48 protein-coding genes and 1 pseudogene (1 of these 49 running past the window's edge) are annotated in these 57,671 nt (G+C 64.7%); 28 read left to right on the top strand and 21 right to left on the bottom strand.

Annotated elements, in window-relative coordinates; genetic code table 11:
- A pseudogene (locus AC1DT7_RS14840) lies at positions 1-208 on the top strand (IS110 family transposase); the annotation flags it as partial.
- 255 nt (positions 209-463) lie between these two features.
- Here the strand turns inward: AC1DT7_RS14840 and hpnN are convergent.
- From hpnN to AC1DT7_RS14875, 7 genes are all read right to left on the bottom strand, one after another.
- Complete coding sequence (gene hpnN / locus AC1DT7_RS14845; RefSeq protein ID WP_478036801.1) at positions 464-3,067, bottom strand: hopanoid transporter HpnN; 2,604 nt, start codon at positions 3,065-3,067, stop codon at positions 464-466.
- Between the two features lie 4 nt (positions 3,068-3,071).
- Entirely contained in the window at positions 3,072-3,539 is a 468-nt protein-coding gene (locus tag AC1DT7_RS14850) for a DUF2141 domain-containing protein (protein ID WP_478036802.1), read from the bottom strand.
- Positions 3,529-5,463 (bottom strand): 1-deoxy-D-xylulose-5-phosphate synthase, encoded by a 1,935-nt coding sequence (gene dxs, locus AC1DT7_RS14855; RefSeq protein WP_478036803.1) that lies wholly within the window; start codon positions 5,461-5,463, stop codon positions 3,529-3,531. Before dxs ends, AC1DT7_RS14850 begins: the two co-directional genes overlap by 11 nt.
- A gap of 521 nt (positions 5,464-5,984) precedes the next feature.
- Positions 5,985-7,655 carry a hypothetical protein gene (locus tag AC1DT7_RS14860; RefSeq protein ID WP_478036804.1) on the bottom strand — a complete coding sequence of 557 codons (1,671 nt, stop codon included), beginning with the start codon at positions 7,653-7,655 and terminating at the stop codon, positions 5,985-5,987.
- 162 nt (positions 7,656-7,817) lie between these two features.
- Positions 7,818-8,684: a glucosamine inositolphosphorylceramide transferase family protein gene (locus AC1DT7_RS14865; protein ID WP_478036805.1), complete on the bottom strand. Its 867-nt coding sequence runs from the start codon at positions 8,682-8,684 to the stop codon at positions 7,818-7,820.
- Positions 8,681-10,810 (bottom strand): GNAT family N-acetyltransferase, encoded by a 2,130-nt coding sequence (locus tag AC1DT7_RS14870; protein WP_478036806.1) that lies wholly within the window; start codon positions 10,808-10,810, stop codon positions 8,681-8,683. The genes AC1DT7_RS14865 and AC1DT7_RS14870 overlap by 4 nt, the downstream gene beginning before the upstream one ends.
- A complete protein-coding gene (locus tag AC1DT7_RS14875) occupies positions 10,810-11,487 on the bottom strand; it encodes a class I SAM-dependent methyltransferase (RefSeq protein ID WP_478036807.1) in 678 nt (225 codons plus the stop codon). Before AC1DT7_RS14875 ends, AC1DT7_RS14870 begins: the two co-directional genes overlap by 1 nt.
- A 98-nt stretch (positions 11,488-11,585) precedes the next feature.
- Here AC1DT7_RS14875 and AC1DT7_RS14880 point away from each other — a divergent pair, with 98 nt between their 5' ends.
- Positions 11,586-12,338: a hypothetical protein gene (locus AC1DT7_RS14880; protein WP_478036808.1), complete on the top strand. Its 753-nt coding sequence runs from the start codon at positions 11,586-11,588 to the stop codon at positions 12,336-12,338.
- On the opposite strand, the gene AC1DT7_RS14885 is transcribed toward AC1DT7_RS14880, so the two are convergent.
- On the bottom strand, positions 12,335-13,486 hold the full coding sequence (locus tag AC1DT7_RS14885; protein ID WP_478036809.1) for a glycosyltransferase family 4 protein: 1,152 nt from the start codon (positions 13,484-13,486) through the stop codon (positions 12,335-12,337). The two genes, AC1DT7_RS14880 and AC1DT7_RS14885, sit on opposite strands and share 4 nt — an antisense overlap.
- A gap of 126 nt (positions 13,487-13,612) precedes the next feature.
- Here AC1DT7_RS14885 and AC1DT7_RS14890 point away from each other — a divergent pair, with 126 nt between their 5' ends.
- A complete protein-coding gene (locus AC1DT7_RS14890) occupies positions 13,613-14,839 on the top strand; it encodes a hypothetical protein (protein WP_478036810.1) in 1,227 nt (408 codons plus the stop codon).
- A gap of 56 nt (positions 14,840-14,895) precedes the next feature.
- Here AC1DT7_RS14890 and AC1DT7_RS14895 read toward each other — a convergent pair whose 3' ends face one another.
- From AC1DT7_RS14895 to AC1DT7_RS14915, 5 genes are all read right to left on the bottom strand, one after another.
- Positions 14,896-16,497: a hypothetical protein gene (locus AC1DT7_RS14895; RefSeq protein WP_478036811.1), complete on the bottom strand. Its 1,602-nt coding sequence runs from the start codon at positions 16,495-16,497 to the stop codon at positions 14,896-14,898.
- A 66-nt stretch (positions 16,498-16,563) separates the two neighbouring features.
- Positions 16,564-18,408 (bottom strand): WD40 repeat domain-containing protein, encoded by a 1,845-nt coding sequence (locus AC1DT7_RS14900; protein ID WP_478036812.1) that lies wholly within the window; start codon positions 18,406-18,408, stop codon positions 16,564-16,566.
- An 11-nt stretch (positions 18,409-18,419) separates the two neighbouring features.
- Positions 18,420-19,190, bottom strand: a complete 771-nt coding sequence (locus AC1DT7_RS14905; protein WP_478036813.1) for a hypothetical protein — start codon at positions 19,188-19,190, stop codon at positions 18,420-18,422.
- Positions 19,187-19,813 carry a RibD family protein gene (locus tag AC1DT7_RS14910; RefSeq protein WP_478036814.1) on the bottom strand — a complete coding sequence of 209 codons (627 nt, stop codon included), beginning with the start codon at positions 19,811-19,813 and terminating at the stop codon, positions 19,187-19,189. The genes AC1DT7_RS14905 and AC1DT7_RS14910 overlap by 4 nt, the downstream gene beginning before the upstream one ends.
- Before the next feature lie 400 nt (positions 19,814-20,213).
- Positions 20,214-21,032 (bottom strand): DUF1444 domain-containing protein, encoded by an 819-nt coding sequence (locus AC1DT7_RS14915; RefSeq protein ID WP_478036815.1) that lies wholly within the window; start codon positions 21,030-21,032, stop codon positions 20,214-20,216.
- A gap of 592 nt (positions 21,033-21,624) precedes the next feature.
- On the opposite strand from AC1DT7_RS14915, the gene AC1DT7_RS14920 reads away from it, so the two are divergent.
- From AC1DT7_RS14920 to mobA, 4 genes are all read left to right on the top strand, one after another.
- Positions 21,625-22,689 carry a Glu/Leu/Phe/Val family dehydrogenase gene (locus AC1DT7_RS14920; RefSeq protein WP_478036816.1) on the top strand — a complete coding sequence of 355 codons (1,065 nt, stop codon included), beginning with the start codon at positions 21,625-21,627 and terminating at the stop codon, positions 22,687-22,689.
- Positions 22,686-22,946: a hypothetical protein gene (locus AC1DT7_RS14925; RefSeq protein ID WP_478036817.1), complete on the top strand. Its 261-nt coding sequence runs from the start codon at positions 22,686-22,688 to the stop codon at positions 22,944-22,946. The genes AC1DT7_RS14920 and AC1DT7_RS14925 overlap by 4 nt, the downstream gene beginning before the upstream one ends.
- Before the next feature lie 260 nt (positions 22,947-23,206).
- Positions 23,207-24,007: a formate dehydrogenase accessory sulfurtransferase FdhD gene (gene fdhD / locus AC1DT7_RS14930; RefSeq protein WP_478036818.1), complete on the top strand. Its 801-nt coding sequence runs from the start codon at positions 23,207-23,209 to the stop codon at positions 24,005-24,007.
- Positions 24,008-24,010: 3 nt separating this feature from the next.
- Complete coding sequence (gene mobA / locus AC1DT7_RS14935; RefSeq protein ID WP_478036819.1) at positions 24,011-24,553, top strand: molybdenum cofactor guanylyltransferase; 543 nt, start codon at positions 24,011-24,013, stop codon at positions 24,551-24,553.
- 20 nt (positions 24,554-24,573) lie between these two features.
- On the opposite strand, the gene AC1DT7_RS14940 is transcribed toward mobA, so the two are convergent.
- The gene (locus AC1DT7_RS14940; RefSeq protein WP_478036903.1) at positions 24,574-25,050 is read right to left on the bottom strand and encodes a low molecular weight protein-tyrosine-phosphatase; all 477 of its coding nucleotides are present in this window, start codon (positions 25,048-25,050) and stop codon (positions 24,574-24,576) included.
- Between the two features lie 52 nt (positions 25,051-25,102).
- Positions 25,103-25,447, bottom strand: a complete 345-nt coding sequence (locus tag AC1DT7_RS14945) for a RidA family protein (protein WP_478036820.1) — start codon at positions 25,445-25,447, stop codon at positions 25,103-25,105.
- A gap of 39 nt (positions 25,448-25,486) precedes the next feature.
- On the opposite strand from AC1DT7_RS14945, the gene AC1DT7_RS14950 reads away from it, so the two are divergent.
- The 17 genes from AC1DT7_RS14950 to AC1DT7_RS15030 all read left to right on the top strand — a co-directional run bounded on the left by AC1DT7_RS14950 (position 25,487) and on the right by AC1DT7_RS15030 (position 43,115).
- Positions 25,487-25,837, top strand: a complete 351-nt coding sequence (locus AC1DT7_RS14950; RefSeq protein WP_478036821.1) for a hypothetical protein — start codon at positions 25,487-25,489, stop codon at positions 25,835-25,837.
- 101 nt (positions 25,838-25,938) lie between these two features.
- The gene (locus AC1DT7_RS14955; protein ID WP_478036822.1) at positions 25,939-29,127 is read left to right on the top strand and encodes a TonB-dependent receptor; all 3,189 of its coding nucleotides are present in this window, start codon (positions 25,939-25,941) and stop codon (positions 29,125-29,127) included.
- A gap of 173 nt (positions 29,128-29,300) precedes the next feature.
- Positions 29,301-30,017 carry a SapC family protein gene (locus tag AC1DT7_RS14960; protein ID WP_478036823.1) on the top strand — a complete coding sequence of 239 codons (717 nt, stop codon included), beginning with the start codon at positions 29,301-29,303 and terminating at the stop codon, positions 30,015-30,017.
- Positions 30,017-31,060, top strand: coding sequence for a cupin-like domain-containing protein (locus AC1DT7_RS14965; protein ID WP_478036824.1), 1,044 nt, complete (start codon positions 30,017-30,019; stop codon positions 31,058-31,060). Before AC1DT7_RS14960 ends, AC1DT7_RS14965 begins: the two co-directional genes overlap by 1 nt.
- 16 nt (positions 31,061-31,076) lie before the next feature.
- Complete coding sequence (locus AC1DT7_RS14970; RefSeq protein WP_478036825.1) at positions 31,077-32,564, top strand: tryptophan halogenase family protein; 1,488 nt, start codon at positions 31,077-31,079, stop codon at positions 32,562-32,564.
- Positions 32,565-32,682: 118 nt separating this feature from the next.
- Positions 32,683-33,378 (top strand): endonuclease/exonuclease/phosphatase family protein, encoded by a 696-nt coding sequence (locus AC1DT7_RS14975; RefSeq protein WP_478036826.1) that lies wholly within the window; start codon positions 32,683-32,685, stop codon positions 33,376-33,378.
- Positions 33,378-35,672 (top strand): patatin-like protein, encoded by a 2,295-nt coding sequence (locus tag AC1DT7_RS14980; protein WP_478036827.1) that lies wholly within the window; start codon positions 33,378-33,380, stop codon positions 35,670-35,672. Before AC1DT7_RS14975 ends, AC1DT7_RS14980 begins: the two co-directional genes overlap by 1 nt.
- Before the next feature lie 82 nt (positions 35,673-35,754).
- Positions 35,755-36,096 (top strand): hypothetical protein, encoded by a 342-nt coding sequence (locus AC1DT7_RS14985; protein ID WP_478036828.1) that lies wholly within the window; start codon positions 35,755-35,757, stop codon positions 36,094-36,096.
- Complete coding sequence (gene pyrF / locus AC1DT7_RS14990) at positions 36,093-36,767, top strand: orotidine-5'-phosphate decarboxylase (RefSeq protein WP_478036829.1); 675 nt, start codon at positions 36,093-36,095, stop codon at positions 36,765-36,767. The genes AC1DT7_RS14985 and pyrF overlap by 4 nt, the downstream gene beginning before the upstream one ends.
- Positions 36,768-36,779: 12 nt before the next feature.
- Positions 36,780-37,280 (top strand): GNAT family N-acetyltransferase, encoded by a 501-nt coding sequence (locus AC1DT7_RS14995; protein ID WP_478036904.1) that lies wholly within the window; start codon positions 36,780-36,782, stop codon positions 37,278-37,280.
- A 16-nt stretch (positions 37,281-37,296) separates the two neighbouring features.
- On the top strand, positions 37,297-37,935 hold the full coding sequence (locus AC1DT7_RS15000; RefSeq protein WP_478036830.1) for a phosphoribosylanthranilate isomerase: 639 nt from the start codon (positions 37,297-37,299) through the stop codon (positions 37,933-37,935).
- A 64-nt stretch (positions 37,936-37,999) separates the two neighbouring features.
- Entirely contained in the window at positions 38,000-39,229 is a 1,230-nt protein-coding gene (gene trpB / locus AC1DT7_RS15005) for a tryptophan synthase subunit beta (RefSeq protein WP_478036831.1), read from the top strand.
- Positions 39,226-39,420 carry a hypothetical protein gene (locus tag AC1DT7_RS15010; RefSeq protein WP_478036832.1) on the top strand — a complete coding sequence of 65 codons (195 nt, stop codon included), beginning with the start codon at positions 39,226-39,228 and terminating at the stop codon, positions 39,418-39,420. Before trpB ends, AC1DT7_RS15010 begins: the two co-directional genes overlap by 4 nt.
- Positions 39,417-40,229: a tryptophan synthase subunit alpha gene (gene trpA, locus AC1DT7_RS15015; RefSeq protein WP_478036833.1), complete on the top strand. Its 813-nt coding sequence runs from the start codon at positions 39,417-39,419 to the stop codon at positions 40,227-40,229. The genes AC1DT7_RS15010 and trpA overlap by 4 nt, the downstream gene beginning before the upstream one ends.
- The gene (gene accD / locus AC1DT7_RS15020; protein ID WP_478036834.1) at positions 40,226-41,080 is read left to right on the top strand and encodes an acetyl-CoA carboxylase, carboxyltransferase subunit beta; all 855 of its coding nucleotides are present in this window, start codon (positions 40,226-40,228) and stop codon (positions 41,078-41,080) included. Before trpA ends, accD begins: the two co-directional genes overlap by 4 nt.
- Before the next feature lie 196 nt (positions 41,081-41,276).
- A complete protein-coding gene (locus AC1DT7_RS15025; RefSeq protein WP_478036835.1) occupies positions 41,277-42,611 on the top strand; it encodes a bifunctional folylpolyglutamate synthase/dihydrofolate synthase in 1,335 nt (444 codons plus the stop codon).
- A 69-nt stretch (positions 42,612-42,680) separates the two neighbouring features.
- On the top strand, positions 42,681-43,115 hold the full coding sequence (locus tag AC1DT7_RS15030; protein ID WP_478036836.1) for a DUF6628 family protein: 435 nt from the start codon (positions 42,681-42,683) through the stop codon (positions 43,113-43,115).
- Between the two features lie 140 nt (positions 43,116-43,255).
- Here the strand turns inward: AC1DT7_RS15030 and AC1DT7_RS15035 are convergent, their stop codons facing one another.
- Together AC1DT7_RS15035 and AC1DT7_RS15040 are read right to left on the bottom strand one after the other, a co-directional pair.
- Entirely contained in the window at positions 43,256-44,005 is a 750-nt protein-coding gene (locus AC1DT7_RS15035; protein ID WP_478036837.1) for a tetratricopeptide repeat protein, read from the bottom strand.
- A complete protein-coding gene (locus tag AC1DT7_RS15040; RefSeq protein ID WP_478036838.1) occupies positions 44,002-45,384 on the bottom strand; it encodes an AmpG family muropeptide MFS transporter in 1,383 nt (460 codons plus the stop codon). The genes AC1DT7_RS15035 and AC1DT7_RS15040 overlap by 4 nt, the downstream gene beginning before the upstream one ends.
- Positions 45,385-45,448: 64 nt before the next feature.
- Between AC1DT7_RS15040 and AC1DT7_RS15045 the strand changes: the two genes are divergently transcribed.
- Entirely contained in the window at positions 45,449-46,588 is a 1,140-nt protein-coding gene (locus AC1DT7_RS15045) for an aromatic ring-hydroxylating oxygenase subunit alpha (protein ID WP_478036839.1), read from the top strand.
- 45 nt (positions 46,589-46,633) lie between these two features.
- On the opposite strand, the gene AC1DT7_RS15050 is transcribed toward AC1DT7_RS15045, so the two are convergent.
- The gene (locus AC1DT7_RS15050; protein WP_478036840.1) at positions 46,634-47,065 is read right to left on the bottom strand and encodes a response regulator; all 432 of its coding nucleotides are present in this window, start codon (positions 47,063-47,065) and stop codon (positions 46,634-46,636) included.
- A gap of 233 nt (positions 47,066-47,298) precedes the next feature.
- Here AC1DT7_RS15050 and AC1DT7_RS15055 point away from each other — a divergent pair, with 233 nt between their 5' ends.
- Positions 47,299-48,606: a pseudouridine synthase gene (locus AC1DT7_RS15055; RefSeq protein ID WP_478036905.1), complete on the top strand. Its 1,308-nt coding sequence runs from the start codon at positions 47,299-47,301 to the stop codon at positions 48,604-48,606.
- Between the two features lie 3 nt (positions 48,607-48,609).
- Positions 48,610-49,161, top strand: coding sequence for a 16S rRNA (guanine(966)-N(2))-methyltransferase RsmD (rsmD, locus tag AC1DT7_RS15060; protein ID WP_478036841.1), 552 nt, complete (start codon positions 48,610-48,612; stop codon positions 49,159-49,161).
- A 340-nt stretch (positions 49,162-49,501) separates the two neighbouring features.
- Here rsmD and AC1DT7_RS15065 read toward each other — a convergent pair whose 3' ends face one another.
- Together AC1DT7_RS15065 and AC1DT7_RS15070 are read right to left on the bottom strand one after the other, a co-directional pair.
- Positions 49,502-50,764 (bottom strand): MFS transporter, encoded by a 1,263-nt coding sequence (locus AC1DT7_RS15065; protein ID WP_478036842.1) that lies wholly within the window; start codon positions 50,762-50,764, stop codon positions 49,502-49,504.
- A 222-nt stretch (positions 50,765-50,986) separates the two neighbouring features.
- Positions 50,987-52,645: an inorganic phosphate transporter gene (locus AC1DT7_RS15070; protein WP_478036843.1), complete on the bottom strand. Its 1,659-nt coding sequence runs from the start codon at positions 52,643-52,645 to the stop codon at positions 50,987-50,989.
- A 564-nt stretch (positions 52,646-53,209) separates the two neighbouring features.
- On the opposite strand from AC1DT7_RS15070, the gene AC1DT7_RS15075 reads away from it, so the two are divergent.
- On the top strand, positions 53,210-55,513 hold the full coding sequence (locus tag AC1DT7_RS15075) for an ATP-dependent helicase (protein WP_478036844.1): 2,304 nt from the start codon (positions 53,210-53,212) through the stop codon (positions 55,511-55,513).
- 84 nt (positions 55,514-55,597) lie between these two features.
- Here AC1DT7_RS15075 and AC1DT7_RS15080 read toward each other — a convergent pair whose 3' ends face one another.
- Positions 55,598-57,671, bottom strand: partial view of an NACHT domain-containing protein gene (locus AC1DT7_RS15080; protein WP_478036845.1) — the 3' portion only. It continues 668 nt past the right edge of the window; only the last 2,074 of its 2,742 coding nucleotides appear in the window; the start codon falls outside the window, past its right edge — the gene reads right to left on this strand; its stop codon occupies positions 55,598-55,600.

Here is a 57,671-nt window from a genome sequence, read left to right on the forward strand (position 1 = left end):
AGGCGGAAGGGCTTCCGTCCGCACCATCCTCTTCCTCGTCGCCAATATCGCCCGCAAGTTCGACCCGACCCTGAACGACTTCCATCAACGACTCACCCAACAGGGAAAACCAAAAATGGTCGTCCGCATCGCCCTTGCAAGAAAACTCCTCGTCAGACTCAATTCAAAGGCACGCGAAACACGCGCACAACTCGCCATCGCTCTTTGAAATCGTTGACACGCCAGATAGTCGCTCATCGACAGACAATCGCGGCGAACCGTCAGCGCCGTTTTCCAGGGCGAAACAGCCAAAATGCTGGCTGTTATCTGGCTGTTATTCGATAACAGCCAGCATGATCGCAAATAGCTGAAATTACGTCGCAAATCTGGATACGAAATCCAACATAACAGCCAGCAAAAAATAATCGGCCAGGAACAGCCAGACACATCGCCTTTCCCGCCCGTACATCGAAGCCCATGACCCTCAGGCCAGCACCGGCTCAGGCTCGTCCTGCTCCACCGGCGGCCCGAGCAGGGCCGGCTCGAACACCAGCGCGCAGATCAGCGTCCAGATGAGCGAGATCATCAGAATCTTGCCCATGCTCGCGGTGCCCGGATGGTGCGATAGCCAAAGGCTGCCGAATGCCGTGCCCGTGGCGAGCGCGCTGAACAGCACCGCGCGGGCTAGGCTCGACTGGAGCAGCCCGGTCGCACCGTTCCGCCACGCCATCACGAAATAGATGTGAAACGCGACGCCGACCCCGAACAGCAGCGGGAAGGCGATGATGTTGGCGAAGTTGATCGGCTGGCCGATCAGCACGCAGGTCGCGAGTGTCAGGAAGATCGACAGGATCACCGGCGCCAGGGTGAACATCACTTCGCGCAGGTTGCGCAGCACCGCCAGAAGCAACAGACTGACCAGCACGAAGGCGATCACCCCGGCCTGCACGAACGCACCGGCGACGGTGAAGGCTGCTGCCTGGGTCGCGACCGGCAGGCCCGAAATCGCGGGCGTCACCGTCGCCACCGCGGCGCGGAAACGCTTGATCACCTGGTTGTCGTTGCCATCGCCCTTGGGAAAAACCTGCAGCCGGGCACGGCCATCGGGGGCGATCCAGTCGCGGACCATGTCGGCTGGCAGGCTCTCGCGCGTGACCGGCTCGGCCTGAAGCGCCGCCCGAACCTGATCGAGCATCACCGTCAGCGGCCGCGACAGCATCGCGTTCACCTCGGCGCGTTTGGCCGGCGTCGCCGAGGCGAGCCGGTCGAACGCGGCCGCAAGGCGCCGTGCATCGGCGACACCCTGCCCTGCCCCGTCGACAGCCTTCAGCCGCCCCGCCACCTGGCGAAGCGACGTAACCAATGCCGCATCATCGGGCGCCGGTGCGATATCGAACGGGTTAAGCGTCAGGTCGAGCAGGACCGACGCGTCCTGGATCAGGGTCAGCTTGGCGGTCTGATCCTCGGGCACGAAGCTGTCGACCGAGATCACCTGCCCTACTTCGGGCAGCGCCGATAGGCGCTTCACCAGCCCCGCTGCCGCCTGGGGGCTCGGCGCGAGCACGTCGATCGTGTTGGGCGTCCGGTCAGGGTCGCGGGTCAGGTCGGTCAGCGCCTGCATCGACGCCGCCTTGGGATCGCGCAGATGGAGCGGGTTGAAATCGAACACGACCCAGGGAAGCAACGCGATGCTCACCACCATCGACAGGCCGAAGGCCCAGAGCACTGCCTTGCGCCGCCGTTCGAGGAAGCGGTCGGCCGGCGCGAATTGAGCGAACCCCACCTCGCCGCGCGGGGCGCCGGGGCGCAACAGCAGGACCAGCGCAGGCAACAAGGTCACGCTGAACAGCAGCGCGATTACCATGCCGAGGCCAGCGATCACGCCAAGCTCGGCGATGCCGATATAGGCGGTTGGCAGGAAAGCGCCGAAACCGAGGAACACCGCGCCTGCGGCGAGCAGCAGCGGCGCGCCGAGCGCCGTCGCCGCGGCCTGCAACGCCGCGGCCGGGGCAAGCCCCGTCACCCGCTCGGCATTGTAGCGCACGCAGATCTGGATACCGAAATCCACGCCGAGCCCGACGAACAAGGGAATGAAGGCAACCGAGATCAGGTTGAGCCGCCCGACCGCGAGCAGCCCCACGGCTAGGGTGACGATCAGCCCTAGGATGATCGTGCCGAAAATGGCGGCGACCAGCCTGACCGACCGTGTCGCGAACCAAAGCGTCACCAGCATCGCGCCGAGCATGACCATGCCCACCGCGCCGATATTCTCCTGCAGCGTCGCGAATTCCTCATCGGCAAGCGGCACCTCGCCCGTCAGCCGCACCGAGACGCCGTGGGCCGCATCGAGGCGTAGCCCTGCTGCAGCGGCATGGACCGCGTCGCTCGCGGCTTCGCCGGGCATAAGCGCGCTGTGATCGAGCACCGGCTGGGCCAGGATCAGGCGGCGCTTCGGCGGGCCGAGCGGTCCCGCACCGGTCGCGAACAATTGCTGCCACGAGAACCAGGCGGGTTTGCCCGCCAGCGACCGCTCGGTCGCCTCGGCCAACGCCCGCATCGGCCGGTCGATCTGGTCGAGCGTCGCCGCCTTCGCCTCGACCCCGTCGAGCATCGTCGACAACGCGCCGCTCACGCCGCGAAGCGACGGATCGGCGGCGAGCGGCCCGAGCATCGGTTGCGCCTCGATCAGCGCCGCGGTCGCCTTGCGGACATCCTCGCGCGATCCGAACAACAGCCCTTCGCGGGCGAAGAACTCACCCCCATCTGGCCGCCGCACCAATTTGAAATGCGCCTTGTCCTCGCCCAATTGAACGGTCAGCTTCGCCGCAGCATCCTCGGCCAGTTCAGGCGTCTGGCCATCGATCACCACGACCATCACGTCGCGCAACTGGGGAAAGGCGGCTTCCATCGCTCTTTCCTGCCTGCGCCAGTCGATATCGGGCGAGATCAACGCCGCCGTATCGGTCGTCATGTCGAACCGCGCCGCCGTGAAGAACAGCGACACGCCGGCCAGGACCAGCGAGAGGATAAGCGTCAGCCAGGGCCGGCGAACGCTCGCCGTCACCAACGCGGGAATCGGTGATCTCATGCCGTCAGCGTGCCTTTGCCGGCCCGGAAGCCCCAAGGAAATAACGCATCTTCAGCCCGATCGCCTGCTCCTGCCCGTTAAAGGCGAACACCGCATCGGCCCATTTCGGCGGCCCGAGGCTGATCCGGGCATCGTTCGAAAAGCCGACGCCTTCCTTCGGAATACCGAACAGCGCACGATCGACCTTCTTGTTACGGTTCTCGTCATGGAACACCTGTGCCGCATAACGCCCGGCAGGCAGGCCGTGGACAGTGACGATGGTGACACCGGCATGGGCCGGAGAATCCCCGACATAGGGACAATCGTCCTTCAGGAACTGCGCCTGCGGGCAGATGTCGACATGGACCACACCGGCCGAATTGCGGACATTGTCGATCCGGATCGTCAGCGTACCGTTAGGTGCCGGCGCCGCCGCAGCGACGCCGAACCCGATCAGAAGGGCGAACGAGGCTCGTGTCCGCTTAAACGACATCGCGCCTCGCCTCCTCGACGACGCCACCCGAGTTATGGCGGAGTGCCTTGAGCACGGTGTCGACGATGGCATCGGCATCGAGACCAGCCTCGGCATATTGCTTCTCGGGCTTGTCCTGATCCTGGAACGTGTCGGGCAGGCGCATGGTGCGGATCTTGAGGCCCGCATCGACCAGCCCCGTGTCGCTCGCAAGCGTCAGCACATGCGCGCCGAGGCCGCCGACCGAGCCTTCCTCGATCGTCACCGCGACCTCATGCGTGGTCAGCAGCTTGCGGATCAGGGCCTCGTCCAGCGGCTTGGCGAACCGCAGGTCGGCGACCGTGGTCGACAGACCCCGCGCATCCAGCGCATCGGCCGCCTTCAGCGCCTCGCCCAGCCGCGTGCCCAGCGAGAGGATCGCCACCTTCTTGCCCTCGCGCATGATCCGGCCCTTGCCGATCTCCAGCAGCAGCGGTGTCTCGGGCAGAGCAACCCCCGTCCCGTTGCCGCGCGGATACCGCACCGCGATCGGACCTGAGTCATGCTCGACACAGGTGTGGGTCATATGGACCAGCTCCGCCTCGTCGGCCGCCGCCATCACCACGAAGTTGGGAAGCGTCGCGAGATAGGTCACGTCGAAGCTGCCGGCATGGGTCGCACCGTCCGCGCCTACCAGCCCGGCCCGGTCGATCGCAAAGCGGACCGGCAGGTTCTGGATCGCCACGTCATGCACGACCTGGTCATAGGCGCGCTGCAGGAAGGTCGAGTAGATCGCGCAGAACGGCCGCATGCCCTGGGCGGCAAGCCCGGCTGCAAACGTCACCGCATGCTGCTCGGCAATGCCCACGTCGAAGAACCGGTCGGGATAGGCGCTCGCGAACTTGTCGAGGCCCGTGCCCGACGGCATCGCTGCGGTGATCGCGCAGATCCGGCGGTCGGTCGCCGCTTCCTTCACCAGCGCTTCACCGAACACATTCTGGTACGCAGGCGGTCCCGGCGGCGCCTTGGCCTGGGCACCGGTGATCACGTCGAACCGCTGCACCCCGTGATATTTGTCCGCCGCCGCCTCGGCAGGGGCATAGCCCTTGCCCTTCTTGGTCACGACATGGACCAGGATCGGCCCGTGATCGGCATCGCGCACATTCTCGAGCACCGGGATCAGCTGGTCGAGATTATGGCCGTCGACCGGCCCCACATAATAAAAGCCCAGCTCCTCGAACAAGGTGCCGCCCATCGCCATGCCGCGCGCGAACTCGTCGGTCTTCTTCGCCGCCGAATGAAGCGGCCGCGGCAGCTTGCGCGCCAGCCGGCGCGCCAGATCGCGCAGGCTCAGGAACTCGCGGCTCGACACGATCCGCGACAGATAGGCCGACAGCCCCCCCACCGGCGGCGCGATCGACATGTCGTTGTCGTTCAGGATCACCACCAGCCGGTTGCCGGCGGCCTCGGCATTGTTCATCGCCTCATAGGCCATGCCTGCGCTCATCGCGCCGTCGCCGATCACCGCGATCGCCTTGCCCGGCTCGTCCTTGATCTTGTTGGCGATCGCAAAGCCCAGCGCCGATGAGATCGAGGTCGACGAATGCGCCGCCCCGAACGGGTCATACTCGCTCTCGCTGCGCTTGGTAAAACCGCTTAGGCCCCCACCCATGCGCAGCGTCCTGATCCGGTCCCGGCGCCCGGTCAGGATCTTGTGCGGATAGCATTGATGCCCGACATCCCAGATCAGCCGGTCGCGCGGCGTGTCGAACACATAATGGATCGCCGTCGTCAGCTCGACCACGCCAAGCCCCGACCCAAGGTGACCACCCGTCACCCCCACCGCCGCAATCGTCTCGGCACGCAACTCGTCGGCAAGTTGGCGAAGCCTCGTCGGAGGAAGGGCCCGCAAATCCGCGGGCGTGCGTACCGTGTCCAGCAACGGGGTCTTGAAATCAGGATTCATGCTAAAACCGGATCTCCTTCGGCGCCCTTCCTAGTCGAAGCGACCGCAGACGCAATCAAAGAGGTTCGCGCCTGAACAGCGCCGGAACGCCGTGGCTGCTCCGTACATTGGGTCCGGCAGGACGAATTCCAGTCCCCTCTCCTCTCCGGGCACTGACAATCCGGCAGGTTCGGCATGCGCGCGCACGGCGCGGCGGGGCGAATCACAATGACAGCCCCGGATGAGCGCGATGGTTGCGGAGAAAGAACGATGTAGCGCTGGGAGCGGAACAGAGCCTCGAAAATGCGGAGCGGCCATTCAGCGGCGGGCTTCGCGTCGGCATGCTCGCCCCTGTCCTACGCTCGACGTCGTCACCGCGAACTGCCTGCCATGTTGCGATGGCCATGTCGCAAGCGCCGGCTAGGCCTGAGCCGACGTGGGGAAAGCTGGCCAGATGGGCGACCTAACCCCATGCTGGGCAGGCATTGGCCCTGTTGGGAGGCGGCGGATATGATCTGCAGCCTCCCATTTCCAATGGTTCGCTATTTGTTGAAATATTTCTTGTTCGCCAGCCGGGCCTGGGCGACCTGCGGCGTTGGCAGGCCGACAGTCTCGGGCGAGAATCCCCCGCCCGCCACGCCGAAGAACAGGAAGCTGAAGTCGAACCCATTCTGAGTCTGGGCGATGCCATGGCACCCCTGGCAACCACCGCTCGACGTCAGGCTTCCGGGGTTGTTGTGATAATCGATGACGTTGGTCTGGTTGCGGATGTTGGTCAGCACACCATTGGTGATCGGCGGGAAGCCCCGGAAAAGCTGAATACCCGGCTGGCTGCTCTCGACCACGATATTGGCCAGGTAGAAATCCCTGGTGTTTTCATTGTTGGTAGGAATCGCCTGGACCCCAGCCAGCTTATAATATTGCCAGACGAAATTCTGGCCAAAGCCAGGGATCTTCCGCATCGCGGCAAGCGCCTGGCTGTTTACGTTCGTAACCTCGGGCACCGTCGGGACCGGAGAGGTGACTGGAACTGCCACCGCGCCATTCTTCAGCACCTTCGCGCCGGCTATGCTGCTGACATTGCCGAGCGGCAGGGCAACGCCATTTGTGCCATAGGGCTGCGCCCTCGGCGCGTTCACGTTGAACCCGATATTCGGATTCTGCACCGTTTTGCCGCTGGGCGGGAAGGTCGTGGTGGCGGGGGTGGTGTAGCCGATGGATCCATAGGCCGGAACATAATAGACGCCGCTAGGCTGGCCCGTGACCTGGTTCCGGAAATCATCGACCTGTTCGAACGTCGCGAAGATGAACGCCGGATAGTTCGGCGTCTTGTGGATGATGTGCAGCGCGATCAGCGCATAGGGCACCACCCTCGTCACGGGGCTCGAATCGGCGCCACTATAAGTGAGCACGTTCGAGACATGATAACGATAGCGCTGGCTGGACGGGATCGACGAGAGTGGGCGCCACGCCGCCTTCACCTCAACCGTCGTGGTCGGCAGCGTGATGCCTGGTGAAAGATGGAACGGGCCGAACTTCGGAATGAAGCTCGCATAATTCGCGTTCACATAATTGGATTCATACTGGTTGACCTTGGCCTCGAACAACACCTGCGGGTCGGTCGCCGGCTGGGGATTGCCCGGCGTGGTCGGGAAGAACAGCGTGTTTTGACCGATCTGGTTGGCCTCATCCAGATTGTTGAAGGGGAGCGGCCCGCCGCCGGGAAGGGTGATGCTGCTGCAAAGCTGCGGGTTCGAGCCGGAAACGGTGGTCACATATGTAGGCGCTGCTCCCCAAGGCTGGGGCGGGGTCGGCGTCGAGGACGTTCCGTTGACGTTGCAGGGGAACAGCTCGGTGCGGTGCTGATAGGTTTCCCAGACCAGCGGCCCGGCATTGGCATTGCCGGAGGCGGCGAAGCTGCCGCCGGGCACGCCCCGGCTGCCGGCCGCATTGGGCGCGACTGCCGAGATGAATTCGAGCCAGGCAAAGGTCGCCAGATCCTGATGCGCGACAGCGCCGTTACGATAGATATCGGCCGGGATCAGCGGATTGGGATTGGTCATGTCGGATGTCTGGAGCGGCCGGCCGGGCCCGACCACGGGGCCGAAAGGCGGCGGCGCGGGCGATGCTGCAGGTACGGGCGACGAAGTCTGGGCCATGGCAGCGGCAGCCGCCAGCGACCCCGCGCACAGGAGCAAAGTAATCGTCTTCATGACAACCCCCTATTGAGAGAGATCGATAAGCACCCTAAAATTCTTTGAATATCCTGATGACGAGACTTTATGACTGGGCGCGACCACCAGCAATGAAAGAAGAGGCCACAATGGCTATAGTGCGGATGAAAAACCTTTCCAGGCCGGCAACCAGATCGAGAATTATTTGATCCGGATTCCGTCGACCGCGGCGACCCAGCAGCCCGGTGCGATCGGCCAGGCATCGACATGGTGCATGCCCTTGCCGTTCCAGCCCGCGCCCACCGGGCCGAGAATCGGGCTTTCGGCACATTCCCGCTCGGCATATCGATCAGGCGTCAGACAGGTGATCTCGAACGCGCGGACGCCACCGCCATAGCGGCGACCGCAATCCTGCGCGAACCGATACAAACGCCCGTCCCAGGCGACGACCCGCCCGCCAGGCCGCGCCCTGCTCCTGTCGCCCACGATCAAGGGACTGGCCGGATGCTCGTGCCACGCCCCCTGGAGCGTTTCCGCATGGAACAAGGCGAGCGTGTCGTGGCTCGACGGTGCCGGACAGACAAACATCCACCAGCGATCTTCGAAACGGAACAGGGACGGATCGGCCAGCCGGCCCGGAATCAGGTCGGCGGCCGGCACCCAGCGGGTCGGGAACGGATCGGCGCGGTAAAGGCGCACGGCGCCCGCGCCCAGCGTCTCCGGCACCATGAAGACGCCATCCTCATGCTCGAACACATGGGGATAAGACAGATGGAACGGCTCGCTCAGCACGATCCCGCGATAGGACCAGGCAACCATATCCGGGCTGCTCGCCCATCCGATCTCCCCGGTCTGCCGGTCATGATTCAGCACCTCGAAGAACAGATGCCATTCGCCCCGATATGGCAGCAGGAACGGATCGGCGACGAAGGCGGCCGGCACATCGGTCACTTGCTCGCGCGTCATGATCGGATTGGCGATGTCGCGCGGCGGGGCGAGATGCAGCGGATCGGGGCCGGCATATAACCCGATCGACCAGGGATCGGGCGGCAAGGGCCTCCCGGTCATACCAGCCGCCCGATCTCACGCTGCCCGGAGCACCAGCGCAGCTTGTAGGTCTCGACCCCGCGAAGATAGTCGAACTCGGCCATCCCAAGCGCGCAGGCCTCCCGCACGGCGGCATCTGCCATCAGCATGCCGGGCGAGAAGGTCGCGAACTCTGCGAGGAACCCGGCATTCCAGTTTCCGAGGCTGTCGGCACCCCGCATGCAGATGTTCAGTCCGATCAGCCGGTTCCCGGCCCAGAGGCCAAACAGCGGCGCACCGCCCTCGCGCCACAATTCCGGGAGCGCCGCGGTAACGAAGGCCCGCGCTGCCGGGTCGCGCAAAAACAGGCTGCGGTCGCCGAAACGGGCACGCTGCATGTCGAGGAAAAAGGCGGCCGGATCGATCGCAGCATCGCATTCGGGATCGAGTCGACGGGCGACGACGCCATGTCGCGCCGCGCGGCGTATAACGAGCGCCAGTTCTCGCTGAAAGCCCGGGCTTCGCGCGGCGAACCAGCCTTCATAACCGGCGGAAAGATCGGCGATCGGGCAGATGAATTTCTTCTCCACCAGCACCGGCACATCTGCCCCGGCCAGCGCGCAGTTGGAATCGGCGCGGATGCAGGTCATGTCGAGGCGCGGAAAGCGGCTCCGCGCAAAGATCATGAGCCGCCGCGCCGCGGCGACATCACCGTCCGCTACGACCAGATCGTTATAGTCACTCAACAGGGTGGCGAAGCGGGCAGCTTCTTCCTGCAGATGCCATATCAGGGGAAAGATGCCGACAAGGCTCCCGGCCCGGCGCGCGGCGATCACGCATGGCATTTGCCCGGGCCAGGCATCGAGCGCCGCCAGATACCAGGTCGGTCCGCTAAAAGCGCGGTTGCAGCGGGAGCGCCCAAGCAGCGCGTGCCATTCCGATGCCACGGCCCCGACCGCATCGCGGCTGTCGAGCAACGCGCAACTGATGCCCCCCGTGACGATCTCGAGATCGGCCTCGACGACGCCCGGGTCCTCATGGATCAAGGTTGCGACCCCCGCCACCGGCGGCTGAGGCTCACCGGCCGAAGCATTCCAGACGACCCGCTGGGCGGAAGGAAGCTTCTCGATCTGCCCCCTGAGCGCGTCGGTGCGCAGCAGCGCCATCGCCGTGGCACGCCCCAAGTCGTAGCGCCGCGACACGCCGTCGACGAAACCGGCCGGATCGAGACAGGATTGCACGAGCAGATCGAGTTGGCTCGTCCCGGTGGCCGCCCGGCACATCAGATGGGCCGGCGGGCCGCCATGCAGCCGTGCCCCGATCTCCACCAGCACCGGGCCATCCCCGTCGACGATCACCTCGCAATGTCCCGCGCCGTGGCGGATCTCCAGCGCATCGAGCACCCGTATCGCAAAGGCAAAGAGCATATCGGCCAGGGCACCGTCCGGCCGCAGCAATTCCTTGGTAGACAACAGGCCGACCGTATTGAAGCCGGGCATCGGCTTGCCATAGGCCCATAGGGCGGCGAGGCGATGGCGCCCGCCAACACTGACCGTATCGACGACATATTCCCGCCCGGCCAGGAATTCCTGCACCAGCACCGTCTCGTTGCGGAAGCCAAGCCGATCGACATGGCCATGGACCGCATGAAACGCGCGCGACACCTCTTCCCGCGACGAGCACAGATATACACCGTCCGATCCCTTCGCCCGACGCGGCTTCAGCACGGCGGGCCAATGTCCATCCTCATCGATCCAGGCCATGATATCGTAGAGATTGTCGGACTCGATCTGCCGCGGCACCCTGATACCGTGCCGGCCGACCTGTTCGATCATGCGGGCCTTATCGCGTCGTGCCTCGCTGAGGCGCGTGCCGTTCCCAGGAACACCCAGCGCCTCCCCGAGCCGATCGGCCAGGGTCACCCCACGTTCCGATCCGGCGATCACGTGCTCGACGGCGCGCTCCTTCAGCGCCCGGACCATGTCTTCGAACATGCCGGACCAGGGCAGCAGATGCACAAAGGCGGTCGGGTCAAAGGATGCGACCGCTTCCTGCGGCACCTCGGCCGTGCTCCCTACCATCACCGTAGCCACGCCATGCCCGGCAAAGGTCGGCGCCAGCAAAGCGCCGGCATCATAAGGATCGACGATGGCGACGGTGCGCAGCATCACGGTTTCTGGAAGGCCCCGCGCCACACCTGCTTGATCAGGTTGCCCTCTGGATCGAAGCTCGTCACCGGCTCGAGGATGAGTTGCTTCCAGCCGGCGAACAGCTCTTCGCAATAGTCACGACTGAAGAAGTGCATCGTCTGGCCGCCGGACAGCACATAGGATCGAGGACCCAGCCGACGCTCGGGCGGCTGAAACGCGAGCCGCCGCTCCAGATCCTCCATCGAATTCGCGTGGAAGAGAAAGAGCCCGCGCGGTCCCAGGCAGCGATGGACCTCGCCGACGATACGCCTGAGGGCAATATCGTCGAACGAATGCAGCACCAGATTGCTGACCACCGCGTCGAAAGCCCCGTCTTCAAACGGCAGCGGCACCCCGACATCGCCTTGCCTGAACTCGACCGCCAGGCCTTCGTCATCGGCGAGCCGCCGCGCCTGATCGATCGCGACCTGGGCGAAATCCATGCCCTCGGCCTGAAATCCTCGCCGCGCGAGCGCCAGCGCGTCATAGCCGGTGCCGCATCCGAGATCGAAGATGCGGCGACAGCCCCGCTCGTTCAGCAGCGGCAGGAACGGCTCCATCCATTGACTCGACCGGTCGGGTTCGCCGGCGGCGAGGATCGACCGGAAACGCGTATCCCACACGCTCGCCGCTGCATAATGCTCGTCAGTCGTCATGAGAGGAAGAAGGCCCTTTCTCCGATGCCGCGAGCGGGGCTACACTTGCCGCCCGAACAGTTCCTGCCTTGTTGGCGCAGTCCTCGCTGGAGTGAAAGATGACGAAACCACCGAAAGCGGTTCGATTCATCATCTTGAATGCAACCAGAACCGGCAGCAATTTCCTGTGCACGGTGCTGAATTCTCATCCGGACATCCTGTGCCACCACGAAATCTTCAATCCGCATGTGATCGGCGTGGCGCGGCACCTTCAGGATACCGATTTCAGGCTGGGCAGCATGGAGGAACGGCAACGCGATCCGGTCGAGTTTCTCAACCGGGTGTGGTCCACCAACCTCGGCCGGGCCGCGGTGGGGTTCAAGATGTGCCTGTGGCAGCATGAGCCGGCTTATCGCGCCTTGCTGCCCGACCTGTCGGTGCGCAAGATCATCCTGAAAAGGCGCAACCGGGTGAAAAGCTTCGTATCGCTGCTGCTCGCGCGGCAAACCGGGGAATGGGTAGTCTATGACGATCGCGGCGCCCCCGCACCGCGGCCCCGGGTGCATGTCGATCATGCGGCACTGCTGGAGAATATCGCCCTTCACCAACGCTTCTATGCGGAAACCGAGCAAACCCTCCGCGAGACGGGCCAGGACCACGCACTGCTCTGGTACGAGGATCTGTTCGGGCCGAACGGAATCGAACCCGCTCTATCTTTTATCGGCGCCAAAGGCCGACCCGCCCAGCCGGAGGGCCAGACCTGGAAACTGACCCCGGCCGTCCTGCGGGAAACCATATCGAACTATGATGCGCTCAGCGAGGCGTTACGGGGAACCGAGCTCGAGGCAGAGCTTCACGAGACGGGACGTTAGAGCGATTCCAGATAGCGCGCGAAATGGCCGGCATCGGTGTCGGGAAGGAAGCGCCGCGCCGCTTCGCGAGACGCGGCCGCGCAACGCCGGTACGCCCCTGCATCCGTCAGCAGGCCATGCAGCGCCGCCTGCCACGGCGCGACATCTTGTGGCGGCGCGACATGCCCCTTCTCCGTCCGTTTTGCGGGGGCCACCGGCAGGATAAAATCCACCCCGAGCTTCGCCTCGGGCTGGCCGCCGAGATTGCCGGCCAGAACCGGAATGCTGCGCAGCATTGCGTCGATCGCGACGTACCCGAACGTCTCCGGAACCAGCGATGGCGCCACCAGGATCCGCGTGTCGCGAAGGACGATGCCGATATCGTCGGCCGGTTCGACTATCGTCACGTTCGGCAGGCGAGAGAGTTGTTCCCGCACGGCCGCGTCGCCACCCCAGGTCGGCACGGCGGCGAAGGGTGTATCGGCAAACACCCTCGCCAGTTCGAGGAAGATCGGCAGCCCTTTGACGAGGCAGGGATTGATCATCGTCACATAGCCGGAGTCAGGGTCGTCGTGCGCCTCGAACGGCCCTTTGCCGAACACCGGAAAGTGCAGCCTGACCGAGTCCAGGCCACCGAATTCGCGGAGATAGACCCGGCTGTGCTCGCTGACCGCAACCACGCCCCGGGCACGTCGCAACCTTTCATGCTGGACCGGATCATGCCTCTCGGCCTCGGGGCCGAAGGGCAGATGGAAATGGGTATGGACCAGTGCCACCACCCTGTCCGGCGCGCAGCTCAGGGCGACATCGAGCAACATCGCGGGACGATCGTCGGAGACGAGGATCCAGTCGGGCTCGATCTCGGCAATGAGTCTTTCGATCCGCTCGCGTGCCTCGGGGCCGTCGAGATCGAGCGCCTCTACCCGCACGCCTTCATGGCGATAGGACATGCCGCCCTCGCCGGCCTCGACCGAGATGCCCTGTGCCGCCAGCGCCGTCGCGCTGAAGCGATCGGCCAGAACCCGGCGTTCACCTGGCGTGCGCGACACCGCGTGGCAATCGAACCCGCGCGCTGCCAGCTCGGCCAGCAAGAGCCGGTTTGCCTTGTTGCCCCCGCCATAGGACGGAAAATACACGGCATCCTGCAGCAGGAATATGGTCGCGCCCATTGCGGGCACTAGGTGCCCGGCACGCCCCATGGTCAAGCCGAGTAGCTGTCAAAATGGGGGCATCCGCTATGCGCCTCCTGTGATCCGCCCGGTACAGTTCGGCATCGATCACCGGGGGAGAGACATGTGCGCGACCTGATCTGCGGATTGCTCGGTTCGCCAGAAACCGCGGGCGCCGGCACCTCGGCCGGCCGCGCGCGCGACCTAACCGTGTCATGGCTGCGCTGGCATTATTTCGGCGAGATCGTCGAGGATGCCGATCTGCACCGCCTGCTTACGCGTGCGCGCTCGGCCGGAACGCGCTATTGCCTCGTCCAGGGCTATGGCCATGTCGTTGCCGAACATGCCGGCCCGAACGGCGGCAAGGCGCGCAGCTTCTTCGACGCGTTGCACGGCTGGACCAGCGGCCGCGATTTCATTTTTGCCGGCATTCCGGACCGCTGCCTGCTGGTCGACCTGATCGCCTGGACGCAAAAGGGGGAGCCCGGCCCTGGCGCCGCACCACCACTTCCTTTCGGGCCCGAGCTGGAAGGGCATCTGATCGATCTGCGGCCGGACCTCAGCGCCGCGGCCGGTTTTCTCGGCTTTCTCGACGAGATGTCGGAAAAGGCCGGTCGCGGCGTGTTCGTGCTGAATTATGAATCCTATGACGATGTCGCCGAACCGCCGCCCGGCTTCACCGCACCCGTTTCCACTCTTTATTGCGTTGCGGCCGGGCTGAAGCCGAACCGCATTCTGGCCACTCACGGGATCGACGCGGACAGCCGGGTCCTGTTCTTCGACTACAGCACCAAGGCGCTGGATTTCCGCCGCCGGTTGGACGGCGAATGGGACGGGCGCGACTATCCGAATTTCCTGCGCCGTCTGTTCGAACAGCAGGAAGGCGCCCATTATTATCTCTGGCCCGGCGCCTCGCCCGACAACATGGATTGGACCGAGCTCAAGCGCCTGTGGACGGCCGAGCTGACCCGTTGGGGCGGCGCTGAAAGCTTCGAGGATCATTGGCGCCAGTTCCGCGGGCTGCAGCGCGACTATCTTCTCTGCAACATTCTCGAGGCCGATCCCCTGCTTGCACGGGTCAGGAACGAGCCCGGCGCGCTGATCTGGTGGAGCAATGCCTTCTGCACCATCTTCAGCGCGACCCATTACAGCCTGGAGGAAAAGCGCCGGATCTATGAGGACTGGATCGTCCGCCTCGCCGAAGCAGCACCGGGTATCTTCCTTTACGGCTCCGACCATAGCAACAGCAGCGTCAATGCGATCACGGCGCGGGATTATCGCGACCGCTATTTCGCGCATGGCGGCGATCCCCTGCTCGCCCGCGCGTTCCACCGTCAGTCGATCAGGTTCTGATCCGATAAAAACCCCGCCGCGAACCGGGTTCGCGGCGGGGCAGGTTCAGGCGAGGATCAGCGGAAGACAACCGTGTTGGGGAAGACGTGGCTGATACTGGTGCCCTGCGTACCGTCGGCGTCGTTATGGCAGCTGAAGCAGTTGCTTGCCGTCGCCCCCGGGTCGGGATTGCCCGGCCGCACCTGCTGGAAGGTTTCCATGGTGGTGTTCGCGACGAACTGCGACCCGATCAGCTGGTACCCCGGCTGAGGCGGGATGATGCGGTTGCTCCAGATCGCCCCGACCAGGAAATAATTGGCCAGCGCCTTGCCGGTGGTGCCCGACGCAGCCAGCTTCGGCTGAAGCGACTGCATCAGCGATACGAGCAGCGTGTTGTTGAGCACCGCCGGGTCGGTCGGCGTCGGCGTCGTCGGCTGCTGGCTTCCCCATGGATTGAGGCGCGCCACGCTGGTTGCGGTCAGCATTCCGGATGATGCGACGATGCTACTGTCGTTACCAGACGATGCCGTCTCGACGATCACGTCAGGTGCGGTGGAGGCACCCTTCGTCCCGTTATAGAAGATCGATGGCTGGCTGCTCGTCGTGCTGAAGGTAACGGTGTTGAGGCAGGTAGTGCCCGCCTTGCACGCCTTGGCCACCGGATCGTAATTCTGGTTGAGATAGGAATAGGTCGAATCCGGGCTGTTGAAGTTCGATTCGAACGTCGCCCAGACCATCTCCGGGTGGTTGTTGACCGATCCGACGACATGCATGCCGACCATCGCCAATGTGCGGGTGACCATGGTCGTGCCGTCCCAGCTCAGCACCAACTGCCCCTTGCTGTTCAGCGCCTGCGAAAAGGCCGGGACATCCGATTTGATCGTGACGAGGCTGCTTGTCTGCGCCGGGGTTAGATAAGCCGTATCGACCCAGGCGCTCTTCACCTCGACCGCGAGCTGGCTCAGGTTCGGCAGAGTCTTGCCCGACGCGGTCTGAATCTGCTTCGCCTGGTCGAGCGTGATCGGGAAATTGGTCTTGTTCGGGCCCGCATTATAATAGGGCACCTTGCGCCAATGCTCCTTGAGCGCGGTGAAGACGTCATTCTCCTGGATCGCGTAATAAACGACCGGATAGGTCGAGAGGCCCGTTTTCCCGGGTACGGCGACCGGCTTGCCGTTGACGATCAGCACGCCACCGCCCGCCTGGCCGGTAGAGTCGGTGTCACCCGCCGGACCGGCGGCGACACTGTTGGTGCTGTTGGCCGATTTCAGCAGCAGCACCTTGGGCTTGTTGACCCGCACCCTGAACGACACATTGGCCTTGCCCTGAGCATCGACGCCGGTGCTGTTGACCAGCTGGAAGGCGCCGGTGCTGGTGTCCTCGACCGCATTGTCGAATTTCGGCGAGAACATCAGCAGGTTGCCGCGGGTATCCTTGGTCGTCAGCCACAGGAACATCTGCGACGACCATTTGTAGAATTTGCAGTCTGACGACGGATCGAAGCTGGCGCTGTCAGGCGGCGCGAAATTGCTGCCGACCTTCCAGGTCGCGAATTCAGCGCTGGTCACCGCGCAGAGCGGCGCCGGCCCGGCGGGCGCCTGGGACTGGACTGAGCTTTTGGCAGCGACGCCCACAAACAGGAATAGACACGCCGACAATAGCCATCTGCTCGGTGTCATTTCGAATGCTCCTTCAAGATCGATGAAAGTCCGGAACGCTCACAACATGGGGCAATTGCTGCTGGATCAGGGGGCGCCGACCCGCTGGGTCATCGCGCGATAGACATTGCGCACGGAGAGATCGAAGACCGAAACGAGATAGACCCCGCCGTCATAGGAGGAGGCGATCAGCTCATCGCCACCGTGCGACAGCGAACTGATGCCATTGGCGGCGATCGTCCGCCGGGTAACGCGGCCGGTGCTCAGATCGGCCTTGATCAGCGCGCCCCAATAATCGCCGACGATCACGGTATCCGCATCCCAGAAGCAAAGCGATTTGGGGGAACGCCGGCCAAGCTCGATCGAATGGGTCAGCCGACCATCCGCCACGTCATAGACGTTCAGCGTAAAATCGCGCGAAGCGCTGGCAATGCGGTCGCCTGCCGGAGAAAGATCGACATCGTCGACGATCGCCGTGTGCCCGGGGAAATGCCGTACTATTTCGCCGTCGAGCGTCCAGGACAGGAGCCCGCCATCGGCGCTGCAACTGACGCCGAGCGGCTGGCTGGGATGCAGGCGCAGCGCCTTCACCGCGCCATCATGCAGGGCATGCGCCCGCACCACCATTCCGTCAGGCGAAACGCGGACGATCGCACCGCTATAGCAGGCCGCGAACAGCGCGCCCTCGTGCCCGGCGCACTGCGCAACCCGGATCGAGTTGATCGGCCCCTGCCCCAGCGCCACCGCCGCCACACTTTCCAGCCCGGCGCCGTCGAAGATGTGCAGCTTGTGATCGTGCGATCCGGCGATCACGCGATCTGCCTTGGGATCGCGTGTCACCGCATTCATCAGCCGGCGGCCGCCCGGCGGCGCGGTGCGCGCGGTCAGGGCGGCTTCCTGACCGGTCAGCCGGATCAGCCGCACCATGCCGTCGTCGGCAACCAGCGCAACGCTGCCGTCAGCGGCCCCTGCGGCTTCGTTGAAACAGGCATTGCCCTGGTCGCCCGGCGCTCCGCCGACCTCCCGAAGGATCTCGCCCGATGCGGTATCCCATTGCACGACGGTGCCGTCGAAGGTGCCGGCCAGGATCGTCGCGCCATCAGGCGACCAGCCGAAAGAGCGCTCCCATTTCGACGCGTGATTTTCCAGATCGACCTTGGGCGTGTAGGACGACGCATCCCAGATCGTGATCCGCTGATCATAGGCGCAGGACAGGATGTCGCCATTGACCGGCGAGACGGCGACCTTCTTGATCCCGGATCCATGTGCCTCGATCGAGGCCAGCGCCGTGCCGTCACGACTGTCGAAGACGCGGATGATGCCGTCGTCGCAGCCCAGCACCACCCGGTTGTTCTGCATGTCGATGGCGCAGGTGTCGGTTTCGGTTTCGAACGGCCCCCAGGTGCGGAGCAACGCACCCGTGGCGATGTCCCATTGCCGCAGGGTCATGTCGTCGCCGGACGAGTAGATCAGCCCGTCGCGGCAGGCGACCGACAGCACATCCTTCTCGTGCCCCTCGATCGTCCGACGGATCGCGCCGGTGGCGAGATCCCACACGATGATCCGCCGGTCGCGCGACGCGGAGACGCCGGTCGACGCATCGACAAAGGCGAAGCCTTCGACGTCGTCGCTATGCCCGCGGAGGACAAGCGCCAGCTTCCGGTCGCGCAGGTTCCAGATGTGGATGTCGTAATCGGACGAGGAGGACGCAGCCCATATCCCGTCCTCGCTCACCGTGACATGGTTGGCGAGATGCCGGTGATAGCCGAGCAGCTCGACAGTGCCGGCTTCCAGATCGAACAGCGACACCGCTCCGTCATAGGCGACGGCAACCGCAGCGGCCCGGTCGGGAATGGCAGCGACCGAGGTGACCGGCCCGCGATGGCGGGTGAAGCTGTCGGCCGCGATAGCGGAAAGAGGGGCGTTGAGCATCCGGGGCGCTCCTAGGACGTGAATTCGTGGCAACGGAGTTCGGGGACGTCCCGGCGATAAAGGTCGTCGAGCAGCGGAGTGCCGCGCAGGGCGGCGGCAAGCTCGTCGAAATTCTCCACCACCGCGCCGAGATCGGTCGGGCCGCGCTTGTGGCTCGCGGCGGGTAGCGGCCCCTGAGTCTCGATGCCGAGAAAGGAGAGGATCGCGGCCACCTCGTCGGGATCGGCCAGCGCCTCATAACAGGTGTCGAACCAGGATTGCCCCGTCGTGCGCAGGCTGCCCTCGATCCGCGCATAATAGGCAGCGTTGAGAGCACCGTGCCGCATCAGCTCAGCGGGTTCTATGCGAACCAGGGGCATCGCCAGATCGGCCGGCGTGTCGAAACTCTCCCACACGCCGGTAGCGAGGGCGATCTCCTCCGACACATAGGTCCGCACCTGATTGCGGCGCCGGAGCAGGATCTTGCGCACGCCGGCATCGCCAAGCAGGGCGCTCATTGCATGCTCGCTCTCATCCCGGTTCATCTTGAAGCCGATTGCCCGGGCACCGCCATCCGCTGCCCAGACCGCGTCGAGAAAGGCGGCGGGGTCACAATCCCGTTCGGCCAGGCTGCCGGGCAGACCTTCCTTACTCCGCCACCCGCGCGCCCAATGGATTCCGTCCGGATTGAACAGGCCGTGATGGCACAGGATGTGGGGATGAGCATCGAGCAGGCTGCACAGCAGGTTGCTGCCCGTTCGTGGCGCAGCGAAGATGACGAATCGGGCCACGGCTTGAGTCACCGCGCCGCGCCCGCAGCGACTGCGACCTCTGCCGAGCCGGACTCGAGCAGGAAGCCTTCTCCGAACGCACTCGCCCGGAATTCGACGGGCAAGGCGCCAAGCGTATCGCGGGCACCCCGATCGGCCCCTTCGGCCGTGCGTGCGCGCACATAGATCGTGACGCAGTCGGCAAGGCCCTGGCTGAAGAAAGAGCGCAACAAGGTGGGTCCGCCTTCGACCAGCAGGCTCTCGATGCCATGCTCGTAAAGAGATGCCAGCGGCACGTTTAGGTCATGGCCACTCATCGGCAGCGCGACAGCACCCGGATCGACATGATCGTGCGAGCTGATGACGAAGGCCAGCGCGCCGGGATGCGACATCGCGCAGGGCTGCGACCCGGCGAAGATCACGCGGTTGGGCTGACGACGTGGCTCGCGCCCAAGCTTCTCGGGGCGAACCGTCAGGCGTGGCCGGTCGATGTTCCATGTCTTGCCGCCGACCGCGATCGCATCATAGCGCTCCCGCAGGACGTGAACCCTGTGCCAGTCCGCGCCGCAGGAGATGTTCCCGGAGAGTCCCTGCGGCTGGGATATGCTGCGGGCGTCTTCGGTTGCGAAGTTGATATGGATGAAGGGCCGCCGCATTCACTTCTCCAGTGGCTTTCCGTCCAAAACCAATGTCCCTGAAGACAATGGGATTTACAGGAAAACGAGGCACAACACCGGCACTGAATAGCATGGAGCGAGATGCGAGAAAGAAGCGTTGCAACCATTTATAGTGGAACTTCGAACATTTCCAAAAGCGTGAATGCAGAGTCGTAGTTCATGAAGATTTTACCACCATTCATGTTATATTTCCGGTGGACTTAACCCTTGATCAAAGGCCCTCCGCAAAGTGCCGACTATCCGGCCAGCCTTTCCCCGGGGGCGGTTCCAATCGACCGGAATCGAACTCCGCCCGTCCGGGCAGGATGACATGGGGGACGGCCCCGAGCGTTAACCCACCGGGTATCCGTGTGACAGCCGCCGCGTCGGCATCGCACGGTCAAAGCAACTGCAGGGTACCGTCCTTCAAGGTCAGCAGCGCGCCGGATATGTCATAGGCGTCCCCAGCCGCGATCTGCGGGGCGATTTCGGCCAGCTCGGCCACCGCCCGTGCGTTGGCGCCGCCGCACACCATCAGCCGGTCGCGGCTCGGTATGGCGAAGACAGGATCGCCCTCCAGTTCGAGCGGCGCGATCCAATCCGTGGCAAGCAGGATCAGGCTCGCATCGAAAATGCCGTCGAGCTCGATCCGATATCTGCCCTCGCCGCCGACTGCCTCCAGTCCGGATGCGCGTTTCGCCAGATTCGACATCGCCCGATCGACGAGCTGGGCTTCGTCGCACACTCCCTCCAGATCGGGCGCCTTCACATAGGAAATGCTCGCTTCAAGGTCCTGGGCGAAGACGATGATCAGATCCGATACGAAGGGACGGAGCACGAAATCCACCTCGCGACCAGCCTGGGCGCTCGCGGTGTCGAGCCAGGATCGCGATTTGATGAGAGGCATGACCAGATCGAGATCGAGGCGCCGCGGTTCGGCCGCGGCGCGCGCCGAGGCAAGCTGCGCCTCCAGCACTGGATCGAGCGCATCCGGATCACCCCTGTACTGCGCATAGGCGTTGTTCAGGAACTGGGTCATCGTCCCGCCATCGGCCCAGGTCAGGCGAATGCCGGTATCGACCCGCTCGACCGTCAGGTCCGGAGCCTTCTCCGCCAGCATCGCCACATAGTGATCGGCGAATTGGTCGCGGCTCAACGGGGCCGGCGGCTGCGTCGCATCGCCAGTGCCCCGCCCAAAGAGCTTCGAAAGCAGGCTCATCGCGATCCTTTCCCGTTAGCGTCGGATAAAAACATGTCTCGGAAACCGCATGCCCGAACCAAATATGGCAGCAGGAATCGGAAAAACCGCAACATGACCTGCCCCCTTTCCTTGCGCTCAGCGATGATCGAACGAGGAACCGGCGTTACGGTTCCTGCCATGCATTGATCTCCCGCGGACAGGCTGGTCCGCCGTGCGACTGTCGACCCGGGATGGCTCGACCGCGGGGAGGTTTCTCCTCCACAGGGCTCCAGAGGGTGCGGTACGAACCGCGGTCGTCCAAAAAAGTTACGGATTTTTCGTGCTCGTCCGTCTATCAGGACGGGAGCGATGAAGAATCGCACCGTCGATCGAGGATCCACCGGACCGTGCAGGGCATGTTGGCAGTGACGAAGAACGTAGCGGCGTACGCCCTGCCTTCGCACGCCCGAATGCCCCGCGTCCCCGCCTGCGCCTCGATCCGACTTATTATCGGGACCCGAATTACGACCGGGCAGATTCTCGCGATCTGATCCCATCGGTCTGAGGCGCTGGCGCGGGACGCATCCGCCACGCCGAATCAATAATTCAGTGTTTTCCGAAAGATACATCCATGGACTTTTCCCGTGCGCATGATGCGCATCCGCCTGAGCAAGTCGTTCGCCTGCAAGATCCAGCAAGCGGTCTGGACGGCGTCATCGCCCTCCATTCCTCCCAGCTCGGCCCTGCCGCCGGCGGTTGCCGCTTATGGACCTATCCCGATCTCAACCACGCCACGCAGGACGCGCTGCGCCTCGCCGAGGGGATGAGCTACAAGAATGCCCTTGCCGGGCTGCCGCTTGGCGGCGGCAAGACAGTACTCCGCCGCCCTGAAGGAGATTTCGATCGCGCCGCCCTGTTTCGTGCCTTTGGCGAAGCGGTTGACGAGCTTGGGGGTCGTTACGTCACCGCCGAGGATGTCGGCACCACCGTCGGCGACATGGCCGAAGTGGCACGGCATACGCGCCATGTCGCAGGCCTGCCGCCGCAGGACGCCCGGCCCGGTGGCGATCCTTCGCCCTGGACGGCACTCGGAGTCTTCCGCGCGATGCAGGCAGCGGCCGAGCATCGGCTTGGCCGGCCGATCGGCGATTGCACCGTCGCGATCCAGGGCCTGGGCTCGGTCGGCGCGGCGCTCGCCTATCTGCTCCACGACGCCGGGGCGCGCCTGATCGTCGCCGAACCGCGATCCGCCGTCGTCGCGGCGGTGGCGACCCGGACCGGCGCCGAGGTCGCGTCGCTCGGCGCCGTGCTGGAGGCGCGCTGCGACATCCTCGCGCCCTGCGCGCTGGGGGGTGTGCTCAATGCCCGGACCATCCCGAAGCTGCGCGCCGCCGTGATCTGCGGCGCCGCGAACAACCAGCTCGGGAATGAGGCGGACGGTGCGGCCCTCGCCGATCGTGGCGTGCTCTATGCGCCGGATTACGTCGTTAATGCTGGCGGCATCATCAATGTCTGCGCCGAATATCTCGGCTGGGACAGAGAGGAGGTCGCCGCCCGCATCGATGCGATCCCAGGCCGCCTGCATCAGGTCTGGGCCGAAGCCGAACAATCGGGCGTCGCCGTCAATGTCGCGGCCGACCGGCTCGCTCGGGCGACCATCGCGCGTGGCCGGGCACCAGCATTGGCGCTTCCATGACGGAGGTTCGACGGCCCCTGGCGCGCTACAGGCTCCAGGGTGCCGACGATCCGGAGCTGATCCCGCGGGTCTTCGGCCAGTTCGCACGGCGCGGGCTCGTGCCCGGTTTCGCTCTGGTCCGTCGCGCCGACGGGCAGGTAAGGATCCAGATCGAGGCGACCGACGTGGATGCGCATGACGCGCGTATCCTGGCCGCGACCTTGCGCAGCCAGTTCCTGATCGACGAGGTGACGCTCGACTTCGAGGAACCGGCCTGACCTGCTATCCGAAACGCGCGATCGAATAGGGCACGGGCCGGCGGCGGTCGGTCCAAGCCCCATCGCTCGCCATTCGGCAAGTCGATCTCCCGCAGCCAGCGGCCGCTGGACCGGGGGATTTCGTTTCGCGGCGATGCGCTCGGCTCCGCGGACGACCGTCTTCCCCCGCATGGTCCAGGCGCTTGCCATCTTGCGCGTTCGCGGAGCGACGGTATCCAAGGGCGAGGCGACCGAATTCAACGCCGTGAACGAAAGCGGCCATGACGATGCAGGGTGAAGCCGGATATCATGGTCATGCGCTCGACCGTGTGGCGCGAGACGGCGGCAGCGCGCGGATCGACCGGAACATCGCCGTCGAGACACCCGTCGCGATCGAGATCAACGGCCTCGGCTATGCCGTCATGATGGCGACGCCGGCCGACCTGGTCGATTTCGCTTATGGTTTTGTCGCGTCGGAACGGCTGGTCGACGGTCCCGGGGATATCGTCGATGTCGATTGCCACTCGACCGAACGCGGCGAAATCGTGCGCATCACCCTGACCTCGGCGCGCGCCGGGCGGGTGATCGATCGCGTACGGCACCGAATATCGGAATCGTCCTGCGGGCTGTGCGGGATCGAGAATCTGGAACAGGCGATGCGCCCCCTGCCGATACTGCCCGCCGCCGAACCGATCGCGCCCGCTGCCGTCTTCCGCGCGCTCGATGCGATGCGCGAGGCTCAACGACTCAACCGGGAGACGGGCGCGGTCCATGGAGCCCTTGCCTGCGACGGCGACGGCGCGATCCTCTTCACCCGCGAGGATGTCGGCCGCCACAATGCGTTCGACAAACTGATCGGCGCGATGGCGCGGGACCGCCGGGGTTGGCGCGATACCTTCGCCCTGCTGTCATCGCGCTGCTCCTATGAGCTGGTCGAGAAGGCCGCCATGGCGGGTTGCGCCACGCTGGTGACGATATCCGCCCCGACCACACTCGCCCTGTCCCGCGCGGCGGAGGCGAATGTCACGCTGCTATCGCTGGCGCGACCCGACAGTTTCCTGCGCGCGCCGGAGCAGGGCTGAACCATGCCGATCCTGGGCATCGTCCTGGCCGGCGGCACGGCACGGCGTTTCGGGTCGGACAAGGCGCTTGCGCTGGTTGGCGGCCATCCGCTGATCGAGCATGCGATCGCGGCGCTGGCGCCGCTGGTCGACCGGATCGCCATCTCGGGCCGGACCTACAAGGATTATCCGGGCCTGCCCGATCGCCCGGCCCCTGGCCTCGGGCCGCTTGGCGGGCTGAACGCGGCCTTGCATCATGCGGTCGACCATGGATTTGCCGGCGTCCTCTCGGTCCCCTGCGATGTCCCCGCCTATCCGCCGGGGCTGCTCGCCCAACTGGCCTCAGGAACCGATGCCACGATACTCGGCGGGCTACCCGTCTGTGGCTATTGGCCTTCGGCGCTCGCACCGCGCCTCGACGGGCATTTGCAGCAGGAGGGCAGCCTGTCGATGCGCCGATGGGCCGAGCTCGTCGGCGCGGTCAGTATCGAAACGCCCGAAGCCCTGCCGAACGTCAACACCCCCGCAGACCTGGTTGGGCTGGATTCCGGCCACCACAATCGATGATCCGAAGCCCAACCTGATGCTCACCCCTTCAGCATCGCCACGAGGGCGCGGGCAGCCGTGCTGACATCGCTCCAGGTCGTCTCGAAGCCGTCATCGGTCCCGTAATAGGGATCTTTCACTCCCTGCCCTTCCCGGCCCGGCACCAGGTTCAACAGCAGATTGATGGTCGCGGTCGCGTCGCGCGGTGCGATGGCCCTGAGGCCGGCGAGATTATCAGCATCAAGTGCGAAGATATGCGTGAAGCGGCGGAAATCGGCGGCCGACACCTGCCGTCCGCGATAGCCCGAGATGTCGGTACCGTGGCGCCTGGCCGTTGCCTGGGCGCGGGCATCCGGCGCCCGGCCGATATGCCAGTTGCCCGTACCGGCCGAATCGACCTCGGCCTCGAGCCCGGCCTTCGCCGCTTCGACCCGGAACGCCGCCTCGGCCAGTGGAGAGCGGCAGATATTGCCGAGGCAGACGAACAGGATGGCGTGTTGCGCGCGGGAGGAGGACATAAGCACCGGATAGGCCAGGATCGGGGATTTGTCCTCCCCGCGACATGCCGGCTCAGCGTGCGGCGGTGATGATGATCTCGACCTTGTATTCCGGCGTCGCCAGCTTCGCCTCGCCGGTCGCACGCGCCGGAGCATCCTTGCCGTCGATCCAGGCGTCCCACACGGTGTTCATCTCCGCGAAATCGGCCATGTCGGCCAGCCAGATCGTCGCCGACAGGATCTTCGACTTGTCGCTGCCGGTGCGCGCCAGAAGATCCTCGATCTGCGCGACGACCGCCTTGGTCTGGGCCGTGACGCTCTCGCCCGGCGCGCCGACCTGCCCCGCCAGATACACGGTGTCGCCGTGCACCACGGCCTGGCTCATGCGCGGGCCTGCATCGATGCGAGTGATGGTCATCCTTCAAATCTCCCGGCGCCTGACGCGCGCTTCATTCGTGTGAGCAAGATCGCGCGGTCGCCCGAATCGATCGCGCGCTGCCTGCCGGAGATGGCGCCGGCACGCAACGCCTCCATCGGGGATGGCATCGGTGATGGCGACGCCGTTGACAGTGGTGGGCGCGCCGTTCGCATTGGTGACGCCGATCAAAGTCGATCGCCGCAGCCGGATCAGCAGAAAATCGAGCCTCTGGCACCGCTGAGCGCCCTGATCGCAGGCACTTTGGTCATACGTCGGACAATGGTGATTCGTCGTCGTCCGTCACAATCCTCACCTCACTGGGCAGCCACCGAAAAAATCGTGGTCATTCTGGTTTTATCCCCCCTTCCGTTTCCTCACGATCCCCATTGACAACGTCAGACAATTTGGTAGCGTTATCATCGAGCAGCGCGAATTCTGCTCTCAAAAAACAATGTCGGCGCCCGTCGGGAGCGCCGCAGGAGGGGTGATTTATGAGAAGCTTTGGGCGTTCGTCGGCGTTTGCGCGTTCCACATCCGCAATCGCTGTCGCTGTGTGTCTGATGATGCCTGGCATGGCGCTGGCGCAGGCCGGCCCTTCGGCACAGGCCGGTGTTGCCGACGACCAGACCGGAGACGCCGAACGGGACATCGTCGTGACCGGCATCCGCGCCAGCCTCGAACGGTCGATCGCGATCAAGCGGGACTCGTCCGGCGTCGTGGATGCGATCTCCGCCGAGGATATCGGCAAGTTCCCGGACACCAACCTGGCCGAGTCGCTGCAGCGAATCACCGGCGTGTCGATCAACCGGACCAATGGCGAAGGCGCCCTGGTTACGGTGCGTGGCTTCGGCCCGAACTATAACCTCGTGACGCTCAACGGCCGCACACTGGCAACCTCGGTCGTCTCGGTGGTCGGCGGCGACCAGAATTCCGATGGCGCGCAGGGCACCAGCCGCTCCTTCGACTTCTCCAACCTCGCCGCGGAAGGTGTGAAGACGCTGGAGGTCTACAAGACCGGCCGGGCCGCGATTCCGTCCGGGGGCATCGGTGCCACGATCAACGTCGTCTCGCGCCATCCGCTCGACGGCCCCTCCGGCCTGTCGGGCAGCATCGGCGCGAAGGCGGTGTACGATACCAGCGTCAATGGCTGCCTCGACTGCGGGTCCAAGGTCACACCCGAGGTCTCCGGCGTGCTGAGCTGGTCCGACCCATCCGAGAAGTTCGGCGTCTCGCTGTTCGGCAGCTATCAGAAGCGCAACTATACTTCGATCGCCGCCACGTCGAACGACTGGAATATCATCCCGTACAGCACGTTCCTGACGGGTGGATTCGCGCGCAACATACCGGGGGCGATTCCGGGCGCCGATGCCATACCGCAGATCTGCCCCACCAGCACGCCTGCTTCCAATTGCACCGTCGTCAACAACGCGCCGAAAAACCCCAACCAGCTCGTCGCGATCCCGAATGACAGCCGCTATCACTATGCCGAGGGCACGCGCGAGCGCTTCAACGGCCAGGCAGTGATGCAATTCCGCCCGACCGACTCCCTCACGCTGACCGCCGACGCGCTGTATGCGCAGAACAGGCAGCGCGAGACCCGTTCGGATCTGTCCAACTGGTTCAGCCGGCCGTTCGACGTGGTGACCTTCGACGGCAACCCCACGGTCGCCACGGCAACCTATCTTCACGAGACGATCAACGGTGCGAAGGACGAAGGCTTCGAAGCGCAATCTCGCGCCCAGAAGAGCACGCTTCAGGATTACGGCCTTAACGCCAAATGGGACTTTGCCGACAACTTCTCGCTGAATCTCGATGGCCATATCAGTAAGTCGGACAGCCGGCCGGATAACCCCAACGGCAAGAGCTCGACCTTGGTCGGCATGGGTGCCAATGTCGTTTCGGCGCACTCCGTCGACTATGGCAGCGGTGGCATTCCACAGCAGAAGATCACCATCAGCAGTGCCGGCAATGGCGCGCTTGACGTCAACGACGTCGGATCGCAGGTCGGCCGTACCAACTCTTCTACCCAGAAACAGACCGTCAAGGAAATCCGGGCCGATTTCGGCTGGGACCTGGGCGGCGGCAGTCGTTTCGACTTTGGTGGCAACTACCGGACCGCCGACATGCGCCAGACCTTCATCTCCACACAGCAGACGCTGGGTGACTGGGGCATCACCAACCCGGGCGACGTGAACAAGCTCGCGCCGGGCGCGCTCCAGGCCTTCTGCCTCGAATGCAAGTTCAATCAGTATAATACGGGCGGCGACCCTGCCTCGCAGCTCGCCTTCCGCGGCAATGCCGCCGATCTCTATTCCATCCTTTCCGCCAATTACGCGAAGGCGGGCAATGCCGTCGGCATCACCAGCAACCAGGATAATCGGGTCAAGGAAACCATCTGGGCAGCCTATGGCCAAATGACCTGGGACGGCGAGATCGCCGGGCGCAAAGCCAGCATGGTCGCCGGCGTGCGATATGAGAACACCAAATCGACCACGACGTCGCTGGAAGCCGTGCCGGGCGCGATCAACTGGGTGTCGGACAACGACTTCACCGTCGTCATTTCCAATCAGAGCAACTTCATAACCGGCAAGGGCAGCTACAATAACCTGCTGCCGTCATTCGATTTCCGGATCGAGCCGATGAACAATCTCGTCGCGCGTTTCTCGTTCAGCAAGTCGATCGCCCGTCCGAACTACAGCGACCTGTTCACCGCGACGACGGTGGGCGGCCCGCCGCGCCCGATCAACAATGGCGGCATTGCGTCGGCGACGAGGGGCAATGCCCAGCTTTCGCCGATCACATCCGACAATTTCGACGTCTCGCTCGAATATTATTTCAAGCCGGACAGCTACATATCGGTCGGCCTGTTCGACAAGCGGGTGCACAACTTCATCGGCCGTGGCCAGTTTACCAGCGACCTGTTCGGCCTGCGTGATCCCAGTTCCGGCGCCGCCGGAAGTCGTTCGGGTGCCGCAAAAGCGGCGCTCGCTGGCCTTGGCGCCGATACCAGCGACGTGAACCTGTTCGCGATGACGGCATTGATCCAGTCGACCGGATCAGTGGCGGCGGCGACCTCGCAATTCGCCGCCAATTTCAATCCCATCACGCATTCGCTGAGTGATGACTATGTCAAGACGATCAACAACACGTTGGACGTGAATCCGAACACAAGCGATCCGCTTTACCAGTTCCAGGTATCGCGCCCGATCAACAACAAGGATGCCAAGATCTGGGGCATCGAGGTTGCCGGCCAGTATTTCCTTGGCAATACCGGTTTAGGCGTCTCGGCCGCCTATACGATGGTCCGAGGCGATGTCGGCTTCAACATCGGGGCTAGCCCGGCGGAAGACCAGTTCGCGTTGCTCGGCTTGAGCGACACCTTCAACGCGACGCTGATCTATGACAAATACGGCCTTTCAGCCCGACTTGCCTATAACTGGCGCGACAAGTTCCTCTCGGGGATCAATCGCCAGGGATCGCGCAATCCCGAATTCACGGCGCCGTTCGGCCAGCTCGACATGAACATCAGCTACGACGTCACCAAGAACATCTCGGTGACGGTGGAGGGTCTCAACCTGCTCGAGGAAAGCGTACGCACCTATGCCCGGTCCGAAAGCGAGCTCTGGTTCGCGCAGGAGCTCGACCGGCGCTTCATGCTCGGGGCACGCTTCAAGTTCTGAGACGCAACCACGGCGTTCAGGAGGGGGAAGGCCGCTGCGGGTCGCAGCGGCCTTTTTCCCTTTAGGATTTGAGCTCCCTGTCCCATCATGGCGGCAAATGCCCGTCGCGGTGGATGAAGAGCCGCCCGGCCGAAACACCGCAGATGACGAGAGCATGGGCTGGACAGGATCGCATGACCAACAGGGTAAAGCTGAACAATCTCGATCATGGCGATTTGAAAGTGATCTCGCGCCATGGCACCGACGATGGCGGCAACGTCAACCAGGTTGCGGTTTTCCCGACGGAATTCGAGGAAATCCAACGGGACTACCCAATCTTCTTCCGACATGATGAAAACGGTGCCCTACAGGCGGTCGCGCTTCTAGGGCTCGACCGGGACGAGAATCTATTCCTTGGCGAAACCGGCTGGCAGAGCCGCTACGTCCCCGCCGTGCTTCAGCGCGGCCCGTTCCTGATCGGTTTCAAGGATGGCGGAACCGATGGAGAACCGATGATCCATATCGATCTCGACCATCCGCGGGTCAGCCTGACAGAGGGGCTCCCGCTCTTCCTGCCTCATGGTGGAAACGCCCCCTATCTTGAACATATGTCCACCATTTTGCGGAGAATCTATACCGGGATCGAGGCAACCGGCCCGATGTTCGAGGCGTTCGATCATGCCGGGCTGATCGAACCCGTCGCGGTCGAAATCGAGCTGGACGACACGCGGAAATATGTGCTGCCGGACCTGTTCACCATTTCACGGAACGCCTTGTCGCAACTCGACGGCGCTGCCCTGCAGAGACTGAACATCAGCGGTTTCCTGCCCCTCGCCTTTCTCGTGATCGCGTCGATGGGCAACATGGGTCGCCTGATCGACCTGAAGAACCGGAAAGCCGACATCGCCTGATGGCCGCCCCCCGGACAGTCCCCTTGCGCAAGACCAGGGTGATCGAGGGCGTTACACCCGATGCGATCCCGCTCCAGGCGCTGATGGACGAGCAGCGGCCGGCGATCCTGCGCGGGGTCGCCCGCGACTGGCCCCTGGTGGGGGCCGGGCTCGCCGCGCCAGAACGGGCAATCGACTATGTGAAGTCCTTCTATCGAGGAAAGCCGGTCGTCGGTTTTGTCGGCCAGCCTGAAATCGAGGGACGCTTCTTCTATAACGACGAAGCGACCGCGATGAATTTCGAAGCCTGCCGGGTGCTGCTCGACGAGTTGCTCGATCGGCTCAAGGCCGAATGGAACGACGACCGGCCGCCGTCCTATTATGTCGGCTCAACCGATCTCGACACCTATCTGCCGGGGCTGCGGGAGGAGAATGATCTCGCGCTCGATCAGGCAGTGCTCGGGGACAGTCCGCCCATCGTCAGCATCTGGATCGGCAACCGGACGACCGCGTCGGCGCATTACGACATGTCGAACAATATCGCCTGCTGCACCGTCGGCAGGCGGCGCTTCACGCTCTTCCCGCCCGATCAGGTGCGGAACCTCTATCCCGGCCCGCTCGACCCCACACCCGGCGGCCAGGTCGTCTCGATGGTCGATTTCCGCAATCCCGACCTGACACGCTTCCCCCGCTTCGCCGAAGCGCTCGGGGCTGGCGAGGTGGCGGAACTGGAACCGGGCGACATCCTTTTCTACCCGGCGCTCTGGTGGCACCATGTCGAGGCGCTCGACCGGTTCAACATCTTGATCAACTATTGGTGGAACGCCTCCCCAGCCTTCATGGATACGCCGCAGAACACGCTGCTGCATGCCCTGCTCAGCCTGCGCGACCGCCCGGAGCCCGAGAAGTTCGCCTGGCGGGAGTTGTTCGATTATTATGTCTTCGGACCCGCCGACCAGGCAGGCGCTCATCTACCGGAGGCGGCGCGCGGCAATCTTGCGCCGCTCGACGAGACAAGGGCCCGGCGGTTGCGCGCCATGCTGCTCAATCGCCTGAACCGCTGATTTAAGGGAGACCGGCATGGACGGACAGGTCGTACGCAAGGTCGTCATCGCCGGGGGCGGCACTGCCGGCTGGCTTGCCGCCGCCGCCCTTTCGAAACAGCTTGGCGGCCTGCTCGACATCACGCTCGTCGAATCCGATGAGATCGGCACGATCGGCGTCGGCGAATCCACCATCCCTACGGTCCGCGCCTTTCATTCCCTGCTCGGGGTGGACGAGCAGGACTTCATGCGCGCTACCCAATCGAGCTTCAAGCTGGGTATCGCCTTCGAAAATTGGGGAAGGATCGGAGACCGTTACCTCCATTCCTTCGGCGTGCTCGGCAAATCGACCTGGATGGCCGACTTCCACCATTTCTGGCTCCAGGCCAGGGCGGAAGGCGTTGCCGGCGACATCGGCGACTATTGTTTCGAGTTGCAGGCGGCCGAGGCGAACAGGTTCGCGACGGGCGACGACGCCCAGATCAACTATGCCTATCATCTCGACGCGACTCTCTATGCCCGCTTCCTCCGCGCGCGGAGCGAGGCGGATGGCGTCAAGCGGGTCGAAGGCAAGATCGCAAAGGTCGATCAGGATCCAGAAACTGGCTTTATCAAGGCACTTATACTGGAATCCGGACAAACGATTGCAGGTGATCTATTCATCGATTGCACCGGTTTTCGCGCCTTGCTGATCGAACAGACTCTTCAGACGGGATATGAGGACTGGGGCCATTGGCTCGCCACCGACAGCGCCTATGCCGTGCAGACGGAATCGATTGGCCCGGCCGTGCCCTATACCCGCGCCATTGCGCATAAGGCAGGCTGGCGCTGGCGCATCCCGCTTCAGCATCGTGTCGGCAACGGCCTGGTCTTCTCCAGCGCCGACATGGCGGACGACGAGGCGAAGGCGCTGTTGCTGAGCGAGCTCGACGGGGCGCCGCTGTTCGATCCGCGCCTGATCCGCTACCGCACCGGCACGCGGCAAAAGGCCTGGAACCGGAACTGCGTGGCGCTCGGCCTGTCCAGCGGCTTCATCGAACCGCTCGAATCTACGAGCATCCATTTCATCATGATCGCGGTGACGCGACTGTTGCAGTCCTTCCCCTTCAACGGCTTCGATGAGGCGCTGATCGATCGCTACAACCAGCTGTCGCGGACCGAGCTGGAAGGCGTGCGGGACTTCATCATCCTCCATTATTGCCTCACCGACCGCGACGACAGCGCCTTTTGGCGGCGGTGCCGGACGATGGAGATTCCGGCCTCGCTCGCGCGCCGCATCGCCCTGTTCCGCGAGAATGCCCAAGCATATCAGGCATCGGACGAGCTGTTCCGGGTGGATTCCTGGGTGCAGGTCATGCTCGGCCAGGGCAACCGACCACGCGGTCATCATCACCTTGCCCGCCTGATGCCGCCGGGCCAACTCGGCCACGCGCTCGGCGACCTGAAGGCCAATATCGCGGGCAGGGTCGCGCAGATGCCGGCGCATCAGGACTTCCTCCAGCGCTACTGCGCCGCCACGACGTGATACCCGCCCGAATATTTTCGCGCTGGTCTGGCGCGAAACTGGGCATATACGACGGGAAAGCCGGGCGTTCAGAGGCGCGCGGCGAACCATCTTTGTCGATCGGCGTTCCATCACGCACATGATCAAGGTTGCCAGCTACAATATCCACAAGGGCATCGGTCTCGATCGACGCCGTGATCCCAACAGGATCCTCGACGTCCTGCGTGAGATCGATGCCGATATCATCGCTCTGCAGGAGGCCGATCGCCGCTTCGGCGCCAAGGCCGGTGTCATTCCGCTTCACACGCTTGAGGAGCATAGCCCGTGGAAGGCAGTGCCGCTCGGCGCCCGCGGCGGCAGCATGGGGTGGCACGGCAATGTCATCCTGATCCGCAAGGAATCGGTCGTGATGGATTGCGAGGCGATCCACCTCCCCGCGCTCGAGCCACGCGGCGCGGTGATGGCGGATGTGCGCACCGATGGCGTGCCGATCCGTATAGTGGGCATGCATCTCGACCTGTCCGGTCTGTGGCGTCGGCGCCAGGCGCATGCGATCCTGGCCCATGTCGATGCGAGCGTCACGCGCCGCCCGACCGTGCTGATGGGCGATCTCAACGAGTGGAGCGCCCAGGCCGGCTGCCTGCGCGATTTCGGCCGTGACTATAGCTTCGCCGCCACCGGCCCCAGCTTCCATGTCCGCCGCCCGGTCGCCCGGCTCGACCGGATCATGGTTTCCGCCGGGCTGCGCGTCACCGATTGCGGCACCCATCAGAGCGCCACCGCGCGCAAGGCATCGGATCATCTGCCGATCTGGGCCGTGGTGGAGCCGGCCTGATGCGCCAGAAGGAGCTTCGCCTTGCCCTGGTCTGCTATGGCGGCATCAGCCTTGCCGTCTATATGCATGGCATCACCAAGGAGATCTGGCGGCTCGCCCGGGCGAGCCAGGCCTTCCACAAGGGCGAGACGCCGGCCGGGGGCAGCCAGGGCGTCTATCGCGACCTGTTGCAGGAAATCGAGGAAGAAACCGGCCTGCGCATGCGCGTGCTGGTGGACATCATCGCGGGCGCCAGCGCCGGCGGCATCAACGGCGTGTTCCTCGCCCAGGCCATCTCCACCGGCCAGTCGCTCGAACCGCTGACCAAGCTATGGCTCGATTCGGCCGATATCGAGGCGCTGATCGACGAGAATCAGGCCCCGTCCTCGCGCTTCTCAAAGGTCTGGGCGCTGCCGATCGCCTGGTTCGCCGAGAAGCGCAGCGGCGACAATATCGACGAGTTGGTGGAGGCAGGCGCGCGCGACGAGGTGCGCACCAAATTGTCGCACTTCATCCGATCGCGCTGGTTCGAACCGCCCTTTGGCGGCGCGTTGTTCACCGGACTGATCCTCGATGCGCTCAACGCCATGGCGTCAGCGCCGCGAGGCGCGCGCCTGTTGCCGGAGGGTCAGCCGCTCGACCTGTTCGTCACCGTCACCGATTTCCGCGGCCACCCCGAACGGTTGATGCTCAATTCGCCCCCGGAAGTGCTGGAGACCGAGCACCGCCTGGTCGTGCCCTTCACCGATCATGGCGCGGCCGGCGACAGCCTCGCCCATCCGGCCGAGCTTGCCTTTGCCGCCCGCTCCACCTCGAGCTTTCCGGGTGCCTTCCCGCCCTTCATGGTCGGCGAGCTCGACAAGGTGCTGAAGCATCGCAAGGTCGAATGGCCCGAGCGCGCCGACTTCCTGAAACGGATCCTGCCACGCCAGTTCGCTGCCAATGCGGCCGACCAGGCAGTGCTGATCGACGGATCGGTCCTTGCCAACGCACCGTTCCGCCCGGCGATAGAGGCGCTGCGGGAGCGCCCCGCCCGGCGCGAGATCGACCGCCGGTTCGTCTATATCGACCCTTCGCCCGGCGTTAAGCTACGCTTCGGACCGCATAATCCCAATGCACCCGGCTTTTTCCAGACGATCATCGGCGCTGTCTCGGAACTGCCCCGCCAGCAGCCGATCCGCGACAATCTGGAGGATATCGCCGAGCGCTCCCGCACGATCGAGCGCATGCGCGGCATCGTCTCCAGCATCCGGCCGGAGGTCGAGGCGCGGGTCGAGGCGCTGTTCGGCTATACGCTGTTTCTCGATTCCCCCACGGTATCACGTCTTGCCTCCTGGCGTGCGCGAGCGCAGTCGGCCGCCGCCAAGGCCGCCGGCTATGGCTATGCCGCCTATGGGCATCTCAAGATCGCCGGCGTGGTCGAGGCGCTGACGTCACTGCTCTATCACGCCGGCGGAGAGCCTGGGCCGCAGCGCTGGGAGCGGATCCGCGGCCATATCGCCGAGGCGGTGCGCGAGCGCGGTTTCGACGATCTCAAACCCAGCTTCTCGGACGGGGCGAGCCAGACGACGATCAGCTTCCTGCGGTCCTATGATCTCGGTTTCCGTATCCGCCGCCTGCGCCTGCTCGCACGCCGGCTGACGGAGCTGGAGGCCGACCATGACGAGGCCGACCTGGAGCCGATCCGCGACGCCGTCTATGCCTCGCTCGCCGATTATCTCGAATGCAAGCGCACAGACCGGCACGCGCATCTGCGCAAGGACGTGCGGCTGTTGCGCGGCGATGCCGGGCCGTTGCTCGACAAGCTTGCCGAATCGCTCGACCTGAAGCAGCTCGACACCAATACCGAGCAACGCCTCGCCGCCGCCTTTACCGGCCTGCCCCGTGCGCTCAAGCGGCCGATCCTATTGACCTATCTGGGCTTTCCCTATTTCGACGTCGCCACCCTGCCGCTGCTCCAGGGCGAGGGGCTGGACGAATTCGATCCGATCAAGGTGGACCGGATATCTCCCGACGATGCCAAGTCGATCCGCGCCGGTGGGGCCGAGGCGACGCTCAAGGGTGTCCAGTTCAACAGCTTCGGCGCCTTTTTCAGCCGCGCATATCGCGAGAATGACTATCTGTGGGGCCGACTGCACGGGGCCGAGCGCATGATCGACATCGTGCTGTCCTCGCTGCCGGCCAGCGCGCGCCTGAAGCCGGGCCGGGTCGCGGCCATCAAGCGCGCGGCCTTTTGCGCGGTCCTCGACGAGGAGGAACCCAAGCTGGAGGCGATCCCGGGGCTGATCGCGTCGTTGCGCAAGGAAATCGGCTAGCCCGCCCACCATCGCAGCCGGGCTGGTCAAATCAGCCCGCCGGGGGTAGCTTCCGCCGCGTTGCGCCCAAAACGGAGAGACGATGCAGTTCTTGAAAATCCTGTTCTGGTGCCTGCTCGCCTTCGTCGCCGCGGTATTCACCCTGGGCAACTGGACGACCGTGCCGATCAAGCTGTGGGGCGGCCTGATTGCCGAGGTGAACCTGCCGCTGCTGCTGTTCGTCACCTTCCTGATCGGCCTGGTGCCGACGATGATCTATTACAATGCGATCCGCTGGCGGCTGCGCAACCGGCTGACCACGTCGGAACGCACCCTTGCCGACCTGCGCGGCGTGCTCGCGCCGGCCGCGCCCCTTCCGCTGGAGCCAGAACCCGTGATCCCACCCGCCGCCATCCCGACCGCCGTTCCGCCGGGTGGCGCATGAGCAGCCGGATCTTCGTCGCCCTGGATACGCCCGACCTGGAAAAGGCGAAGGCAACCGCCCAGCGGGTCCATCATCATGTCGGCGGCATCAAGCTCGGACTCGAATTCTTCATGGCCAATGGCCGCGCCGGCGTGCGCGAGATGGCCGAGCTCGGCCTGCCGATCTTCCTCGACCTGAAGTTTCACGACATCCCCAATACGGTCGCCAAGGCGATCATGGCGCTGCGCCCGCTCGAACCAGCGATCCTGACGGTGCACGCCGCCGGTGGCCGATCGATGCTCGAGGATGCAAAGGCGGCCGCGCCGACCGGCACCAAGGTGGTCGCGGTCACCACGCTCACCAGCCTCGACGCGCGCGATCTCGCTTCGATCGGCTGCCCTGACGATCCGCACACCCAGGTGGTCCGCCTGACCGAGCTGGCGATGATGGCCGGCGTCGATGGCGTGGTCTGCTCGGGCGAGGAGGTCGCTGCGGCGAAGGCGATCTGGCCCAAAGGTTTCTTCGTCGTTCCGGGCGTCCGCCTCGCCAATGGCGCGGTGGGCGACCAGAAGCGGGTGGTGACGCCGCGCCAGGCGCTCGATTCCGGCGCCTCGATCCTGGTGGTCGGCCGGCCGATCACTCAGGCCGACGATCCCGATATCGCCGCGCGCGAGATCGGCGCGACGCTTTAATCCATGTCCGGCATCGTGATTCGTCTTGCCGAGCCGGAGGATCTGCCGCGCCTGCATCCGGTGATCGAGCGCGCCTATCGCGGTGATTCGGCGCGCGCCGGCTGGACTCATGAAGCCGATCTGCTCGACGGGACACGGACCGATCTCGCGACGCTGGAGGCCGCTTTGGCCAACCCCGCGGAACGCCTGCTGATCGCGCTGGACGACGATATGCCGATCGGTTGCGTCGAGGTCACCGATCGCGGGGACGGGCTCGCTTATCTCGGGCTGCTCTGCATCGAGCCCAGGCTGCAGGCCGGCGGTCTTGGCAGGCGCCTGATCGACGCGGCCGAGACGCTTGCCCGCGAGGCCTTCCGCGCCGCGATGATGGAGATGACCGTCATCGAGAACCGGGCCGAGCTGGTCGCCTATTATGAGCGACGTGGCTATGTCCGCACGTCCGAGCGTCGGGACTTTCCCATCCTGGTCGAGCCGCCGCTCTACATGACGGTACTGGTCAAGCCCCTCGCCTGACGCCTATGGCGGCGCCATGCCCGTCACCGCGAAAATCTGTGGCCTTTCGACGCCCGAAACCCTCGATGCAGCAATCCGGGGCGGTGCGAGCCATGTCGGCTTCGTCTTTTTCCCGCCCTCCCCGCGCAACCTGAGCCGCGAGCGCGCCGCGCAACTCGCCGCGCTCGTGCCCGGGCATGTCGCCCGCGTGGGGGTGTTCGTCGATCCCGACGATGCATTGCTCGAAGCTTCGATCGGCGCGGGACAGCTTCAGGCGCTCCAGCTCCACAATACCAGCCCTGCTCGGGCGGTCGCGATCAAGGCGCGCACGGGCCTCCCCATCTGGGCGGCCGTTGCCGTCAAGTCGCGTGCCGACCTCGCCGTCGCCGGGGCGTTCGGCGGCGCCGCCGACCGCATCCTTTACGACGCCAAGACGCCACAGGGCGCGACGCTTCCGGGCGGCATGGGCGTCCGGTTCGACTGGACCCTGCTCAAGGGCTTTCGCCATCCGCTCCCCTGGGCATTGTCCGGCGGGCTCGATCCGCTGAACCTGGCCGAAGCGGTCGGGACGACGGGCGCGACGATGGTCGATGTCTCGTCCGGGGTAGAATCAGCGCCCGGCATCAAGGACGTCACGAAGATCGCCGCGTTCCTCGATACCGTCAAAAGCCTCTGACCTCGCGGCCTTCAAGTTTTACTCAACTCGACACGCGCATCCGAGGTGCTAAAGCGCCCGCATCATGAACGTCCCCAATTCCTTCCGCGCCCAGCCCGACGAACGCGGGCATTTCGGCGAGTTCGGCGGCCGCTACGTCGCCGAGACGCTGATGCCGCTCATCCTCGAGCTGGATGAGGCCTATCGCGCCGCCAAGGCCGACCCGGCTTTCACCGCCGAGTTCGAGGATCTGCTCGAACATTATGTCGGCCGCCCGAGCCCGCTCTATTATGCCGAGCGGCTGACCGAAGCGCTGCGCGAAAGCGCGCCGGAGGGCAAGGGCGCGCAGGTCTGGTTCAAGCGCGACGAGCTGAATCACACCGGCGCACACAAGATCAACAATTGCATCGGCCAGATCCTGCTCGCCATGCGCATGGGCAAGACGCGGATCATCGCCGAGACCGGCGCGGGCCAGCACGGCGTCGCCACCGCGACTGTCTGCGCCCGCTTCGGTCTGCCCTGCGTGATCTATATGGGCGCGCGCGATATCGAGCGGCAGCAGCCGAACGTGTTCCGTATGAAGCTGCTCGGCGCAGAGGTCCGCCCGGTCACCTCCGGCGCGATGACGCTGAAGGATGCGATGAACGAGGGCCTGCGCGACTGGGTCGCGAACGTCCACGACACGTTCTACATCATCGGCACCGCCGCCGGCCCGCATCCCTATCCGGAGCTGGTCCGCGACTTCCAGAGCGTGATCGGCAAGGAAGCGCGCGCGCAGATGCTGAGCCGCATCGATCGCCTGCCCGACCTGCTCGTCGCCGCGATCGGCGGCGGATCGAACGCGATCGGCCTGTTCCACCCGTTCCTCGACGACGCCGATGTCGCGATGCTTGGTGTCGAAGCGGCCGGCCACGGCCTCGACAAGCAGCATGCGGCGAGCCTGGCGGGAGGATCGCCCGGCGTGCTCCACGGCAACAAGACCTATCTGCTGCAGGACGAGGACGGCCAGATCGCCGAGGCGCATTCGATTTCCGCCGGGCTCGACTATCCCGGCATCGGCCCGGAGCATTCATGGCTCCACTCGATCGGCCGGGTCCAATATACCAGCGCCACCGATACCGAAGCGCTCGACGCGTTCCAGCTGCTCTGCCGCACCGAGGGCATCATCCCCGCGCTCGAACCGAGCCATGCCATCGCCGCCGTCGCCCGCGTCGCGCGCGAGATGGACCGCGACCAGATCATCCTGTGCAATCTGTGCGGTCGCGGCGACAAGGACATCTTCACCGTCGCCGAGGCGCTGGGGGTCGAGATATGAACCTCCCCAATCTCGTGACCGGCGCCGTGGTGGGTGCGATCGTCGCGCTCATCGTGCGCGAGCTGAACCAATATGGCCTCGCTTTGTCCGACTGGCGCCTGCCACTGCCACGCGGCCTCGAAGCCGTCGAAATCGGTGCCGCAGCCGGCCTTTTCTCGCAACTCATCAGCCAACGGCGCTCCGCACGATGACCCGTCTTTCTGCCGCCTTCGACCGAGCCCGCGACCAGCATCGCGCCGCGCTCGTCACCTTCGTCACCGCCGGCGATCCGGCGCCCTGGGCCACCGGCTCCATCCTCGACGCGCTGGTCGCGGGTGGCGCCGATGTGATCGAGCTGGGCATGCCCTTTACCGATCCGATGGCCGACGGCCCCGCGATCCAGGCGGCGAACCTGCGCAGCCTCGCCGCCGGCACCACCACCGCCGATATCCTCGCCATCGCCAAGTCGTTTCGCGAGCGCCATCCCGGCGTGCCGATCGTGCTGATGGGCTATGCCAATCCGATGCTCCGCCGCGGTGCCGACTGGTTCGCCAGCGCCGCGCACGATGCCGGGGTGGACGGCGTGATCTGCGTCGACCTGCCGCCAGAGGAGGATGACGAGCTCGGCCCCAACCTGCGCGCCGCCGGTATCGACCTGATCCGCCTCGCCACGCCGACCACCGACGTAGCACGCCTGCCGACGGTGCTCGATGGCGCCAGCGGCTTCCTCTATTATGTCTCGGTCGCGGGCATCACCGGCCTGCAACAGGCAGCGCAGGATTCGATCGAAAGCGCCGTCGCCCGCCTCAAGGCGGCGACCGACATCCCCGTTGCCGTGGGCTTCGGCGTTCGCACGCCCGATCAGGCGGCCGCCATCGGGCGCGTCGCCGACGGCGTCGTGGTCGGCTCCGCCATCGTCGAACTCGTCGGTCAGCACGCCGAGGGTGCAAGCGCGCTGGTAGAGGCCTATATCCGTTCCCTGTCGACGGCGATCGCCGCGGCCCGAAAGGAAACCGTATGAGCTGGCTCACCAGCGTCCGGAACGCGCTGTCGTTCGTCGTTCCCAAAAAGGACACGCCCGACAATCTCTGGCACAAGTGCAAGGGATGCGGGAACATGGTGTTCGTGAAGGAACTGGAGGACAACCTCCATGTCTGCCCGAACTGTCAGCATCATGACCGGATCGGCCCGGTCCTTCGTTTCCAATATGTGTTCGACGCGGGCAGCTACACGATCATCCCGCTGCCCAAGGTGCAGGACGATCCGCTCAAGTTCCGCGACACCAAACGCTATGTCGATCGCATCAAGGCGGCCCGCGCCGCGACGTCGGAAGGCGACGCGCTGATTAACGCGCGCGGTACGATCGAGGGCCGCAAGGCAGTCGTCGGTGTGCAGGACTTCGCCTTCATGGGCGGATCGATGGGCCTGGCGGTCGGCGAAGCGTTCGTGCGCGGCGTCGAGAACGCGATCCTCGATAATTGCCCGTACATCATCTTCACCGCAGCCGGCGGCGCGCGCATGCAGGAGGGCATCCTCAGCCTGATGCAGATGCCGCGCGCGACCGTCGCGATCCAGATGCTGCACGATGCCGGTCTGCCCTACATCGTGGTGCTGACCGACCCGACCACCGGCGGCGTCACCGCGAGCTATGCGATGCTCGGCGACGTGCAGATCGCCGAGCCCGGCGCCCTGATCGGCTTTGCCGGCCAACGCGTGATCGAACAGACCATCCGCGAGAAGCTTCCCGAGGGCTTCCAGCGCGCCGAATATCTGCTGGATCACGGCATGCTGGACATGGTGAAGCACAGGCGTGACCTGCGCGCGACCCTCGCCAGCCTGATCGATTATCTCTGCACGAAGAAGGCGGCGTGACCACCTTCCTCCCCTCCCGCTTGCGGGAGGGGACCGAGGGGTKGGCGCCCGGCATCAACAAGCGCTCCGCTGGAGGAGAGCGGGAGCTCACACCTAGCCCAGCGATGAAATCAATCGGGGTGCATTCCTCAGCCGTGCCGGGGGCATGGTTGACCCCGATTGATTTCATCACTCGCAAGCGGGAGGGGAATTAGAAATGGACTCCGCCACCTCCACCTCCCCCGCCGTGCAGGCACAGCTGGACCGCCTCTGGTCGCTGTCCCCCGGTGCCGACATCCTGGGCCTCGAACGTATCACGGCGCTGCTCGACCGCCTCGGCAACCCGCAGGATCATCTCCCGCCGGTGCTCCATGTCGCGGGCACCAACGGCAAGGGCTCGACCTGCGCGTTTCTCCGCTCGGCGATCGAGGCGGCGGGTTTGACGGTCCATGTCTATACCAGCCCGCATCTCGTGCGCTTCAACGAGCGGATCCGCATCGCCGGCACGCTGATCGAGGACGACGCCCTCGCCGCCCTGCTCGAAGAGGTGCTGAATGTCGCCGGAGACATCGGCGCGAGCTTCTTCGAGGTGACGACTGCGGCCGCTTTCCTCGCTTTCTCCCGCAAGCCGGCCGATGCCTGCATCATTGAAGTTGGCCTGGGCGGCCGGCTCGACGCGACCAACGTCATCCCTCGCCCGCTCGTGACCGGTATCGCCCAACTCGGCATCGACCATCAGAGCTTCCTCGGCGACACTGCCGAGGTGATTGCGGGCGAAAAGGCCGGCATCGCCAAGCCCGGCGTGCCGCTGGTCACGATGCGCTACCCCATTCCCATCGCACAGCGGGTCGAAATGGTTGCCCGCGCCGCACGCGCGCCAGTGTCGGCCGCCGGAGATCAATGGTTCTTCGCCGCCGAGGATGGCAAGCTCGGCTATCGCGACGCTGCGGGTCGGATCGAAACCGCGTTGCCCGAGATGGCCGGCCCCCATCAGCCGGAGAATCTCGCGCTCGCCATCGCCATGCTGCGCCACCAGACTCAGCTGATCATCCCGTTCGAAGCCTATCGCACCGCCGCCGAGGCGACCCGCTGGCCGGCCCGAATGCAGCGCCTGGGCACCGGGCCGCTGGCCGAACTGCTCCCGCCCGGCAGCGAGCTCTGGCTCGACGGAGGTCACAACCCCGCCGCCGCCAGCAGCGTCGCTGCGACGCTCCGCCAGATCGCCTTTCCCGGCACCGGCCGAAGCGAGGTGCATCTCGTACTCGGCATGCTCTCGAACAAGGATCCCGCCGGTCTGCTCGCGCCGTTCGCAGGCCTTGCCACGACGCTGCACGCAGTACCGGTGCCAAATCACGAGCATCACACCCCGAACATGTTGGTAGGCATCGCCCGCGGTCTCGGCATGATCGCCAATACCGCCGCCGACGTGCCGACCGCCCTTGCCGACATCACCGCGGCCGCCGACCCGGCCGAGCCGCCGATCGTTCTGATCCTGGGCTCGCTTTATCTCGCAGGCGAAGTGCTCGCGGCAAATGGCGAAGCTCCGAACTGATCCTTATTGCTATTGACTTGCAATAACCAAATCGCGACGCTGCCATTCCAGCAGACGGAGTCGCGTATCATGACGGTCACCCCAGCACCCGCCCCTACCCAGATGTTGCCGCATGCCATGCCGTCATGCCCGAATGGGCGGCTTGCCTTGTTCGCGATCAGACGAATCGGCGCGCACGGCCTGGCCGATGCGCATGCCGCGCACGCGATGCTCAACGGCTTCGGGGAGGGTTTTCGCCGTCCGCTCGTGCTGATGCGCGCCCTGATGGCCGATCTCGCGACCACCGCGAATGGCCCGATCGCGATCGCACCCTGCTGCTGCATGCGGATGACCGCAGCCGAAAGCGCGGTGCTGACGGTGCTCTCCCGCGCCGAGACGGCGCCAGAAGCAGCGCGGCTGTTGCTCGCCGACCTGCTCGGTATCCGCCGGGTCGACGGCGTTCTCGCCAGCGCGACGGTTCTTGCAGCGGCCTTTGCCGACGCGGGCCGGCCGATCACGGTGTAAACCCGCGACAGCTTGGAATTCCGGCCGGCCAGCCTGCTCGCTTACCGGAGCGGCCGACTTGCCTTCGGGCGATCAGAAAGCCCCGCTCTTCAGGAACTCCATGACGAGATGTCGATGGTCGGCCGCCGGGCCGATGCTCCTTATCGCCCGGCGCGCAACTCGCCGAGCCGGTCCATCGCCCAGCGATACATGTCGGCTTCGGCCGCACGCTGCTGCCGGTCGAGCCGCTTCATCCGTGCCTCCACCTCTTCGAGCACGACGCGCGCCTTCTTGTCCCATCCCTGATCGAGCAGCAGGGCGGCGTAGCGGCATCGGCCTTCTTCACCCGGCAGCCGGGTGACGAGATCCGCATACATCGCCAGCGCCTCCTCCTTGCGCCCAAGCGCTTCGAGAATACGTGCCCGCAGCAGCCCCTGCCGATCGCGGTCGCTCTGCGCACTCGCCGGAGGATTGGCATCGAGCGTCGCGAGCGCGCTCGCCCCGTCGCCCGTCTCGAACTGCGCCCTAGCGAGCTTCTCGCCGGTCCGCATATCGGCGGGCCCGCGTTCGATCGCTTCATGCAGCAGCGGCAGCGCCTCGCCGTACCGGCCAAGGGCGGCAAGCGCATCGGCCAGCCGGATGCGATTGGCGGCGGTATCGGCGAGGTCGAGCTGGTCGCGCGCGGCACGCACCTCGCGTTCCGGGTCGATCGCCGCCACCGCCTTGGCCCGGACGGTGCGGACGTGCCGGTTGCCGCGCAACCGCGGATAGACCTCGATGACGATATAGGCGATCGTGCTGGGCCCCGGCAGGAACATCAGCGCCATGATCCAGAGCTGGTTACGCCCGTTGCGGATCACGTCGATGATCAGCATCACCTGGATCGCCAGGACAGCGAGATAGACGATCATGCCGCCGGCGGCTCCGATGCCTCCGCCACCACGGGGCGCTGAGGCGGGCCGGAACCGGGAACCGATTCCTCTTCACCGCCCCCCGCGCTGCCGATCGAGCGATCGACCAGGCCGGACCGGATCATCCACCAGAACAGGAACACACCCGGAAAGGCGATGACCGTGGTGAGCAGGTAGAAATTCACATAACCAAAGGTTTCTATCAGTCCGCCGGCGGTCGTGCCGGTGACGAACCGCCCGACGATACTCGCCGCGGCCGATATCAGCGCATATTGCGCCGCGGTGAAGCGAAGGTCGGTCAGCGCCGAGAAATAGGCGACTACCGCGACGCCGCCAAAGCCGCTCGCGAAATTCTCGAACCCGATAGCGCCGGCCATGCCGATATTCGAATGGCCCGCGGCGGCAAGGGCAGCGAAGCTCAGGTTCGAGACCGCCATCAGCACCAGCGACAGCAGCACCGACCGCTTCATGCCCATCTTCGCGTAGAGCACGCCACCGACGAAGATGCCGATCAGATACGCCCAGAAACCGATGCCGACATCGTAAAAGGCGATCTCGTCATTGGTGAATTTCAGGTCGTCGAACAGCAGGCGGAAGGTCAGATTGGCCAGCGTGTCGCCGACCTTGTGGATCAGGATGAACGCCAGCACGATAGCGGCGCCCTCCCGCGTGAAGAATTGTGCGAACGGCCCCCAGATCGAGGCCAGCATCGCCCCGACCCCGCGCCTCACCGCAATCTGCCGGTGCCGCACCGGCTCGCCGACGATCAGCCCCGCGAGCATCGCCGGCAGCGCCAGCATCGCGCAGGCGAGATAGGCCCATTCCCAGCCGCCGCGTGCCGCGATCACCAGCGCCAATGCGCCCGCGCCGGCCGAGCCGATCCGCCAGCCATATTGCGACATGCCCGAGCCCACGCCGAGCTGGCGCGGCTCGAGGATTTCGATGCGATAGGCGTCGATCACGATGTCGAAGGTCGCGCCCGCCGCGCCTACCAGGATTGCGGCGATCGCCGCCGCCATGATATCCGCCTTGGGATCGATCAGCGCGAGGTTCGCGACCGCCGCCATCACCAGCACGCCGGCGAGGAGCAGCCACGACACGCGCTGCCCCAGTTGCCCGATGATCGGCAGCTTCACACCGTCGACCGCCCAGGCCCAGATCCATTTGAGATTATAGACGAGGAAGGCCAGGCTGAATGCCGTCACCGTCTTCTTGTCGATACCGTCCTGCGCGAGACGCGTGGTCAGCGTCGCGCCGATCATCGCGTAGGGAAAGCCGGACGAGATGCCGAGCGCGAGCGCGGCCAGCGGCGCTTTTTCGAAATAGGGGCGGACGCCGTCCATCCAGCCGCCCGGCCGTTCGATTTCCAGTTCGCTCATCCCGCTCTTGCTCCCCGGCCTGATCGGGCAGACACTAGCGTCAAAAATCGGGAGAGGAAGCGAGATGAACGCGCCCGCGACAATTACCATGCCCACGCAAGGCCAGCTTGCGCTCGCCGCGCAGCTTGCCGCCGGCGGCACCCGGCCGACCAGCGGAATCACCCATGTCGACGCGCGCGCCTATACGGCGCCCGAACGCCATGCCGCTGAACAGGCGCGCATTTTTTCGAAAGCCCCGCTGGTCATCGCACCGTCCGCGCTGCTCCCGCAGAACAATATGGCGGTGCCACATGACGGTTTCGGCAAGCCCTTGCTGATCGCCCGGGACAGGCAGGGCACGGCGCAGGTGTTCCTCAATGTCTGCCAGCATCGCGGCACCCGCCTGGTCGAGGGCAGCGAGCCGGTCTGCGCGCCGCGGCTGATCTGCCCCTATCATGCGTGGAGCTATACGCTCGACGGCGCGCTGGCGGGCCTCCCGCGTCCGGACAGCTTTCCCGGTCTCGACAAAAGCAGCTTCGGCCTGAAACGCCTGCCCACCCGCGAGGCGGGCGGGCTGATCTGGTTCGCGTTCGACGAGCATGCGGATTTCGCCGAGGCGGACGCGCTTGGCCATGATTTCGATGCGTTCGATCTTGCCGGGCAGCATCTTTTCCGCCGGCGCACGCACGATGTGGCGGCGAACTGGAAGCTGATCATGGATGCGTTCCTGGAGAGCTATCACGTCCAGCGGCTCCACGCGGCGACGATCGGCCCCTTCTTCAAGGACGGCGTATCGACCGGCGACCATATCGGCCCGCATCAGCGCTCCGCGGTCGGGCGCGAGGCGGCGCTGGCGGCATGCTCGGCCGAGGACTGGCCGACGCTGCGCTCGGCGATCACCTACACCTATCAGATGTTCCCGGGCACGGTGCTGATCGTCAGCCCCGACTATATGAACCTGATGGTGCTGATGCCGCAGTCGGAAGGCCGCGTGCTGGTGGAGGACTTCATGCTGATCCCCGAGGCGCCCGAGACGGAGAAGGCGCTGGCACATTGGGAGAAGAGCTGGAACCTGCTCGATGGCGGCGTCTTCGCGGCGGAGGATTTCCGTGCGGCTGCCCTCGGGCAGGAAGGGCTGGCGTCGGGTGCGATCGAGCGGGTGACGCTCGGCACGCTGGAGAGCGGGATCCGGGCGTTTCATGATCAGGTCGAAGCGCGGCTGTAAACCCTGTCATCATGCTCCTGTCTCACGAGGAGCGGAAGGTTTGAATCAAGCCGCCTGGTCGAACAGGCTGAAGCCGTGCGGCAGCTTCTTCGGCTTCTTGCCTTCGATCACCGCCTCAATGGCGTTGATCGCGGCGAGCAGGTCGCGTTGCGCATAGGGTTTGGCGAGGCAGCCCGCCGCAACGTCGCGCGCGCCTTCCGGGCAGGCGCCGGTCACGAACAGCACCGGCACGCCGGCCTTGTGGGCCGCATGCGCCACATCCAGACCGCTGCCGTCGGCAAGGCTGATGTCGACCAGCACCAGATCGAGATCCTCGGCGGTGCGAATCACTTCCTGGGCCGTGGCGACGCGGTCGACGGTGGCGACGATCTCGAATTCCGCCTCGCGCAGGAAATGTTCCGTGTCGAACGCGACCAAGGGCTCGTCCTCGACGATCAACAACCGCGAAATGCGCCGTTTCTTCCTGCCGAACAACATCGTCAGGCACCCGCCTTTGTTACTGAGCTGCGGGGAGCAATTTCCCCCAGCCTTGTTACGCATCCGTCCCTTAACGCTCGGCTACGGGATCGGGCGCACATTTTTTTCATGTGGCGACGAAGAAAAGCGGTATCAGCGCCCCTGTGTCCATTTTCAGAGAATCCAAGGAGCAGCAGCGTATCGCCAAGCTGCTCGCCCGCGCCGGTATCGCCTCGCGCCGCGAAATCGAGCGCATGATCGCCGAAGGGCGCGTCGCGCTCAACGGCACCGTCATCGATACGCCCGCGACCATCCTCACCTCGCTCCACGGCGTGACGGTCGACGGCAACCCGGTCCAGGCAGCGGCGCCAGCGCGGCTGTTCCTCTATCACAAGCCGAGCGGCCTGCTCGTCACCGAGCGCGACCCGGCCGGCCGCCCGACCATCTACGACAAGCTGCCCAAGGATCTTCCCCGCCTCGTCCCCGTCGGCCGGCTCGATCTCAATACCGAGGGGTTGTTGCTGCTCACCACCGATGGCGAGTTGAAGCGCCAGCTCGAACTGCCGGCGACCGGTGTCGAGCGCGCCTATCGCGCCCGGGCCTATGGCGCGGTGACCCAGACGCAGCTCGAGGAACTGATCCACGGCGTAGAGATCGAGGGCGTGCGCTACGGATCGATCAACGCGAACCTCGAACGGCGCACCGGCGCGAATGTATGGATCGAGATGATCCTGACCGAGGGCAAGAACCGCGAAGTCCGCCGCGTGCTCGAATATCTCGGCCTGCGCGTCTCGCGCCTGATCCGCACGCGGTACGGCCCGTTCCTGCTGAGCGACCTGCCCGTGGGCGAGGTCGGCGAGGTACGTCAGGTCGATGTGATCGCGTTCCGCAAGAACCCGACCAAGAACATCACGCCGGAGCATACCGCGCCCGAACTGAAGCGCCACGCGCCGGCCCCCTCCCCGGTCCCGGGCGACCGGCTGAAGCAGCCGCGCGGGGTATCGCCGCAGGGTCGTTCCGCGTCGCCCGTGCCCCGCCCAGTATCCGAGAGCCCGCGGACTCCGCGCCCCGTCCGCGCGGGCCCGCGGCATGAAGAGCGGCCCGCCGCCGCCCGCGATGCACGCCTTGCGCAGGAAGCGCCGAAGCGGGCCGTCCGCCCTGCCCGCATCACCCGCGAGGACGCGGTAAAGGCCGACCGCGCTGCGTTCGACGTCCGTCCGGCGCGCCGCGCGCCCCGCGATGGCGACACCAAGAGCTCGACCTGGTCCCCGCGCGACAGCCGCCCTGCCGAGGAACGCGCCGCCCGCCCTGCCCCGGCAGGCGTGAAGCCCAAGCGTTTCTACGACGCGAAGCCGAAGGGCGGCGGCAAGGCAGCGCCAGCCGCAGAGGGCCGCCCGACGCGCGTGTTCAACCCGGAGCTCGGCCGCAACGTGCGCGCCAAGCCGCCGCGCCCGCCGCGCGACGACGCTCCGTCCGATGCCCGCCCGGCCAAGCCGGCCGGCAAACCCCGTCCCAAGACCGGCTGGGCAAAACCCAAGTCCAAGCCCCGCACCCGGAAATAAGTCATGCGCATCATCTCCGGCCTGTGGCGCGGCCGCGCCATCATCGCCCCCAAGGGCGACGCCACCCGCCCCACCGCCGACCGCACCCGCGAGGCATTGTTCTCCATGCTGACGAGCCGGCTCGGCAGCTTCGAAGGCCTGGCCGTCGCCGACCTGTTCGCCGGATCTGGCGCGCTCGGGCTGGAGGCGCTGTCGCGCGGGGCTGCGTCGTGCGTCTTCGTCGAGCAGGACCGCCCGGCGATCGATGCGCTGAAAACCAATATCGCCAAGCTCAGCGGCGGCGCGAAGATCGGCGCCGATGTCCGCGCGCAATCGGTGCTGGCGCTGCCGCCAGCGACCCAGCCGCTCGACGTGATCCTGATGGACCCGCCCTATGGCACCGGCGCCGGCATGGTCGCGCTGGACAAGCTCAACCGGCTTGGCTGGGTGAGCGACGCGACGTGGATCAGCATCGAGACCGCCAAGACCGAGACGGTCGAGGTCGACGGGTTCGCCACCGACGCCGAACGCACGCATGGCAAGATGAAGATCACCCTGTTGCGGCGGAGCGCCTGATATAGGGGCCTGCCCTGCGGCGTCGTGACCGTATTCGTGTTGGACAGCCAGGGCGCAGCGGCAAGTCATCGCGGAATTATGCGAGGCACTTACGAGGGAGCGAAAATCGCGCGCTATTTGGCGGCTGCACGCAGCCTCGCCATGAGGCCTTGCGCTGTTCGTATCCGCTCGACCGGCTATAGTCGCGATGACTCGACTCCCTCCAACAGCACTTCGGACAAATGATTTGCCGAATTATGCGAGGGGTATCGGAATTTCTTCCGGCTTTACTTGAGGCCCCTCGTGCCGCGTGCATCAAGGGGTTTAGCCACCGGCGGGGCCGGATTGAATCGTCGCGCCTTCAGCGCGGTTTGCGCAGCAGCGCCAGCCCGCCGAAGCTGAGCAGCCCCGCAACCAGCAGATAGACGCCGACCAGCCCGAGCCCGCCCTTGGCCGCGAGCCAGGACGCCGCGATCGGGGCGAGCGCGCCGCCCAGGATTCCGCCGACATTGAAGGTCATCGACACGCCGGTGTAGCGCACCTCGGCCGGGAAGAGTTCGGGCAGCCAGCCGCCGAGCGGGCCATAAGCGAAGCCCATCACGAACAGCGCGAAGGCGAGCCACAGGAACACGACAAGGAGCGATGCGGCGCCGAGCATCGGCCCCATGAGCAGCCCCGCGACCGCAGCGCCGGCAAAGCCCCAGCGCAGCATTGTCTGGGCGCTGCGCCGATCCGCCAACACGCTCGCGACGATCACGCCCAAGGCGAGGAACAGGATCGCAGCGAGTTCGACCGCGAGGAACGCCTGGCGATTATGGCCGAGCGTCGTCGTGCCGTAGCCAAGCGCAAAGGCGGTCGCGAGATAGAAGAGCGCGAAACACGCCACCACGCCGAAGATGCCGGCAAGCGTGGGGCGGAGGTGATCGCGGAACAGCACGACGATCGGCACGCGCGGCAGCTTCTCCTCCTTCGCCGCTTCGAGAAAGGCGGGCGTCTCGGTCAGCTTGAGGCGCACCCATAGCCCGAGCGCGACCAGCACGGCGCTCGCCAGGAACGGCAGCCGCCAGCCCCATTCGCGGAACTGCGTGTCGGTAAGCGTGGCGCCGAGGATCAGGAAGAAGCCGTTCGCCGCGATGAAGCCGACCGGCGCGCCGAGCGGCGGGAACATGCCATAGCGGTTGCGCCATCCCGGCGGTGCATTCTCCACCGCGAGCAGCGAGGCCCCACCCCATTCGCCGCCAAGGCCAAGCCCCTGGCCGAAGCGCAACAGGCACAGGATCAGCGGCGCGACCCAGCCGATCTGCGCATAGGTCGGCAGGAAGGCAATCGCGACGGTCGATCCGCCCATCAGCATCAGCGAGGCGACCAGGGTGGACTTGCGCCCGATCCGGTCGCCGAAATGGCCGAAGATCGCGGCGCCCACCGGTCGCGCGATGAAGGCCAGGCCGAAGCTGGCATAGGACAGCAGCAATTGCGCGCCCTGATCCTCGGCCGGGAAGAACAGCGGCCCGAAGACGAGCGCAGCGGCCGTCGCGTAGATGTAGAAATCGTAGAACTCGACCGAGGTCCCGATCAGGCTGGCGAGCAGGACGCGCTTGTGCGCGGTCATGGGGAGCGACGTCATGATCGGTGGTTCGCGTGTGCGATCCTTCCGGTCAAGAAACTATTCTCTCTTCCGCTTACACCTCTCCCCTTGGGAGAGGGAGGGGCCCGCTCGGCGCAGCCGAGTGGGAGGGTGAGGGTGACGGATGAATGGACAAACCACGTTCGCCCTCACCCTTCCCAAGCTTCGCTTGGGCCCCTTCCCTCTCCCGCTGGGAGAGGGAGTTCAGAAGGAGAGGAAAAATCAACGCGTGGCGAAGGTATCCAGCAGCGTCAGCATCAGCCAGTAGAGGCCGCCGGCCAGCAGCATCGCGGCCGGGAGGGTCATGACCCAGGCGAGCGCCATGCTGGCGATGGTCCGGGCGCGCAGGCCGGCGCCGTTCGCCACCGATGCGCCGGCGACGCCGCTGGTCAGGATGTGGGTGGTCGAGACCGGCAGGCCGTAATGCTCGGCGGCGAAAATCGTGCCGGCGGCGACGAGTTCGGCCGAGGCGCCCATGCCATAGGTCAGGTGGGTCTTGCCGATCCGTTCACCCACCGTGACGACGATGCGCTTCCAGCCGACCATCGTGCCGAGGCCGAGCGCCAGCGCCACGGTGATCTTCACCCAGAGCGGGATGTAGCGCGTGCCCTGTTCGAGATTGGCCTGATAGGCGCTGATCGACTTGAGCTCGGGTTCGGAGAAGGTCTTTGCCGCTGCGTCCTTGTCCTTGGTCGCAAGCCGCGTCGAATCGAGCACCAGATACATGTCGTTGCGCAGGTTCGGCGTCGCGGCGGCCGGCACCTTTTCCAGCGAGCCATAGCCGCCGATACGCTGGCTGACGTCACGCGACAGCGTGGCAGCCGCGGCATAGACCTCGGGGCTGTTCGCCTTCTTGGCCTGGAGGGCGTGAGTCAGCGTCTCGCGCGCGACGGTCACGTCGCCATTGGCGCCGGCGGGACCGGCATGTGCGCCGAATGCGCTCGCGGCCGAGGTGGCGCTGGCGACAAAGGCCGGCGTCGCACTTTCCGGCATGGTGCGGTTCAGCGCATAGGCGGTCGGGGCGCAGCCGATCAGGATCAGCATGATCAGGCCCATGCCCTTCTGCCCGTCATTGCCGCCATGGGCGAAGGAGACGGCGGTGCAGGTCGCGATCAGCAGCGCGCGGATGCCGCGTGGCGGCGGCGCATTGGCCTCCGGCTCGCTGTAGAGCTTCGGGTTGCGCAGCACGAGCTTCATCGCGAACAGCAGCAGCATCGCGGCGAAGAAGCCGATCAGCGGCGCCATCCACAGGCCGGTCAGGATCTTGTAGGCCTGGCTCCAGTCGACGCCCGAGGTGCCGCCCTGGCTGGCCGACAGGAGCTGGTTGGCGAAACCGACGCCCAGGATAGAGCCGATCAGCGCGTGGCTGGAGGAATTGGGCAGACCGACATACCAGGTCGCGAGGTTCCACAGTACCGCCGCGAGCAGCAGCGCGAAGATCATCGCGAACCCGGCATTGCTGCCGACATGAAGGATCAGGTCGACCGGCAGCAGCGTGATGATCGAATAGGCGACCGCGCCGCTGGAGAACATCACGCCGAGGAAATTGAAGAAGCCGGACCACACGACCGCCAGATGGGCCGGCATGGAATTGGTGTAGATCACCGTGGCGACGGCATTGGCGGTGTCGTGAAAACCATTAACGAACTCGAAGCCCAGCGCGATCAGCAGCGCGAGGCCGAGGAACAGGAACACCCCCGTCGCCATCTGCTCGCCGACTTCCGCGGTGTCGGCGAAGATGCTGAACCCGGCATAGGCGAGTCCGCCCACCAGCACCGCGAGGAACAGCCAGCGCCCGGCGGGGTGCATCGACTGGTCGAGCCGGGGCCCGCTTGACGGGCGCTCGACCGACTCGGGGAGCGCTGAAACTATCGTTGCCATGGTAAAACCGCTTTGCGCGCTTATGTGACAGGTTGATGACACAGGGTGAGAGATGGAGGTTACGGAGAGGAGTCGACAAGGGACGCAGGCCTCTCTGCAACCGCCGGTTTCCCCGACTGGCCGCCCCCGCATTGCGCCGCGCACATAGCGACGGGATGGCGACTCCGCCAGTACCCTTGCCGTCTTGTTCCCTTCGCCGGGGCGCGTCAGGCTTGGCGAGCCGGCCGTCATAGATAGCTGCGGCTCCTGCCGCCGATGAGCGGAGTTCGCCGTAAAATCATCGATACGACTTCCTACGATTCATCGTCGCCGTAGAAGGGTGACGAGGAGAAACGGGGCGAATGTCTTCCTCATGAGCAAGGGAGTTTGCACTTAATCCCCTCTCCCAGCGGGAGAGGGAGGGGCCCATTGCGGAGCAATGGGAGGGTGAGGGTGATTGGCAAGCGGGACTTCAAAATCACCCYCACCCTTCCCAAGCTTCGCTTGGGCCCCTTCCCTCTCCCRCCGGGAGAGGGAGTTTAAGCGCGCTTGCTCCCCGCGTCCGCGTTCCCTACCTGTTCACTGATGACTCTCCCCGCGCCCTCGCCTAACGACCCGCCCTATATCCAGGGTCTCAACACCCCGCAGCGTGAGGCCGTGCTCACCACCGAGGGGCCGGTGCTCGTGCTTGCCGGCGCCGGCACGGGCAAGACGGCGGCGCTCACCGCGCGGCTGGCGCACCTGCTGTTCACGCGGAAGGCCTGGCCGTCGGAGATCCTGTCGGTCACCTTCACCAACAAGGCGGCGCGGGAGATGCGCGACCGGGTCGGGCGGCTGGTCGGCGATGCGGTGGAGGGCATGCCCTGGCTCGGCACCTTCCACGCGATCGGCGCGAAGATGCTGCGCCGCCATGCCGAGCTGGTCGGGCTGCAGAGCAACTTCACCATCCTCGACACCGACGATCAGCTCCGCCTGCTGAAGCAGCTGATCCTCGCCGCCGATCTGGACGAGAAGCGCTGGCCGGCGCGGCAACTCGCCGGGCTGATCGACCAGTGGAAGAACAAGGGCCTCACCCCCGCCGACATCGACGCCGGCGAAAGCGAGCTCTACGCCAATGGCCGGGGCCGCGAGATGTATGCGCAGTATCAGGCCCGGCTGAAGGCGCTCAACGCCTGCGATTTCGGCGACCTGCTGCTCCACATGCTGACCATCCTGAAGCGCGACCGCGACGTGCTCGCCGATTATCAGCGCCGCTTCAAATATATCATGGTGGACGAATATCAGGACACCAACAGCGTCCAGTATCTCTGGCTCCGCCTGCTCGCGCAGGAGCGCAAGAACATCTGCTGCGTCGGCGACGACGACCAGTCGATCTATTCCTGGCGCGGGGCACAGGTGGAGAATATCCTGAAGTTCGAGAAGGATTTCCCCGGCGCGAAGGTGATCCGGCTGGAGCAGAATTACCGCTCCACCCCGCACATCCTGGCCGCGGCATCGGGCGTGATCGCCAATAACAGCGGCCGGCTCGGCAAGTCGCTCTGGACCGACGCGAGCGATGGCGAGAAGGTGCGTGTGCTCGGCGTATGGGACGGCCCGGAGGAAGCGCGGCGGGTCGGCGAGGAGATCGAATCCTGCCAGCGCGCCGGCAAGAGCCTCGACGACATCGCCATCCTGGTCCGCGCGCAGCACCAGACGCGCGAGTTCGAAGAACGCTTCATCACCATCGGCCTGCCGCACAAGATCCTGGGCGGGCAGCGCTTCTACGAACGGCTCGAGATCCGCGATGCCATCGCCTATCTGCGCGTCGTCGCGCAGCCGGCCGACGACCTCGCCTTCGAACGGATCGTCAACACGCCGAAGCGCGGCCTTGGCGACAAGGCGGTGCAGAAGGTCCACCAGCTCGCCCGCGCCGAGGGCGTGCCGCTGACCGTTGCCGCCGCGCGGATCCTCGACACCGACGAGCTGACCGGGGCCGCCCGCCGGGCGCTCGGCAATCTCGTCGGCGACATGGCGCGCTGGCGTAGCATGGCGGGCGAGCTGCCCCATCCCGAGCTGGCCCGCCAGATCCTCGACGAGAGCGGCTATACCGCCCTGTGGCAGAACGAGAAATCGGCCGAGGCAGCCGGGCGGCTGGAGAATTTGACCGAGCTCGTCCGCGCGATGGAGGAGTATGAGAATCTCGGGGCCTTCCTGGAGCATGTCAGCCTGGTGATGGACAATGAGGCGCAGGCGGGCGAGGCCAAGGTGACGATCATGACGATCCACGCCGCCAAGGGCCTTGAGTATGACACCGTCTTCCTGGTCGGCTGGGAGGAAGGGCTGTTCCCGTCGCAACGCTCGCTCGACGAGGGCGGGCTCGCGTCGCTGGAGGAGGAACGCCGCCTCGCCTATGTCGCGATTACGCGCGCCCGGCGGAAAGCGTTCATCCTGCACGCTGCCAATCGCCGCATCTATGGCCAGTGGACATCGAGCATCCCGAGCCGCTTCGTCGGCGAGCTGCCCAAGCCGCATATCGAGGAAGAGAATTCGATGAGCGGCGGCGAAAGCCTGTGGCGCGCCAACTGGTCCGAACGCGCCGATCCCTTTGCCGATGTGGGCCGCGGGACCGGGCGTGGGCCGGGGTGGCAGCGCGCGGCGGGGGTGATGCCGAATGGCGGCGGGTTCACGAGCCGGACTTTTACGCGGGAGCCATCACGGGTGGTGGAGGCTCGGGCGAGCGCGGTGAGTATCGGGAACAAGGGGCGTGACGATCTGAGCGTGGGGATGCGGGTGTTTCACCAGAAGTTTGGCTATGGGGAGATTGCGGAGATCGAGGGGAACAAGCTGGAGATCGATTTCGAGAGCGCCGGGCGGAAGCGGGTTATGGATAGTTTTGTGAGTTTGGGGTGAGGCGCTTAAACTCACTTTCCATAGCCCAACAAAAATATTTTACTGCACCTCAGGATTTATAATACTTCGCTTCTACGACATCGCCTACTCTTCATCCCACGGAACTCCGTCTTCATTTTGGCTATCATCATCTTTTATCATATTACGATTAGACTTACGGAGGTTCTCTATCCAAGCAGCCCGCGCATCCCACTTCAGTTCCTTTGGATGGGTACTTGCAATATCGAATGTAAAGCGTGAATGATCAAATTTTCGCCTACGATCAAAATCAAACATGGTCCTAGCGCTTACTCTGACGGTCCCTTCGCTTTCCCAAAAAATATTAGATTCCACGACCCTGGCATCCACAAGATTTGTGTCTTCAAACTCAGCTTCTAAAAAATTCGCGCGATCCAAGTTGGCGCGTTGAAATGTGGTTTTATGCAGCTTACAACCGCGCATGTTCGATCGCATCAAATGCGTTCCGTTTAAATTTCCGTCACTTAGGTCAGAGAAAGACAAGTCAACTTCCGACAAGTTTAAGCCAAACAGATCTGATCCGGTAGCAAAAATGTGAGAAAAACACCTTCCGACGGGAGAGTTATTCTCATCTCCAGAATGCACCCTTACCAGGAGCTGCTTAAATAGAGACTCATTTTTTTCAAAACCAACGCGAATTAGTTCAAACGAACTTGAACTTGCGTGCAGAGCCCTAGCGCAAGAATTAATCACAGCCCAAATCATTACCTCAGCATTCTTTTGCTGACGTGCCGCCTGACGCCAGTTTTCAGCGCTCGCCTTGTGCGCAGGAAGTCCTTCCACGAGGACAACAGCGGCCATCTTAGAGAAAGACTGAAAAATCTTTTCAACAAAGGAGACACCCTCGTCGGGCCGAGTGACAATTAAGCGAATCTCATCCCTCATGTAATCAAGTATTTCGCCAGTCAAAACTCCACTCGAAGTTGATTCAAGCCACTTCTGCATCGCCAAATCAGTGTGACGCTCTGTGAGTGCAGATACCTCATATGCGATTGCAATGATCGCTCGCGCAGAGAGGTAATCGCCAAAACTTTTATGCGTAAACTCGAAACCGCGATGACTTGCATCCGCCGCTTTCAGGTAAAAATTCATCGCTAGGTTAGCAATTTTCTGGCCACCATCTACTTTGAACTCGTTCCACGCTTCGTCCGCGTGCATAATTTTTACAGACGCATTAAACGAATCCTCAGTAGCCACTCGCGTGTCACCACCGCGCCAAGCAGCCAAAGCTATCGCGTCCATCAGAAGATTAAAGCTACTCTGACGTAAATTTTTTCCCGGCCCTTGGCGATTCTGAATTTTTCCACCATCGCCCCAGCCCCGTTTCCAAACCTCATCAATAAGTTTCTCATATATTCTATTTCTGTTTTCTGCAGCAGCCTCCCAATTATCTACAGCAAAACCCGACAGAGCTAGCAAATAGCATAATAGAGGTTCATTAGTAATATCCGTTAGCCTAGAATCAGAAAGAGCCGCAGGCACATCCGCCGACGCACCTGTTAGAGAAGAATACTTACCCCACCATAGCGTCCGCTGATCGAGCGCCGCTATACCGCCGTCACCCCGATTACTATTTGGAGCATATCCCATAACCTCGATTGCACTTCTATCCGAGCCGCTCCGAAACTTCTTTGCCGCTTGAAAAGATGGCATCCTACCGGCCGCAATAACGAACACAGGCTTATTCAGTTCCCCACGCAACGACGATACCATCTGGTCCAATTTACTAAGGAATAGGTTTGCAACTTCATCCGCCCCCTCCCCGGGACGTGAGATCTCATCGAGCCCATCAAATATTAATACCAATGGAGGGCCATCTTCTACTGCATTACGCGCAAGCGGTGGCTGACTGAACGCCCCTTCCGTTCTATCTGTAAAGTAAAGATTGATAGCGTCCTTTAGATTTCCGTCCATACTAATATGCTGCAACGGAACATACAGCGGGCGAACCTCAGGCCTCAGCGCCTGCCTTGCCGCGAAAGACTTTAAAGTCGTCGACTTTCCGCTGCCCGGCCCCCCTCCGATCAGTTTTAGGTCATCATCCGGTTTAGGATTCTTAACCCAATCGTCCAGCTCATCATCCAACCGAATTGTATGACTTCCTGACGGGGGATGACCATCCTTTCCATATTCAAACCAA

The sequence above is a fragment of the Sphingomonas sp. P3_C6 genome, from assembly GCF_056402595.1.

Coding starts and splice junctions, on each gene's coding strand:
- hpnN (WP_478036801.1), bottom strand. CDS start 3,067: ATGAGATCACCGATTCCCGCGTTGGTGACGGCGAGCGTTCGCCGGCCC.
- AC1DT7_RS14850 (WP_478036802.1), bottom strand. CDS start 3,539: ATGTCGTTTAAGCGGACACGAGCCTCGTTCGCCCTTCTGATCGGGTTC.
- dxs (WP_478036803.1), bottom strand. CDS start 5,463: ATGAATCCTGATTTCAAGACCCCGTTGCTGGACACGGTACGCACGCCC.
- AC1DT7_RS14860 (WP_478036804.1), bottom strand. CDS start 7,655: ATGAAGACGATTACTTTGCTCCTGTGCGCGGGGTCGCTGGCGGCTGCC.
- AC1DT7_RS14865 (WP_478036805.1), bottom strand. CDS start 8,684: ATGACCGGGAGGCCCTTGCCGCCCGATCCCTGGTCGATCGGGTTATAT.
- AC1DT7_RS14870 (WP_478036806.1), bottom strand. CDS start 10,810: ATGCTGCGCACCGTCGCCATCGTCGATCCTTATGATGCCGGCGCTTTG.
- AC1DT7_RS14875 (WP_478036807.1), bottom strand. CDS start 11,487: ATGACGACTGACGAGCATTATGCAGCGGCGAGCGTGTGGGATACGCGT.
- AC1DT7_RS14880 (WP_478036808.1), top strand. CDS start 11,586: ATGACGAAACCACCGAAAGCGGTTCGATTCATCATCTTGAATGCAACC.
- AC1DT7_RS14885 (WP_478036809.1), bottom strand. CDS start 13,486: ATGGGCGCGACCATATTCCTGCTGCAGGATGCCGTGTATTTTCCGTCC.
- AC1DT7_RS14895 (WP_478036811.1), bottom strand. CDS start 16,497: ATGACACCGAGCAGATGGCTATTGTCGGCGTGTCTATTCCTGTTTGTG.
- AC1DT7_RS14900 (WP_478036812.1), bottom strand. CDS start 18,408: ATGCTCAACGCCCCTCTTTCCGCTATCGCGGCCGACAGCTTCACCCGC.
- AC1DT7_RS14910 (WP_478036814.1), bottom strand. CDS start 19,813: ATGCGGCGGCCCTTCATCCATATCAACTTCGCAACCGAAGACGCCCGC.
- AC1DT7_RS14915 (WP_478036815.1), bottom strand. CDS start 21,032: ATGAGCCTGCTTTCGAAGCTCTTTGGGCGGGGCACTGGCGATGCGACG.
- AC1DT7_RS14920 (WP_478036816.1), top strand. CDS start 21,625: ATGGACTTTTCCCGTGCGCATGATGCGCATCCGCCTGAGCAAGTCGTT.
- AC1DT7_RS14925 (WP_478036817.1), top strand. CDS start 22,686: ATGACGGAGGTTCGACGGCCCCTGGCGCGCTACAGGCTCCAGGGTGCC.
- fdhD (WP_478036818.1), top strand. CDS start 23,207: ATGACGATGCAGGGTGAAGCCGGATATCATGGTCATGCGCTCGACCGT.
- mobA (WP_478036819.1), top strand. CDS start 24,011: ATGCCGATCCTGGGCATCGTCCTGGCCGGCGGCACGGCACGGCGTTTC.
- AC1DT7_RS14940 (WP_478036903.1), bottom strand. CDS start 25,050: ATGTCCTCCTCCCGCGCGCAACACGCCATCCTGTTCGTCTGCCTCGGC.
- AC1DT7_RS14945 (WP_478036820.1), bottom strand. CDS start 25,447: ATGACCATCACTCGCATCGATGCAGGCCCGCGCATGAGCCAGGCCGTG.
- AC1DT7_RS14955 (WP_478036822.1), top strand. CDS start 25,939: ATGAGAAGCTTTGGGCGTTCGTCGGCGTTTGCGCGTTCCACATCCGCA.
- AC1DT7_RS14960 (WP_478036823.1), top strand. CDS start 29,301: ATGACCAACAGGGTAAAGCTGAACAATCTCGATCATGGCGATTTGAAA.
- AC1DT7_RS14965 (WP_478036824.1), top strand. CDS start 30,017: ATGGCCGCCCCCCGGACAGTCCCCTTGCGCAAGACCAGGGTGATCGAG.
- AC1DT7_RS14970 (WP_478036825.1), top strand. CDS start 31,077: ATGGACGGACAGGTCGTACGCAAGGTCGTCATCGCCGGGGGCGGCACT.
- AC1DT7_RS14975 (WP_478036826.1), top strand. CDS start 32,683: ATGATCAAGGTTGCCAGCTACAATATCCACAAGGGCATCGGTCTCGAT.
- AC1DT7_RS14980 (WP_478036827.1), top strand. CDS start 33,378: ATGCGCCAGAAGGAGCTTCGCCTTGCCCTGGTCTGCTATGGCGGCATC.
- AC1DT7_RS14985 (WP_478036828.1), top strand. CDS start 35,755: ATGCAGTTCTTGAAAATCCTGTTCTGGTGCCTGCTCGCCTTCGTCGCC.
- pyrF (WP_478036829.1), top strand. CDS start 36,093: ATGAGCAGCCGGATCTTCGTCGCCCTGGATACGCCCGACCTGGAAAAG.
- AC1DT7_RS15000 (WP_478036830.1), top strand. CDS start 37,297: ATGCCCGTCACCGCGAAAATCTGTGGCCTTTCGACGCCCGAAACCCTC.
- trpB (WP_478036831.1), top strand. CDS start 38,000: ATGAACGTCCCCAATTCCTTCCGCGCCCAGCCCGACGAACGCGGGCAT.
- AC1DT7_RS15010 (WP_478036832.1), top strand. CDS start 39,226: ATGAACCTCCCCAATCTCGTGACCGGCGCCGTGGTGGGTGCGATCGTC.
- trpA (WP_478036833.1), top strand. CDS start 39,417: ATGACCCGTCTTTCTGCCGCCTTCGACCGAGCCCGCGACCAGCATCGC.
- accD (WP_478036834.1), top strand. CDS start 40,226: ATGAGCTGGCTCACCAGCGTCCGGAACGCGCTGTCGTTCGTCGTTCCC.
- AC1DT7_RS15025 (WP_478036835.1), top strand. CDS start 41,277: ATGGACTCCGCCACCTCCACCTCCCCCGCCGTGCAGGCACAGCTGGAC.
- AC1DT7_RS15030 (WP_478036836.1), top strand. CDS start 42,681: ATGACGGTCACCCCAGCACCCGCCCCTACCCAGATGTTGCCGCATGCC.
- AC1DT7_RS15035 (WP_478036837.1), bottom strand. CDS start 44,005: ATGATCGTCTATCTCGCTGTCCTGGCGATCCAGGTGATGCTGATCATC.
- AC1DT7_RS15040 (WP_478036838.1), bottom strand. CDS start 45,384: ATGAGCGAACTGGAAATCGAACGGCCGGGCGGCTGGATGGACGGCGTC.
- AC1DT7_RS15045 (WP_478036839.1), top strand. CDS start 45,449: ATGAACGCGCCCGCGACAATTACCATGCCCACGCAAGGCCAGCTTGCG.
- AC1DT7_RS15050 (WP_478036840.1), bottom strand. CDS start 47,065: ATGTTGTTCGGCAGGAAGAAACGGCGCATTTCGCGGTTGTTGATCGTC.
- AC1DT7_RS15055 (WP_478036905.1), top strand. CDS start 47,299: ATGATCGCCGAAGGGCGCGTCGCGCTCAACGGCACCGTCATCGATACG.
- rsmD (WP_478036841.1), top strand. CDS start 48,610: ATGCGCATCATCTCCGGCCTGTGGCGCGGCCGCGCCATCATCGCCCCC.
- AC1DT7_RS15065 (WP_478036842.1), bottom strand. CDS start 50,764: ATGACGTCGCTCCCCATGACCGCGCACAAGCGCGTCCTGCTCGCCAGC.
- AC1DT7_RS15070 (WP_478036843.1), bottom strand. CDS start 52,645: ATGGCAACGATAGTTTCAGCGCTCCCCGAGTCGGTCGAGCGCCCGTCA.
- AC1DT7_RS15075 (WP_478036844.1), top strand. CDS start 53,210: ATGACTCTCCCCGCGCCCTCGCCTAACGACCCGCCCTATATCCAGGGT.